Raw genomic sequence first — 57,671 nt, forward strand, 5'->3', positions numbered from 1 at the left:
CTGGCGAACACGGCCTTGCGGGCTTCTTCATCGATGAACGGTGCCGGCGCTTCTTCCAGAACTTTCTGGTGACGACGCTGCAGCGAGCAGTCACGGTCGCCCAGGTGAATCGCCTGGCCTTGGCCGTCGGAGATGACCTGGACTTCCACGTGACGCGGGTTGGTCAGGTACTTTTCCAGGTAGACCATCGGGTTGCTGAACCAGGCAGCCGCTTCAGCGCGGGTCTGCTTGGCCGCTTCGATCAGGTCTTCTTCCTTGTGAACCACGCGCATGCCGCGACCACCGCCGCCGCCAGCGGCCTTGATGATCACCGGATAGCCGACTTCACGGCCAATGCGCAGGGCGATTTCTTCGTCTTCCGGCAGCGGGCCGTCAGAGCCGGGAACCGTTGGCACATTGGCGCGCTTCATGGCGTCCTTGGCAGAAACCTTGTCGCCCATCAGGCGAATGGTTTCGGCTTTCGGGCCGATGAAGGCGAAACCGGATTTTTCCACTTGTTCAGCGAAATCGGCGTTTTCCGCGAGGAAGCCGTAGCCCGGGTGAATCGCCGTAGCGCCGGTGAGTTCGGCAGCCGAGATGATGGCCGGGATGTTCAGGTAAGAAAGGTTGGCGGGCGCCGGACCGATGCAGACGGTTTCATCCGCCAGGCCCAGGTGCATTAACTCGCGGTCTGCCGTGGAGTGTACAGCGACAGTCTTGATGCCCAGTTCTTTACAGGCACGCAGAATGCGCAAGGCAATTTCGCCGCGGTTGGCGATCAGGACTTTTTCCAGCATCGCAGGCTCTCCCCGGTTCAAACGATGGTGAACAGCGGCTGGTCGTACTCAACCGGCTGACCGTTTTCTACCAGGATGGATTCGATCACACCGCTAACTTCAGCTTCGATGTGGTTCATCATTTTCATGGCTTCGACGATGCAGATCGTGTCGCCTTTCTTGACCGTCTGACCCACTTCCACAAATGCTGGCGAAGTCGGCGCAGGGGTACGGTAGAACGTACCGACCATTGGCGACTTGACCACGGTACCGTTGAGCTTAGGTGCTGAAGGCGCTTCTGCGGCTGCAACCGGAGCAGCAACAGGCGCTGCGGCTGGAGCAGGCATCGGAGCAGGAGCGTAATACTGCTGGGCCGGAGTCTTGCTGTGACGGCTGATCCGTACGGATTCTTCGCCTTCACGGATTTCCAGTTCGTCGATGCCAGACTCTTCCAGCAGTTCGATCAGTTTCTTGACTTTACGGATATCCATTAATCATCAACTCCCAAGGGTCGGTCAGGGGTAAAAGTTGTTAGCGGTTCGAATCGTGCAGCGCAGCCTCTGGCTGGGCGGTCATGATTTCGAACTGATGGCCACTTGTTCCAGGGCGGCCTCCAGGGCCAGTCGGTAACCGCTGGCGCCAAGGCCGCAGATCACGCCTACAGCAACATCTGAAAAATAGGAGTGATGGCGGAAAGGTTCGCGCTTGTGCACGTTTGACAGATGCACTTCGATGAATGGGATGCTCACTCCCAGCAGCGCGTCACGTATTGCAACGCTGGTGTGAGTAAAAGCAGCCGGATTGATCAGAATGAAATCCACGCCTTCATCGCGTGCGGCGTGAATGCGATCGATCAGTTCGTACTCGGCATTGCTTTGCAGGTACATCAGATGGTGGCCGGCGTCACGGGCCTGCTGTTCCAGGTTCTGATTGATCTGGGCCAACGTAATCGCGCCGTAGATCCCGGGTTCACGGGTGCCAAGCAGGTTCAGGTTGGGGCCATGCAGGACCAGGAAAGTCGCCATCGTATGTTCCTTGTTATGGTTGCGAGCGCTAATGCCCGGCGACTATGCCGGAAAGCGCATTGGACTGTCCAGTTAACTGCAATAGCCAGCACGATGAGCGACATTCGCGAAAAGTTTGTGACTCATTCGCTAAATTTGGTCATTTGCTCTAATCAACCGCTCTGCGAGGCCGTTCGCGTCGATTTCGCCGACGACGCGCACATCGGCGCGTTCCTCGCCATTTTTGCCGAAGATCAATAACGCGGGGGGACCGAACAGCTTGTAGCGGTCGAGCAAGGCGCGCTGTTCGGCATTGCTGTCGGTCATGTCGAAGCGGATCAGCCGATAACCCTTGAGCTGGCTGACAACAGCTGGATCTGGCAAGACTTCGTGTTCGATCACTTTGCAGCTGATACACCAGTCGGCGTACCAGTCGAGCAGCAACGGCTGGCCAGCGTTTTTCGCCGCGCTCAAAGCGCGATCCAGTTCGGCTGACGTCGTAATCGTCTGCCATTCGGCGCCATTCGTGATGGCGCTGGCGTTGCTGAACGTGGCTGGCGTGCGACCCAGCGGACGGGTCGGATCGGTTTGCCCGCTCCACGCACCAAACCAGCAGGCCAGAGCATAGACCAGCAGAAACAAACCGAGCAGTTGGCCCAGACGCTGCCGGGTGGTTTTCTCGGTAAATTGCAGCGCGCCGAGAAACAGCGCGACTCCGGCAGCTAGCAAACCGGTCAACAACAGAGTGATTTCACCGGGCAGGACGCGGCTGAGCAGCGCAATGGCCAGACCCAGCAGCAAGACACCAATGGCATTCTTGACCAGCACCAACCAAGGCCCGCTTTTCGGCAGCCAGGTTGCGCCGCCGGTGGCGATCAGCAACAGCGGGGCGCCCATGCCCAGGCCCAGGGCAAACAGTTTCAGGGCTCCGCCGAGCGCATCGCCGCTGGCACTGATATACAGCAGCGCACCGGCCAGCGGAGCCGACACGCAAGGCGAGACCAGCAAACTGGAAACCACACCCAGCACCGCCGCGCCCCATAACGAGCCGCCTTCGGTGCGCCCCGCGATGCGATCCAGACGCGTGCTGATCGCCTGCGGCAAGCGCAGCTCGAAGAAGCCGAACATGGCGATGGCAAACACCACGAAGAACAACGAAAACGGCACCAGCACCCACGCCGATTGCAGTCGCGCCTGAAGATTGAGACCGGCGCCAAACACGCCCATCAATGCACCGAGCGCGGCAAAACAGAGCGCCATGGGCAACACGTAAGCCAGGGACAGACTGAAACCGCGCAAACCGCCGACCTGTCCACGCAACACCACGCCGGACAGAATCGGCAACATCGGCAGCACGCACGGCGTAAACGTCAGGCCAATACCGGCGAGGAAAAACAGCGCCAGCTCTTTCCAGCTCCATGCGGCTTTGACCGGGCTGGCGGGGGCAATTTCAGCGGGACTGGCGTCACCATCGCCAATGCTCAGCCGCTCGGTTTCCGGGGGATAACACAGGCCCTTGTCGGCGCAGCCTTGATAGGTAACCAGCAGGGTAAAAGGGCGGTTGTCGCCGGGTTTACGCGGCAAGTCGACGTCGAGAATGCCGTGATAGACCTCAACGTCGCCGAAATACTCGTCATGTTTCTGCTCGCCAGCCGGCAGTTGCGCGGCGCCCAGGCCAATATCGGCGGGCTCGGTGCGGAACTGAAAACGGTGGCGATACAGGTAATAGCCTTCGGTGGCGACAAACCGCAGCTTGATCGACTCGGGCGTGGTTTCAATCAGGTTCAGCTGAAACGCCTGACGGACCGGCAGGAAATCCTTGCTGTTATCCAGCGTCGTACCGCCCAGAACCGCGTTCGGGCGACTATCCAGCAACCCGGCACCAGTGGCGGGCAGGGCGAGGATCAACAACAGCAGGCATAGCAGGCGGCGCATGGCGGTCTCGGGTCGCGAAAGTCCGCGCATGATAGCGGAGTAGGACAGTGAACTGTAGAAGCCTGCCCGTTGGAGCGAGGCTTGCCCGCGAATCAGACGCCTCGGTGGGCCAGAATCACCGCGTTATCGTTCTTCGCGGGCAAGCCTCCAACGGATCTGCACGTACAGCCGATGCATATGCGTCTACTGGAATGCCGTCTTCCCGGCTAAAGCCGGTCCCACAGTGGGACCGGCTTTAGCCGGGAAGGCGACGGTTCAGACAATACGTCTGGCGCCTGGCGGTTGCCCCCGGACATAGAATCTCCAACAAGCTCTTTTTCCACTCCAGGCCTCAAGCCTGCTCGTTGGAGCTCACCAGAAACGGTTCGTCATGCTCGGAGTTGACATGATTGCGCCCGGCATCCTTGGCGCGGTACAGCGCTTCGTCGGCACGGGAGGCGAGCATCAGGCTGTCATCCGAGTCGCGCAATGCCACGACACCCGCGCTGAACGTGCAAAACAGATCCACCGGTTGCGCCGGGTAATGTATCTCCGCAAAGCGGCGGCGGATTTCGTCGAGCACCTTGTGCGCGTTCTGGATGCTGGTATCGGGCATCACAATGGCGAACTCTTCGCCGCCATAACGACCTATATAGTCGGTCTTGCGCAGCCGTTGTTTGAGAAACAGCGCCAGACTCTTGATTACCCGGTCGCCCATGGGATGGCCGTGGCTGTCGTTGACCTTCTTGAAATGATCGATATCGAGCATTGCGAAGCACAACTGCTGGTTTTCCCGCCGCGCGCGGAAACTGCAGTCTTCAAGCAATTGCAGGATATGCGTGTGGTTATACAACCCGGTCAGGCTGTCGCGAACCATGCGCGCCTTGAGATTGCGCGCCCTGGCGGCACGATTACGCACCGTAGTAATCAGGTGGCGCGGCTTGATCGGCTTGGTCAAAAAATCATCGCCGCCTTCGCTCATGGCGTCGAGCTGCTTGTCCAGATCATCCTCGGCCGAGAGGTAAATGATCGGCACGCTGACGTAGCGATCGTTATGCCGAATGACCTTGGCCAGTTCCACACCGGTGCAGCCGGGCATGTACATGTCGAGAATGATCAAGTCGGGCTGGAAATCCGCCAGTTCCGCCATCGCCTGGATCGGGTCCAGCAACGTGCGGGTGACGATCCCGGCGCTGTTGAGCAGGCGTTCAGTGTGCGTGGCCTGGGCGCGGGAGTCGTCGATGATCAGCACTTTATAAGGTTCGTACTGGGCGACGCAGGTCAGGATCTCGATTTTCTCCAGCAGACTCGAAGCTTCAAGCGTACCAGTGAGAAACTCCTCACCCCCGGCACGCACAGCGGCAAGACGCGTCGGCGTATCGGTTTCCTGATGGCTGAAGAACAACAGAGGCAGCTTTTGCTCAAGTCCTTCCTGAACCTGCGCAGCCAGTTTCAAGCCATCACCGGGGCCGCCGAAATCCACATCAATGACGATGGCCGCCGGGTGGCGCTGGGCCATGGCTTCATGGAAGGCGGCCAAGTCACTCAGTGATTGCGCGAAGAGTCCGAAAAACTCCAATTGCCTGGCCAACCGCTCGGCGCGCTCGGAATCCTGCAAAGCAATGTAGATCGGCTTGCGCAACGGCGGCAGCGAAGTTTGTTCGAAACGGTCACCATGCCGCAGCCCGGTACGCGATAGACGCTGCATGACGCGATTGAGGTCGGTAATCAGATCGCTGCTCAATCGACCCCGATTGGCCTCCACCCCATCCAGCGTCAGACTGATCGCCCGCGCCAGCTCCACATGCTCAACCTGCTCGAAACGCTCGGCAAACCGCATCAGCCGCTCGTTGGCAACCTTGAGCTCGGCCAGGTCATCGGTCGACCATTCACTTTGTTGCAGCCGTTGCCACGCCTCAAGGATCTGGCGCGCCTGATGGATGACTCGTTGAGCGAAGTGATGCTTGAGCCGGTCTCGGCTTGGATCTTCTGACTCGGTCATGGGCTGGCTACGTAGTGAATGTTCACTGAGGACGAATGCTGGCGCTATGCTAGCACCTCTGCCAAGCACAAGCGTGCCATAAGTCAATTAATTGGCAAGTATTTGCGGGCTGGACAGTGGCACCTCCTCCTTAATATGCGTGATACGTGCCACGAGCGAGGCTTCGTAGATTTGTGTGGGCATCCATGCAGGCATATGCGGGAATTGACGCTGCGGGCGTGTCAGGCATTTCTGATTTTTTGGGGGGGTGAGCTGAGGGTGGGAGTGGGCTGGTAGGGTGCTGAATACCTCAGCAGGAACCAGCTTTCATGACTCAATGCTTCAAAGACCTCGAGTGCGATACGCAGGTCCTGAACCAGAACACCAAGCCGATCTCCGAATGTGAAATCCGCAGCCAGAACCTTTACGACTGTGACTCCGACTTCATCGAAGTGCCGATCCTCACGTGCGAAGGCCTCTGGCGCATCTTTCAGCGCGAGGCCGAAGAGATCGTTGCCCCCGGCGGAGTGCTTATCGCCGACCCCAAGGAACGTAACCGCGCAATAAATGCGGCCTATGCCCGATTGTGGCTGCATGACTCGCGTTTCCAGTGGGCGGGGCTGGCAGCATTTGCGTCAAAGCAGGTGGGTTGTGGGTTGTTGCATGCGTCGGACTCGATCGATCTGATTCAGGCGGAGAGAGACGCCCTGCAGAACATGCGCGACAGCAGAAGCGAGTCTGGTCTGTTTACTCCCGACAAAATGCCAGAACAAGCGCAACTCATGCGTGATCACAAGCAGGCTGATGCAGTTGATGGTATTCCGGTTTGGTTGCCGAACTCCGGGGTGCGCTGGAGTTTTGAGGTATGTGTACGAAATGATGGCTTTGGGGAATACGACGTTGTTCCTCGATATCTATCCATTACATATGTTTTATGCGAAGCGCGGATTAGCGGAGCTAAAAACATGCTTAAAAAAGCGTGCGGGAATTTTTGGTCATCCGAAGTTTCCTGTGCTTTGGCCTATTGGAGAAAAGGCACTTTTATTTGGGCGTGATCACAAGGAGATATTGGAAGGTTTTAATGCGATTGACCGGGGGGATTTGGCTGGGGGTGTAGAGCATTTAGCCGTGCATGAGCAGCGCAACATTCTGCAACCTTCAATGTATAACGACTGGAAATTGGTTCTGGCTCTGCGTGTCAATCATCTTTCTTTTGTCACCAATTTTCCCTCGGGGCTTGCTCAAGCCATTGAGCTGACACTCGCCAGCCACTGCCAGGCTGTCGAAGATGGTCGCACTGTTGGCTTCAGTGACAATCCGCTTGCAGATTTGTCAGCGTTCAAGCAGCGAATGCCTTTTGTACTTAAGGCGGCCGCGCGGTTTGATCAAATGCTTAATGGCTCAGACCGCAGTAATCTGGAGCAATCGATTAGAGATATCGCTGCTGGGGGAGGAGTGCAGTGAATCATTGTTTGAATCTGGCAAGGTGGCGAATTAGCTTAACCTGGTTGTTGGCTGGGGTAATAGCGTTCATGGTTTTTTACCTGACCTTTCTGCAGTATTTCGCTGATCGTGAAATTGCGTTGATTATGGGTGAGCCTTGGGACGATATGCGCCGGCGTTCTACGGTACGGATCGCTCCAGCGATACCAGGACATTATTGGGGGCTTTCGCCTGAGGCCGATGCGCGGCTTAGGTTTATAGACGAAAAATATGGTTTCATTACGCCAGTGGGTAGTTTTTTTATTATAACGTTCGATAATGAAAAGGTCGCTAGCGCTGTGATTTACCCGCACACACAACCTTTGCTCATCGATGAAGCGGTTGAAATCGTAGTGGCCATACAAGAACAATTTAGGTCGGGCGGATGGTTTCCGATATATCCAAAAGACAATCCACCATTCGCCGATACTCCTGAATGGCGTATCTCGGTGCGCGACGCAAAAAATGGGCAGCGCACGTTTTGGCAGGCCGCAGATAGATATCAGGCAGCGCTTGTCATGCATCGATTTAAAGATTTGAGGCATCCCACTCAAGAGCGTTATCAAATAATTGTAGATGTATCAACGGCCTGGATGCCTAGCGAAGCTGAGCTAGACAACATAACTCTCAAGCCTTACCTCTGTAAAAAACCTTGCCCTAAAAAACTAATGGAGAATTTCTAATGCCAGTTCCCTGCTACCTCACACTAATAGGAAAGAATGGAAACCGTATCAGCGCAGGCGCTCTTAGCGAAGGTTCGGTTGGCGCGGCCTGGAAACGTGGTCATGAGGATCAAATCCTTGTTCAGTCATTTGAGCACGGTATTGCGGTACCGGGCGGTGCGGATTCAGGCCAGCGCATGCACAAAGCCATGATCATCCTTAAAGATATCGACAAGTCATCACCGCTGATTAACGCAGCATTATGTGATGGGGAATTGCTGGCAGAGTGTCGTCTTGAGTTTTTTCGAGTGACGGCAATAGGCGAGGAGCATTTTTATACCATGGAGTTGAAGAACTCAGTAATCATAGGCGCTGACGCCTACATGCATGATTGTCGTGATCCGAAATTTGCGCACTCGAACCCGATGGAAAAAGTGCGCTTCTCTTATCAGGAAATCACCTGGAAACACGAGACGGGTCGCACAATTGCCTCCGATGAATGGCGGAGTGCCGGGCAAGCATGAAACTCATCAGCCGCCTTGAACCACTACCAGAAGAACTTCGTAATGCTTACTCTCCAGAGGAGGCTCGCGGGTTGGTTCGGGATTCTTTCGGGGCCGCGTACAGCATTGAAGGTATGGACAAACTCAGGCATGGCTTGATATTGGATACTGACACTGAAGTATTGGAGCGTGTTGGAAGCGGCGATTGGTTGTTGATCAATGAAAAAGCGTACTACTTCGACAATGGCGGGATAGTGAAACAGGCTAAAGAGCAGCAGGTAATGGAACTGATGAATTCCCCACCGCCTCAACCAATGCAAATAATCACTCAGTTCCGTATCCTGGATAGCGAAACCCGCGAGCCTATAACCAGTTGCAATTTTGCTACGGTGATAGACGGTCAGAAGGGTGAGCGCCGGACTGACAGTTATGGAGTTGCCCATATTTCGAAGCCGTCGGAGAAAGTAAGGGCTGCATCGATCATGTTTCAAATGCTGGAGCGGCGTGAGTAATCAGCGTGATCAGAATGTGCATTTCAGCAGCCTAGCCCCGCATGATTCTGGACCACCAGTTGCGCGCAGTCCCAACATTAGACTCATCCCGCCCCGGCAACAAACTCGGCATATCGCGCAAGCGAATCCACGGTTCGTTCTGCCAGTGCAGCACGCTCAATTCTGCGCCTTGCCATTCCAGGCGTGCCGGTGTCGGGGTGTTGTGGGTGTGGCGGGAAGGGGCTTCGTTGAGGATGGGCATCACTTCATAGGTCAGCCATTGGCGCAGTTGGCTGTTGGCGGGGTGATGGTGGTAGATGAGCAGGGCGTACACGGCGGATTTGCTGATCATCTGCACTTCCTTCACGTCCCCGTAACAGATCAGGCGCTCGGTGCGCCGTTGATCGCTGTCGAGTTTCCGGGTGAAGCGGTTTGCGAAGAACATACCCACCAGGCGTCCGAGATCCCTGGCGCAGAACCACGCCTGGCCCTCGATGATCAAGGCGTGAAGGGGCAGGTTGTGGCGGGTGAAGACAAGGGGTTCGTAAATGGCGTCCATGCGGGCTGCTCGCTGTTGAGTAAAGGCGTCGGGAGCTAAGAACACCAAGTAGAGTGCCAGCCTATTCCCCCGAAGGGTCTTGTATTAGCCGACTCCCGACATAACAGACGAGCAGAATCGCAGTGCGCCTGCGATAAAGAGACCTTATCGCAGGCGCAGAAAAACCGCATCTGTCGTGGCGGGTGTACGGTACTTGATGAGTTCTTAGGCTCAGGCCGCTAATGATAAAGAGCCGCGGATTTGGGTCAATGCCCAATGCTGTAGGGCTTTTCTGGTTTTGTTGTGATCGTTTTAATAACGATGAGCCTCGCGCCAGCGGGCTCACCGGAAACAACAAAACCTCCCACCCCACGTACCCCCAAAAGGCACGTTGCTGTAAGGTTGCGGTCAGAGCACTGAACTCCGTGATTGAAAGGATATGGCCATGCTGGATTGGAAGAACCGCGCAGGCAGCGCGAGTGAACGCGTCGATGAACCTGCTTCCGTGAAACGTCGCGGCTATCTGGGCGGGCTGTTTTACAGCCGTGCACTGGGCGCTCTGGTGGCGATTTATCTGATCGCCACGTTGCTGATCGGCTGGTACTGGAGCCAGGAGCCCGCGCTGTTCCCGGTCCAGCAGAACGCTCAGGCTGCGGCCCAGCGTGAAGGCAAGCAGATGGTGATCGGCTACACCACTGTCGAAACGCTGAAATCTGTCGCGCAAACCCTGCTCGATAAGCGTGGTGGCTATCTGTCCAACGACCGTCTGCCGCCCGGCCTCTGGCTGGACAACATTCCAAGCTGGGAATACGGCGTGCTGGTCCAGGTGCGTGACCTGAGCCGCGCCATGCGTAAGGACTTCGCCCGTTCCCAGTCGCAATCGGCGGAAGACGGCGATCTGGCCAAGGCCGAGCCGCTGTTCAACTTCGATAACCGCAGTTGGGTGCTGCCTTCCAGCGAGTCGCAGTATCGTGATGGCATCGCGGCGTTGAATCGCTATCAGGCGCGCCTGTCCGATCCGACCCAGAAAAATGCGCTGTTTTATGCCCGCGCAGACAACCTGAACAACTGGCTGGGCGACGTCGGTACGCGTTTGGGTTCGTTGTCCCAGCGTTTGTCGGCCAGCGTCGGTCGCGTCAAGCTCAACAGCACGCTGAAAACTGAAGCGATGGCTGATGTGAAACCGGGCGAAGTGCCACAGGTCGATGAGGAAATCGTCGAGACCCCGTGGTTGCAGATTGACAACGTGTTCTACGAAGCACGCGGTCAGGCCTGGGCGCTGTCGCATCTGTTGCGCGCCATTGAAGTCGACTTCGCCGATGTACTGGCCAAGAAGAACGCGACTGTCGGTGTGCGCCAGATCATTCGTGAGCTGGAAGCCTCGCAAGAACCGTTGTGGAGCCCGATGGTGCTCAACGGCAGCGCGTTTGGCGTGCTGGCCAACCACTCGCTGGTCATGGCCAACTACATCTCCCGCGCCAACGCGGCTGTGATTGACCTCCGTCAACTGCTGTCGCAAGGCTGATCCATGCCGTTTTCATCCCATGAGGCGGCGCATCGCGCTGCCTCCGATGCCGAACAGATCGCCTGGGTCGACGAGCAGGACAACCTGCTCGGCTCCATCCAGCGGGCCGAATTACGTGAGCGCGGCCTGATTGGCCGTGGCACTTATATATTGGTGTTTAATTCGGCGGGCGATCTGTGCGTGCATCAGCGCACCTTGAGCAAGGCGATTTATCCCGGCTATTGGGACGTGGCCGCCGGCGGCATGGTGCAGGCCGACGAAAGTTATGCTGAATCCGCCGCTCGGGAACTGGCCGAGGAGCTGGGCGTGAGCGGCGTGACCTTGCGCGCCCATGAGCAGTTTTTCTTCGATCAGCCGGGCAATCGCCTCTGGTGCGCGGTGTTTTCCGCGATCTGGGACGGCCCGTTGACCCTGCAGCCGGAAGAGGTGCTCCAGGCGCGCTTTATCCCGGTCGCCGAGGTGCTGCGCGAAACCGCGCAAAAGCCTTATTGCCCGGACTCTCTGGCGGCGTTGAAACGCTATCTGGGTAACGTCGCAAATGTTGAGTAAATTGGCGCACATTGGCCCTTAGCAACCGGGCTTTTTGCCGTTACACTGCGCGACCTTTTCAAGCTTGGCCGATTGTTCGGCCTCGCTGCGCTGCCCCTGCATGAGTGGGGCTTCGCGGTCGACACTGCGCGATGCTTATGTCGACTGATCTTCAGTCCTCAACAAGAGGATTTGTGGTGGCAAAAAAAGCCGCTTCCTTCGCCGCCCTGGGTGGCCTGGTATTTTCCACCGACGCAGGACGGCATTGTCCCGACTGTCGTCAGCCCGTCGATGCCTGCATCTGCAAAAAGACGGTCATCCCCGAAGGTGACGGGATCGCTCGTGTGCGCCGCGAAAGCAAAGGCCGTGGCGGCAAGACGGTGACGACCATCACCGGCGTGCCGTTGGCCGAAGATGCCCTCAAGGATCTGGCCAAGACCCTCAAACAGCGTTGCGGGACTGGCGGTTCGCTCAAGGACGGCGTGATCGAGATTCAGGGCGATCATGTCGAGTTACTGTTGGCCGAGCTGGTCAAACAGGGCTTCAAGGCCAGGAAGTCCGGCGGTTGACCGACGTTTCTAAACTCTGACCCGTGCTGCCGGTCTATTGCCGGTAGCGAGTTGGCGCCAAATCGTCATTTCCACTCTTTACACTGCGCCCAGCCCGATTTCCGGCTGGCGCTATCTGACTTTTTATAGGGGACTTCGATGTCCGTACGACGCACACGCAAAGACGATGGCAGCCAATGGACCGTTGCGGACAGCCGCAGTGTTTATGGCATCCGTCATTGGGGGGCCGGTTATTTCGCGATCAACGAAGCCGGTCGCGTTGAAGTTCGCCCCAATGGGCCGAAAAGCTCGCCCATCGATTTGTACGAGCAGGTCGACAACTTGCGCAAAAGCGGTCTGTCCCTGCCATTGCTGGTGCGTTTTCCCGACATTCTGCAAGACCGTGTTCGCCAGTTGACCGGCGCGTTCGACGAGAACATCGCGCGTCTGGACTACCAGAGCAAATACACCGCGCTGTACCCGATCAAGGTTAACCAGCAGGAAGCCGTGGTCGAGAACATCATCGCCACGCAGAACGTTTCCATCGGTCTGGAAGCCGGCTCCAAGCCTGAGCTGATGGCCGTACTCGCGCTGGCGCCGAAAGGCGGGACCATCGTCTGCAACGGTTACAAGGACCGTGAGTTCATTCGCCTGGCGCTGATGGGCCAGAAGCTTGGCCACAATGTGTTCATCGTGATCGAAAAAGAATCCGAAGTTGAGCTGGTGATTGAAGAAGCCGCCGATCTCAAAGTCGCGCCACAAGTCGGCTTGCGTGTGCGCCTGTCGTCCCTGGCTTCGAGCAAATGGGCGGATACCGGCGGCGAAAAATCCAAGTTCGGTTTGTCGGCCGCGCAACTGCTGTCGGTGGTCGAGCGTTTCCGCAAGGCCGGGCTGGATCAGGGCATTCGTCTGCTGCACTTCCACATGGGTTCGCAGATCGCCAACCTCGCTGACTATCAGCACGGCTTCAAAGAAGCGATTCGCTACTACGGCGAGCTGCGCAACCTCGGCCTGCCGGTGGATCACATCGACGTCGGCGGTGGTCTGGGCGTGGATTACGACGGCACCCACTCGCGCAATGCCAGCTCCATCAACTATGACATGGACGATTACGCCGGTGTCGTGGTCGGTATGCTCAAGGAATTCTGCGACGCGCAGGGCCTGCCGCACCCGAACATCTTCTCCGAAAGCGGCCGCTCGCTGACCGCGCACCACGCCATATTGGTGGTGCAGGTCACTGACGTCGAGAAGCACAACGACGAAGTGCCGAAGATCGAAGACAAGGAAAGCCTGCCGGAAACCGTGCAATGGCTGGTGGACCTGTTGGGCCCGACCGACATCGAAATGGTCACCGAAACCTACTGGCGCGCCACGCACTACATGAGTGACATCGCCACCCAGTACGCCGATGGCAAGATCGGTCTGGCCCAGAAAGCCCTGGCCGAGCAGTGCTACTTTGCAGTTTGCCGCCGTTTGCACAACTCGCTCAAGGCACGCCAGCGTTCGCATCGCCAGGTGCTGGACGAACTCAACGACAAGCTCGCCGACAAGTACATCTGCAACTTCTCGGTATTCCAGAGCCTGCCGGACACCTGGGCAATCGGCCAGGTCTTGCCGATTCTGCCGCTGCACCGCCTGAATGAAGAGCCGCTGCGTCGCGCCGTGCTGCAAGACCTGACCTGCGACTCCGATGGCAAGATCAAGCAGTACGTGGACGAGCAAAGCATCGAAACCAGCCTGCCGGTTCACGCCTTGAACGAAGGCGAAGACTATTTGCTGGGTATCTTCCTGGTCGGCGCGTATCAGGAAATTCTCGGTGACATGCACAACCTGTTCGGTGATACCGACTCGGTGAACATCTACCAGAACCCGGACGGCAGCGTTTACCACGCGGGCATCGAAACCCACGACACCATCGAAGACATGCTGCGCTACGTGCACTTGTCGCCGGAAGAACTGATGACCCATTACCGGGACAAAGTCGCCAGCGCCAAGATCAGCCCGCGTGAGCGCACTCAATACCTGGACGCATTGCGCCTCGGGTTGACGCGGTCTTCTTACCTGTCGTCTTGATCTGCTATTGAAGCACCCGTGGGAGCGAGCTTGCTCGCGAAGGGGCCATTCGACCGATGCATTCCTCGTATCGGAAATGTTGCCTTCGCGAGCAAGCTCGCTCCCACAACATCTATTGCGTAATCCCCATCCCTTTGCGCTGTAGGCAACTTCCTAATCTGCGTTTGGCTCTCTACCCCGCGCCTGTTCTCGGCCAGAATTCCCGGTCGCGACCACGTAGAGACGCCCGCCAATGCATGAGCAACCTCACTTTCGCCTGGACGTCGCCGATCTATCGGAAGGCTTGCAGGTGCTGTCTTTTGCCGGGACCGAAGCGATCAGCCAGCTGTTTGCGTTTGAGCTGGAAGTGCTGATCGATGATCCCGAACTGGATGTGCACAGCTTGATGTATCGGGCGGTTTTTTTGCGTTTCATGGGCCGTACGCTGGGGGTGCATGGGCAGATTCACGGGATTGAACGCAGTCACTTCAAGCCCGGCCCCGCCTGCTATCAGCTGAGCATCGGGCCGCGCCTTGCCTGTCTGGGCCAGCGATATACCCCACGAATCTTTCAGGATATGACGACGCCGCAAATCATCAGCCGGGTATTGCTGGAGCATGGCATTCGCGATGACAGCTACCGGTTTGATCTCAAGGCTGAGTTTCCGGTCAGAGGCTACTGCGCACAATATCGCGAAACCGATTTGCAGCTGGTCCAGCGGCTGTGCGGTGAAGAGGGCATCCACTACCATTTCCAACACTCGCCTCAAGGCCATGAACTCATTTTCGGGGATGGCTTGCGCGGCTTTCGGCCGACTCCCACGGCGCGTTATTCGGGCATACCCATGCAGAACGGTGTCAGCCGTTTTTCCGTGGACACTGCCGGTGCTGATCGATCACAACAGCTGGCAGCGGGTGAAAGCACGTTGCCGTTTGTGGCGGCCGGGCATCTGCTGCCGCTCAAAGGGCATCCAGATGTTGCATTCAATCATCTGTGGCTGGTCACCGCCGTGCAACATCGCGGCTTCGATCCTCGGCAGCTGGGCGCGCGGCGTAGCAACGACGCCGCGCTCTACATCAACCACTTTCAGGCAACGCCCTGGGAAGTTGTCTTCAAGCCTGAGCCCGTGGCCCGCTGGCAGATGCCGGATATCCAGCGAGCACGCATCGTTGGTCCGGTAGACGAACCCGTTGCGCGCGACTCGGCAGGGCGCGTAAAAGCCCGGCTCGATTGGGGCGATCAGGGCAGCGGTGCGTTATATGGCGAGTGCTGGTTGCCGGTTGCGCCCCATCTGTTGGAGATAGTGCGCGGCGGTATGCAGGTGGTGGTGAGCTGTGTAGGTGAAGACCCTGAACGTCCGCTGATAACGGCACGACTGCCTCAGTCCGGAGATACGTCAGTCGATGCGGTTCCCCACGCCCCGCAGGTCAAGCGCATCGAAGCGAATCTGCCGGCGCAGCAGTTTATCGGTGACGAGCAGTGCATCCAGCTGGATGGCGGGCCGAGCATCAGCTATGAAGACGGCTGCAGTTGGTCAGTCAGCGTTGGCGATAGCTGTCTCAGGCTGGATGCCAACGGTTTGAAGCTGGTCAGCCCGCGGATCCTGTTTTCGGCGGTGAGTGAGCCGCCAGATGATTCGCTGTAGGGGATTCCGCTGCGCTGTCGCTCAGCAAATACCGGACATGTGGGACCGGATTTATCCGGGAAGGCGGTATTTCTGACGACGAAATGCAGCGAATGTACCGGCCTCTTCCCGGATAAATCCGGTCCCACGGGGGGCTTCAATGAACCGGGCCGCTGAACCATTCGCCGGTTTTGCTCAGGCGCCATGCAGTGACGCTTAACGTCGCCCCGCGAACGAGCATGAACAGTAGCAATGTCAGCCACAGGCCGTGGTTGCCAAGGTTTTGTACGGCGTAGGCGATGGGAGCGATGATGGCCACGCTCAGCATCATGGCGTTGCGCATTTCGCGCGCGCGTGTGGCGCCGATGAACAAGCCATCCAGCAAGTAACTCGCAACCGCCAGCAAGGGCAATGCGGCCAGGTACGGCAAGTAGATGAAAGCGGTATCGCGGACCTCGGCAATATCGGTCTGCATCTGGATGAACAGGTGTCCGGCGACCGAGAACAGCAGGGCGAAAGCGACGCTGGCGATCAACGACCAGCCGCCAGCAACCGTCAGCGAACGGCGCAGGGCCGCGCGGTCGCGCGCGCCGATGGCATGGCCGCATAGCGCTTCGACGGCATGCGCCAGGCCATCCAGCGCATGGGCCGTCAAGAGCAGGCCGTTGAGCAGCAGAGCATTGGCGGCCACTGTGGCATCACCCAATCGCGCGCCTTGCACGGTAATCAGAAAGAACACCGATTGCAGGGCCAGGCTGCGAATGAAGATGTCGCGGTTTACAGCCAGCAACGGCCGCCAGTTTCGCCACAGTTTCAGCGCGCTCCAGGCGAGCTGCCCGGGCCAGTCGCGCAAGGTTTTTTGCGTCAGTGCCAGCCCCAGCAAGGCGCCGGTCCACTCCGCTACTACAGAGGCGCGCGCGGAACCGACCACGCCCCAGTCCAGACCGATGACGAACCACAGATTCAGCGCAATGTTGACCAGGTTGGTGGTCAGCAGGATCGCCAGCGGTGCCTTGGCGTTCTGTGTGCCAAGGAACCAGCCGACCAGCGCGTAACCGGCCAGCGACGCGGGAAGCCCGAACAGCCGGGTATGGAAGAACTCTTCGGTGAGCAGTTGCAGGTCCGCGGACGGTTGCATCATGGTCAGCGCCATATGGCTGAATGGCAGGCCCACGATGCCCAGCAACACCGCTAGCCCCATCGCCAGTAACAGGCCCTGCATCAGAATCTGCCGCAACGCCGTGCCGTCGCCGCGCCCGGCGGCCTGCGATGCAAAACCGGTGGTGCCCATGCGCAGGAAGCCCATGGTCCAGGCCAGAAACGTGTACAACGTCGCGCCCACGGCCACGGCACCCAATTGATGGGCATGGGGCAGATGGCCGATCACGGCGCTGTCGACCAGCGCCACCAATGGCACGGAAATATTGGAAAGAATCATCGGCGCCGCCAGCGCCCAGACCCGTTGATGGGTAATGCGGTGGCGCCAGTCGCTGAGCAAAGTGGACATGAAGGCTCCCGGGCAAGGCGGGCATTGTAAAGGCCAGTGCCGCCGTAATCCCGTAGGAGCCAATTTATTCGCGAATGCTTTCATCGAGGCACTACATATGTATCGTATGTTCCGGATTCGTCGTGGCTAAACTCACTTCCATGATGAGTTTCGGTATTTCTTTGAGAGCGGGCGGAAACCACGACCAGCACGACCAGTTTAGCGCTGAGAACAAAGTCTCAATCCCAATGTCTATTTTCGCGCTGCGTCATATTGGACGTGCGGCTGCTATATAGTCTGTCCCTCTCAATCGTTGCCATATGAGTGCCCCATGCTTAACAAAGGATTGTTTCTGGCCTGCGTGCTTGCGCTGCTGAGTGGCTGCGATTCCTCCACGTCCGACAAACCCGCTGCGGTTTCTGCGCCCGTCGCGCAATCAGCGGCAGTGGAGTCGAACAAGCCCAAGCCGGCGGTGGACATTCCTGCGTTGAGCAAGCGCTACGCCGGACGGGAGCTGACCGTTGTCGACGTGTCGGAAATCCAGGTCGACGGCGCCAGCACGCTGTCGGTGAGCTTTTCCGTACCGCTGGACCCGGAGCAGAAGTTTGCTGAAAAACTGCATCTGGTGGACAGCAAGAACGGCAAGGTCGATGGCGCATGGGAGCTTTCGGACAACCTGATGGAACTGCGGCTGCGGCATCTGGAGCCTCAGCGCAAACTGGTGCTGACCGTTGATCCCGGTCTGTTGGCCGTCAACAAGGCCAAGCTGGCCGCCGAGTTCGTCAGCCGTCTGGAAACCAAGGACTTGCAGGCAACCGTTGGCTTCGCCAGTCGCGGCAGCCTGTTGCCGACACGATTGGCGGAAGGCCTGCCGGTCATCGCCCTGAACGTCGACAAGGTCAACGTCGAGTTCTTCCGGGTCAAATCCGACGCCTTGCCTTCCTTCCTGAGCAACTGGGGCGGCTCCTCCAGCTTGCAGAGCTACGAATCCGAAGACTTGCTGGCCCAGGCCGATCTGGTCTACGGCGGTCGCTTCGACCTGAACCCGGCGCGCAACACGCGGGAAACGGTATTGCTGCCCATTGCCGGCATCAAGGCGTTGCAGCAGCCGGGCGTTTATCTGGCCGTGATGAAAGCGGCGGGTAGCTACAGTTATTCGAATTCCGCGACAGTCTTTACCCTGAGCGACATCGGGTTGTCGGTGCATCGCTACGCCAATCGGCTGGACGCGTTCACCCAGGCACTCGAAGGCGGCAAGGCCCTGAGCGGCATCGAGCTGGAACTCTACGACAGCGATGGCAAAGTGGTCGGGCAGGCCAAGACCGATTCGGCTGGCCACGCCGAGTTGCCGCTTCCGGCCAAGGCCGCGCTGGTGCTGGCGCATAAAGACGAACAGACCAGCATGCTGCGGCTGGACAGCTCGGCGCTGGATCTGGCGGAGTTCGACATCACCGGACCGGGTGCGCATCCGCTGCAATTCTTTATCTTCGGCCCGCGCGATCTGTATCGTCCCGGCGAAACCGTGCTGCTCAATGGCCTGCTGCGCGATAACGATGGCAAGGATGTCAAACCGCAACCGATCACGGTGGAGGTGCGGCGCCCGGACGAGCAGGTCAGTCGCAAGTTTGTCTGGGAAGCCGACAAAACCGGGCTCTATCAATATCAGCTGCAGCTGTCGGATGAAGCGCCGACCGGGCGCTGGCAACTGGTGTTCGACCTGGGGGATGGCAAGCCGCAGCTGTATGAATTCCAGGTCGAAGACTTCCTGCCGGAACGCATGGCGCTGGAAATCAAGGCCAGCGACACGCCGATTGCTCCCGCAGACAACGCAACCTTCGACGTTACCGGTCGCTATCTGTACGGCGCGCCGGCGTCCGGCAATAACCTGACCGGCCTGCTGTATGTGCGTCCGCTGCGCGACGCGGTGCCTGCGCTGCCGGGTTATCAATTTGGTTCGATTACTGAAGAAGAGCTCAAGCAGGATCTGGAAATCGAAGCCAGCACCCTGGACGAACAGGGCAAGCTGAGCATCGATGTCGAAAGCCAATGGTCCAAGGCCAAGTCGCCGTTGCAGCTGATTCTGCAGGCCAGCCTGCAAGAGTCTGGCGGCCGGCCGATCACCCGGCGTCTGGTGCAACCGGTCTGGCCGGCAGAGCAACTGCCAGGTTTGCGCCCATTGTTTGGTACCGACAAGAACAGTGGCGACGGTGAAGACGATTACACCAATGGCCTGGCCCAGACCGATGGCGACGGCCCGGCCGAATTCGAAGTGTTGGTGGCTGACAGCTCTGGCAACAAGCTGGCCGCCGAAAACGTCAAGGTGCGGCTGATTCGTGAGCGTCGCGACTATTACTGGAACTACTCGGACAACGATGGCTGGAGCTATCACTACAACGAGAAGTACCTGAACCTCAACGAAGAAACCGTCAGCATCAAACAAGGCTCGACCGCCAAAGTCACGTTCCCTGTGGAATGGGGCCCATATCGCGTCGAAGTCGAAGACCCGCAAACCGGTCTGGTCAGCAGCATGCGTTTCTGGGCCGGTTATCAGTGGCAGGACAACGCTGAAGGCGGCGCGGTACGGCCTGATCAGGTCAAGCTGGCGCTGGACAAACCGGCTTATGCCGATGGCGACACCGTCAAAGTCACCGTGACGCCGCCGTCAGCGGGCAAGGGCTATCTGCTGGTTGAATCCAGCGAAGGTCCTTTGTGGTGGCAGGAAGTCGACGTGCCAGCCGAAGGCAAGGCGTTCGATATCCCGCTGGACAAAAAATGGGCGCGTCATGATTTGTACGTCAGCGCTCTGGTAATTCGTCCCGGCGAGCGTAAGGCCAATGTCACGCCCAAACGTGCCGTCGGCGTATTGCACTTGCCGCTGGATCGCAGCCAACGCAAGCTGGCGCTGAGCATTACAGCGCCGGAAAAAATGCGTCCCAAGCAGCCGTTGAAACTCAAGGTGCTCGCTAAAAACGCTGACGGCAGCGTGCCGAAGGAAGTCCACGTACTGGTGTCTGCGGTAGACGTTGGCATCCTTAATATCACCAGTTATGCGACGCCTGATCCGTTCGCCAGCCTGTTCGGCCGCAAGTCGTATGGCGCTGATCAACTGGACGTCTACGGGCAGTTGATCGAGGCGGGACGCAATCGGCTGGCGTCCCTGGCATTCGGTGGCGACGCCGCGCTGGCCAAAGGCGGTAAGCGGCCGGAAACCAGCGTGACGATTGTCGCCCTGCAAAGCGCACCTGTGACGCTGAATGAGCAGGGCGAAGGCGAAGTCAGCGTAGATATTCCGGACTTCAACGGCGAACTGCGCGTCATGGCGCAGGCCTGGACCGGTGATCGTTATGGCATGGCCGAGGCGAAAACCGTGGTGGCCGCGCCGATCATTGCCGAGCTGTCGGCCCCGCGCTTCCTGGCGGGCGGCGATCAGACCACTGTGGCCATGGACGTCTCCAACCTGTCCGGCAAGGCGCAGAAACTCAACGTGCAACTCAGCGCCGAAGGGCAGTTGAGTCTGGCCAATGGCGAGATCATCCAGAGCGTGCAATTGGCCCAGGGCCAACGCAAGACGCTGCGCATTCCGGTCAAGGCGCTGGGCGGTTTCGGCCAGGGCAAGATCAAGGTGCTGGTGCAAGGTCTGGATCTTCCCGGCGAAACCCTGCCGCCGTTCACTCGCGAGTGGACCATTGGTGTGCGGCCAGCCTATCCGGCGATGCTCAAGCATTACCGTGCAGCTATTACCGATCAGCCATGGAATCTGCCGGAAGGCGCGCTTGAAGCCTTCGAACCCGCTGGGCGTGAAGCCTTGCTGGCGGTGTCGAGTCGTCCGCCGCTGAACCTCGGCGAGCAGATTCGTGCGCTCAAGGCTTATCCGTATGGCTGCCTTGAACAGACCGCCAGCGGCTTGTACCCGTCGCTGTATGCCGACGCGGCAACGCTCGCGCGTCTGGGACTCAAGGGCGAGCCGGACGCCGCGCGCAAGCGCAGTGTCGAAATCGGCATCGAGCGCTTGCTGGGCATGCAGCGCTACAACGGTAGCTTCGGGTTATGGAATTCGGACGGCGAAGAAGAGTATTGGCTGACGGCTTACGTGACCGATTTCCTGTCCCGCGCTCGCGATCAGGGTTTCGCCGTACCGCCTGAAGCGTTGAAAAAAGCCAACGAACGCCTGCTGCGTTATTTGCAGGAGCGTAACCAGATCGAAGTGAGTTACAGCGAAAACGCCGAGCACACCCGCTTTGCCGTGCAGGCTTACGCCGGTCTGGTGTTGTCCCGCAGCCAGCAAGCGCCGCTGGGTGCGTTACGCAGCCTGTTCGACCGCCGTAACGATGCACGTTCCGGTCTGCCGCTGGTGCAACTGTCTATCGCGCTGGAAAAAATGGGCGACAAGCCTCGCGCAGATCAGGCCATGCTGGCCGGGCTGGCGGCGGGGCGCAAAGCCAACGAATGGCTCGCCGATTACGGCAGCCCGCTGCGCGATCAGGCGCTGATTCTGGCGCTGCTGGAGGAAAACAATCTGGCCGCCGACAAGCGCGATCAGCGTCTGTTTGCCCTGGCTGACGAAGTCGCGGCCAACCGCTATCTATCGACGCAGGAGCGCAACTCGCTGTTCCTCGCCGGGCGCGGATTGCTGGGCAAACCAGAGAAAAACTGGAAAGCGATTCTCAGCAGCGGCAGCGAAACCAGTGAAATCAACAGCGCCAATCCGGGCCTGAAGCTCGAAGGTGCATTGCTGGCTGCGCCGATGTCTTTGCAAAACACTGGCAGCGAGACGCTGTATCAGCAACTGACCCTCTCCGGTTATCCCTCTCAGCCGCCTGTGGCCGGAGGCGAAAACCTGAGCATTCGCCGTGAATATCTCAGCTTGAACGGCGAAGAGGCGAATCTGGCTGCCCTGAAAAGCGGGCAGTTGTTGCTGGTGCATATCGAAGTCAAAGCCAGGCAGCGAGTGCCGGATGCATTGGTGGTTGACCTGTTGCCTGCGGGCCTGGAACTGGAAAACCAGAATCTGGCGCAAGCGGCGGCGAGCCTCGATGACGCCAGCGAGTCGGTCAAGCAATGGAAGGAGTCGATGGAGAACGCGGGGATCAAACACCAGGAATACCGTGCCGATCGTTACGTCGCGGCCCTGGATCTCAGCGGTGGCAACACCGTCCACTTGCTGTACCTGGCCCGTGCCGTGACGCCGGGTATCTATCGCGTGCCGCCGCCACAGGTGGAATCGATGTATCGGCCGAACTGGCAGGCCTTGGGTGAAGCGCCGGCGCAGTTGGTGGTGAAGGGGAAATAAACAGCTGGTGGAACTGACTTGTGGGACCGGCTTAGTGGGACCGGCTTTAGCCGGGAAGGCGGCATTCGGACGACGCAGATGCAGTGGATGTACCTGCCTCTTCCCGGCTGAAGCCGGTCCCACAAAAAAGCTGGATTGCGCTTAATGAATAATCCAGCTCAACAGCCACAACCCCAGCACCAGCCAGATGATGCCCGCGACGATTGAGGCGCGCATGAAGGCGCGCACGGCCGAGTAGAGCAACATCAGCCCGACAATCAGCGCCAGAATACTGATCAACGAAGTGTCCATGCCCAGCGTGCGTGACAAGCCGTCGACAAAGTTGCCGCCCGCGTGAGTGAACAGATTGAATATCCATTCCAGTCCATCGACGATGAAGCGAATTACCGCGCCGAGCGCCTGGCCAAGCCATTCGAAAAAGCTTTCTACCTGCATATGTACGTCCTGATGAGATTCATGGAAAAACGCAACTGTTCGCTTTGGCTGTCCGTTGGCGCAACGAGTTCCGTGGATCATAAAGGCTCTTTGCCGTGAAGCTGCGAATACTTGCGCAACGACAGCGCTCCGGCCATGCCGGTCGGTTCCTGCGCTGGCTTGTCGGCTCACTGTTTCTGGTGGTTGCCTTGCTCTGGCTCGCCGATCGCATCTGGCCGTTGCCGTTGCCCAAGGACGATCTGGCGCGTGTCGTGCTGGCCGAAGATGGCACGCCGTTGTGGCGTTTCGCCGATGCCAATGGTGTGTGGCGTTATCCGGTGTCGACAACGCAGGTGTCGCCGTATTACATCGAAGCGCTGCTGACCTATGAGGATCGTTGGTTCTATAGCCATCCCGGCGTCAACCCGCTGGCCCTGGGCAGAGCGGCCTGGCAAAACCTGCATGATGCGCGGGTGGTGTCGGGCGGCAGTACGTTGTCGATGCAGGTGGCGCGATTGCTGGATCCACATTCACGAACCTTGCCCGGCAAAGTGCGCCAGTTGTGGCGCACGATGCAGCTGGAGTGGCACTTGTCCAAGGACGAGATTCTTGGCATTTATCTGAGTCGCGCGCCTTTCGGCGGCACCTTGCAGGGTGTCGCGGCGGCGAGTTGGGCGTATCTGGGTAAATCTCCGCAGCAACTGACCCGCGCGGAAGCGGCGTTGCTGGCCGTGCTGCCGCAGGCGCCGAGCCGCTTGCGACCGGATCGTCATCCGCAGCGCGCCCAGGCGGCTCGGGACAAAGTGCTCAAGCGTCTGGCGGAATTTCAGGTCTGGCCACAAATGGCAGTCAATGAAGCTCTGGAAGAACCACTGTTGTTGGCGCCGCGACAGGAGCCGACGCTCGCGCCGTTGTTGGCGCGGCGCCTGAATCGGCCGCACAGTCCGCCGCTGATTCGCACCACCCTGGATGCAGCGTTGCAGCGTCGGCTCGAAGATCTGTTGCTGGGTTGGCGCGCGCGTCTACCGGAGCGCACCTCGGCGGCGATTCTGGTGGTGGAGGCGCAGAACATGGCGGTGCGCGCTTACGTTGGTTCGGTGGACATCAATGACACCAAGCGCTTCGGGCATGTGGATATGGTCAGTGCGCTGCGCTCGCCCGGCTCGACGCTCAAACCGTTTCTGTACGGCAAGGCCATGGACGCCGGGCTGATTCACTCCGAGTCGCTGCTGCAGGATGTCCCGCGTCGTTATGGCGATTACCGACCGGGCAACTTTTCTGCGGGCTTCAGTGGGCCGGTGGCCGCCAGTTCCGCGTTGTCCATGTCCCTGAACCTGCCAGCGGTGCAGCTGCTCGAAGCCTACGGGCCGAAACGCTTTGCCGCCGAAATGCGCAACGGCGGCGTGCCTTTGACCCTGCCGCCCTTGGCTGAGCCGAATCTCGCCCTGATCCTGGGTGGGGTCGGCAGTCGCCTGGAAGAGCTGGTCGGCGGCTATAGCGCCTTTGCTCGCGGCGGCAAAAGCGCCGACATCCGCCTGCAACCCGACGACCCTTTGCGTGAACGAATCATGATGTCGCCGGGTGCGGCGTGGATAGTGCGCAAGATTCTCAGCGGCCAGTCGCGCCCTGATCTGGACCCGCATGTCGAGCTGGTGCAGCGCCTGCAACTGGCGTGGAAGACCGGCACCAGCTATGGCTTTCGTGATGCCTGGGCGATTGGCGTCGGGCCGCGCTTTCTGGTTGGCGTGTGGATCGGTCGTCCAGATGGCACGCCGGTGCCGGGACAGTTCGGCCTCGCGTCGGCCGCGCCATTGATGTTGCAGGTTCACGATGTGTTGGCCAATCGCGACAGCCAGCGCGGCATCGTCGCGCCGGTCCAGCAAGTGCCGTTGAATGTCGGCGTCGCGGCGATCTGCTGGCCGTTGGGGCAGCCCATGGACAAGAACGACCCCAATTGCCGTCGCCAGCGTTTCGCCTGGACACTGGACGGCACGACGCCGCCAACCTTGCAGGCCACCGATCAACCGCTGGGTCTGGGTTTGCAGGAAAAAATCCGCGTCAATGCCAAGGGGTTGCGCGTCGGTTCCGGTTGCCCTGACGCGCAGGTTGAGGACATTGCACTCTGGCCCGCGCCGCTGGAACCCTGGTTGCCCCGCGCCGAGCGCCGCGAAGCGCGCTTGCCCGCCGCCGATCCCGATTGCCCGCCCCAAGGCCTGATGCTGGCTGCGCCCTTGACCATTGTCGGCGTGCGCGACGGCGATCATTTGCGCCTGCCGGCGGGCAGTCATCAGGCGCTGCGTCTCAAGCTTTCTGCGCTGGGTGGTAGCGGTCGTCGCTGGTGGTTTATCGATGGTGCGCCCACCGCCGATACCGCCAATCAGGACACCTTCGGCCCGACCCTGACGCGCCAGGGTCGCTATGAACTCAGCGTGCTCGACGAAAGCGGCCAGACCGCCAGAGTGATATTCGATGTGGTGGATTGAGCCGAAGTCATCGGGCTGGCAACGAAGAACGACGTGCTCATGGCGCAATTGAGTTCAGAGAAGGGGCAAGAACCCTGCATGGCTGTTTAAAAATCACCGGCCAGGCGCTATCAATTGGTCCAAGGCGTTCCAGAAACTCTTGGAGTACAATGCGCGCCACTGTGATTCTGCTCAAAGGTGCGTCATGCAGCCCTTTCTCATTGCTCCGTCGATTCTTTCCGCCGACTTCGCCCGTCTGGGCCAGGAAGTCGACTCTGTTCTCGCCGCTGGCGCAGACATCGTGCACTTCGATGTCATGGACAATCATTACGTCCCGAACCTGACCATCGGCCCGATGGTGTGCGCGGCCTTGCGCAAATACGGCGTTACCGCGCCTATCGATGTGCACCTGATGGTCAGCCCGGTTGACCGCATCATTGGTGACTTCATCGAAGCCGGTGCCAGCTACATCACGTTCCACCCGGAAGCGACCCAGCACATCGACCGTTCGCTGCAGTTGATCAAGGAAGGCGGTTGCAAGGCGGGCCTGGTGTTCAACCCGGCGACCCCGCTGAACCTGCTGGAATACGTGATGGACAAGGTCGACATGATCCTGCTCATGAGCGTCAACCCCGGTTTCGGCGGCCAGAAATTCATTCCCGGCACGATCAACAAGCTGCGCGAAGCGCGGGCCTTGATCGATGCGTCGGGCCTGGAGATTCGTCTGGAGATCGACGGCGGCGTCAACGTCAACAACATCCGTGAGATCGCGGCGGCCGGTGCCGATACCTTCGTGGCTGGCTCGGCGATCTTCAACACGCCGGACTACAAACAAGTGATCGACAAAATGCGCGCAGAACTGGCGTCAGCCCGCGCATGAGCGGCTTCGAGCAGCTGTTCCCGGGGCGTCTTCCCAAGCTGATCATGTTTGATCTGGACGGAACGCTGGTCGATTCGGTGCCGGACCTGGCCGTGGCGGTCGACAAGATGCTGGTCGCCCTGGGGCGTGCGCCGGTCGGTCTTGGCTCGGTCAGAAACTGGATCGGCAACGGCGCGCCGGTTCTGGTGCGTCGGGCGCTGGCCAACGATCTGGATCACAGCGCGGTCGATGATGAGCTGGCGCAGCAGGCCCTGGCGATCTTCATGGAGGCTTATGCTGACAAGCATGAGTTCACCGTGGTCTATCCCGGCGTGCGCGAAACCCTGAAATGGCTGCAGAAGAAGGGCGTAGAAATGGCCCTGATCACCAACAAGCCGGAGCGCTTCGTCGCGCCGCTGCTGGATGAAATGAAGCTGGGACGGTTTTTTCGCCTGATCGTCGGCGGCGATACCTTGCCGCAAAAGAAACCCGATCCGGCGGCGTTGTTTTTTGTCATGAAAATGGCCAACGTTCCGGCCTCGCAAGCGCTATTCGTCGGCGACTCGCGCAGCGACGTGCAGGCTGCCAAGGCGGCCGGCGTGGCTTGCGTGGCGCTGAGTTACGGCTACAACCACGGTCGGCCCATCGCCGAAGAATCACCGGCGCTGGTTATCGATGACTTGCGTCGATTGATTCCCGGTTGCCTGGATCTGGACGCTGAGATACTGTTGCCGGAAATCAAATCTCCCTCCTTTAGAGATTCCATCGTGGTGGTCACTCGCAAACTCTGGATGAAAGTCATCAAGGCCCTGGCCCGCTGGCGTTGGCGCGCCTGACTTGAATTCGCCGATTATTCGGCACCGTTTGCCTACCTGACCGTTTTACCCTCAAACCACGAGGCTGATCATGAATCGCGAAGAATTTCTGCGTTTGGCTGCTGCCGGCTACAACCGCATCCCGCTTGCCTACGAAACCCTGGCTGACTTCGACACGCCGTTGTCGATCTACCTGAAGCTTGCCGACGAGGCCAATTCCTATTTGCTGGAATCGGTTCAGGGCGGCGAAAAGTGGGGCCGTTACTCGATCATCGGCTTGCCGTGCCGCACCGTGATGCGGGTCCACGAGCAGCAGATCAGCGTGACCCACGACGGTGTCGAGATCGAGCGGCTTGAGTCCGAAGACCCGCTGGCATTCGTCGAAGAATTCAAGGCTCGCTACAACGTACCGACCATCCCTGGCCTGCCGCGCTTTAACGGTGGACTGGTGGGTTACTTCGGCTACGACTGCGTGCGTTATGTGGAAAAGCGCCTGGGCAAATGCCCGAATCCTGATCCGCTGGGCGTGCCGGACATCCTGCTGATGGTGTCCGATGCGGTCGTGGTGTTCGACAATCTGGCGGGCAAGATGCACGCCATCGTATTGGTCGATCCCGCGCAACCGGACGCTTATGACGCAGGCCGGGCGCGTCTCGAAACCTTGATGGAAAAACTGCGTCAGCCGATCACGCCGCGTCGCGGTCTGGACCTGACTCGCCCGCAAGCTGCTGATCCGGTGTTCCGTTCCAGCTTCACTCAGGACGACTACGAAAAGGCCGTCGATACCATCAAGGAATACATCCTCGCTGGCGACGTCATGCAAGTGGTTCCGTCGCAACGCATGTCCATCGATTTCAAGGCTGCGCCTATCGATCTGTACCGGGCGCTGCGCTGCTTCAACCCTACGCCTTACATGTACTTCTTCAACTTCGGCGACTTCCATGTGGTCGGCAGTTCCCCGGAAGTACTGGTGCGTTGCGAAGACAACCTGATTACCGTTCGGCCTATCGCTGGCACACGTCCGCGCGGCGCCAATGAAGAAGCCGATCTGGCGCTGGAAAAAGACCTGCTGTCCGATGACAAGGAAATCGCCGAGCACTTGATGCTCATCGACCTGGGGCGCAATGACACTGGTCGCGTCTCGGAAATCGGTTCGGTCAAGCTCACGGAAAAAATGGTCATCGAGCGTTACTCCAACGTCATGCACATTGTTTCCAACGTCACCGGCCAGCTGAAAAACGGGCTGACGGCGATGGACGCACTGCGCGCCATTTTGCCCGCGGGCACGTTGTCCGGCGCGCCGAAAATCCGCGCCATGGAAATCATCGACGAGCTGGAACCGGTCAAACGCGGCGTCTACGGCGGCGCGGTGGGTTACCTGGCGTGGAACGGCAACATGGACACCGCCATCGCGATTCGGACTGCGGTGATCAAGAACGGCGAACTGCATGTGCAAGCCGGCGGCGGCATCGTCGCCGACTCGGTGCCCGTCCTGGAATGGGAAGAAACCCTCAACAAACGCCGCGCAATGTTCCGCGCCGTGGCGTTGGCTGAGCAGGAGCCGTAAGCAAATCCCGTGGGAGCGAGCTTGCTTTCGAAGGGGATATCGGTACTCAAAAATCCAGGCTCAGCGCCAGATTCACCCCTTGCTGCGTCACGTCATCATTTTTGCGCCAGTTGTATCCTCCACGCAAAGTCAGTTCAGGTGTCAGCTTCTGGCTGATGCCCAGGCTGGCGCGGTTGAGGTCACGCTGCGGCGTGTAACCTTGCAGCGTGAAGTCGTTGAACGGCAGGCTGTTCAGGGTCATGGTCACGTCCTGCTGGTCCGTTTCGAACTCCCGTTCATGGGCCACTTCACCGAACAGCTGGGTTGATGACGTCAGCTGGAATTTGCCCTGTAATCCCGCGCCCAATCGTTTCGATTTACGCGTCTGATCATCAAAGGTCAGCGCCGTCGAGCGGGTGCCTTTTTCCGAGTAGCCGTTGACCTCGATGTGCGCGTAGTCAGCGCTGACGAACGGCGACAGATGCCAGCTACTGCCGCTGCCGGCAAGATCAAAGCCCAGACGTGCGCTCAACGCATACAGCTCGCCGTCGGTGTCGCCTTTCTCCGCGCCTTCGCTGACGCCCAGGGCAAACTTGCGCTTGGCATTCTCATAATCCAGCGTGCCGCCGGAAGCGCCAAGGTCCGCCCACCAGTGATTGGCCTGGTACTGGACGAAAGCAGTGGCGATGTAGCTGTTGAGTTTGTAGTCCGAATCTCGCGGACCAGCTTCAAGATTCTGTCGATAAGCTCCGGCGACCAGTCCCGCGCGCCAGTTTTCGGCGAAGCGATAACTGCCGCCTAGCGTCAGGTTGTAGCCATGACCGTCGGCATCTGCTGAGTTGTCCTGCGCGTCGAAGTCCATTTTCTGACCGCCTGCCGCAACAATGGCCCGCCATTGGCCGACGCCTTGCCAATCGCCCCAATCCGCCAGCCATTGCGCGCGCAATTCATCCTGCTGCGCCCGCAAAGTGCCGTTGGCCATTTCCGGCAACAGAGAAATTTCCCAGGGTGCGGAAAGCAGGGAATAGGCGTAATCGGCAATCAGCCGTTGCCCGGTGACCGTTGGGTGCACTCCGTCGTTGAACAGCAGCTTGCTCGGGTCCGGTGTCGGACTGTTCAGGCCATACACGCTATTTTCGTCGCAGTTGTCGCCATTGAAACAAGTGCCCACCTGATTCTGATCGGCGGCAAGGCCAAAACGGGCCGGGTCGGCGAGCGTTTCTGACACCAGACGCGGAATATTCAGCGGAATTATTTCGGCGTCGATCTGCGCCAGGCGGCTGACCAATTGGGCGTTGAACACATCGCTGAGCAATGAGGTGACCGGTTGCAGGATGGTCCCGGAAACGGCGGGCGTCTGGCCGATGTCCGGCAGCAACCAGACCATGATGTAACGCGCGCCGGACTGTTGCAGCACCTGCGCGCTGTCAGCCAGGCGATTGGCGGCGGCCCGGGATTGGGTAAGACTCAAAACCCGACCCTGCAGGAAATCATTACCACCACCAGTCAGGTAATACAGCGCGTTGGGATCGGCGCGAAAGTTGTTGGTGGGCAGATAGCCGGAACGTGTGCGCAAAACGGTGCCATTGTTGGTGGTGACATTGGACTGTGAAGTGATGGCGTCGTAGATCTGGTCAGTACGATCCCCGCCCACCGCCCAGTTATTGCCATCGGCGACGCCCAGGGCGGCGTTCACCGGAGAAGTCGAGGCGGACAGTTCGCCGGACGCAACATCGAGCTTCATGCCCAGCAACGTGGAGGAATTCAGGCCGAAGACTTCGCCGCTGTTGTCCTGATACGTCGGACCGCTGCGGTTGGTGAAGCGCAGCGTCGCGCCTTGCGGGCCGCCCGCATCCGGGTACTGCCCTGCGTCGGCCAGGCTGTCGCCGAACACCACCATCGTCGAGTAGGGGGAAGGGGCGGCCCAGGCTGGGTTGGACAAAATGAGAAAAAAAATAGCGAGAGGCTTGATTCGTGGGAGGGTGGGCATCGTCAGGGTCCTTATTCTTATTTGAAAGACGTTTTAAGGACCGTAGCAAACGCTGCTGTTAATGCCATACGGCTGGCTGACCAACCGCTGAAGGGTGCTGATTTTTACCTTTTGGCGATTCGGCCGCCGTTAAGTGCGACAGTGAAAGAAGACCGGGACGGTTTGCGGGTGTAACCCGATTTGTTTTTACACCGTCAGATTGGCCTTTACCCCAAGGCTGGTTTGCTTGAGGTAAGGCACCCATCTTGTGTGCTGAAGGGGCATTAAACTCGCCAGGCACTCGCTTACTTGTCGGTAACGGCACGGATAATCTTCAGCAAATCAATTGCCTTATGTTGTAGTACTTTGTTGGCGTGAACATGGTCATATGCTCCATTTGCAAGCGTTGCTCTCAAGTGTTGAGACGTGATCATCCTTTCCAAGGACTGACTCCAACTCTCTACTTTATTGTCTGACAATAGTCCTGTAACTTCATGCTCTACCGTTTTCGCATAGGCTGGAACGTTTGAGTAGATGCCGGGAATGCCGATAATTGAATAGTCCAAAAACTTGATATCCGATTTGGAATCTGAAAAAGTCGATTGTAGCAATGGCGCTATGCCGAAATCCCAATTCAGGTTTTCGGACATCCATGCGCAGAATTTTTCATAGGGTACGTCTTCTTCAGGAACGCGTTTAATGGTGACGCATGCCAAACCAAATATATCGCTTATGGTTTCTTCTTCGCCGACACCAACAATCTCAAATTCAACTGAATTTTTAAATTTATGCAGTACACCCTTTATTGCCGCAGATGCAAAGATGAGATCATTGAGGTGAGTATAAGTACCCATGTAGCCAAATTTAATTTTCTTTCGAACAGCGGGATTGGCTCGGCGATGAAATAACGATTCATCCAAGGCGTTTTCAAAGACATGAGTATTTTCGTTTAGCGGTGAAAGCGCTTTTGCAAGGTTGAAGGTTGATGTGATAATACCGTCTGCTTCTCTCGCGAGTAAGCGGAGAATGTTTTTCTGATGGTACGTCGGCCATTCACGGTCACCTACAAGCCCATGGGCAGTCAACAGATCGTCATCGGTTTCGTAGATTATTTTTATGTTGCGTTTTCGCAGAAGCGACAACTGATCCAGTAGCTCTACGGTGCTATAAAAGTGCCCCCAGAGTCGTTCAATAATCACAACGTCAACAACATGCTGTGGGATTTTAGTGCTGTAAGAGAGCGTGACTGACTCACGGATCGAAGGGTGTGCCAAGGGTCTCAATAGTCGGATCATGCTACAGCCATGAGGCTGCGCGCCGTTTGAGCTGTCGTACAGTACATGCACTCTGAGTTTCGATAGGGCGATCATATCAGTCATCCGCCTTGCAGTTGCCAAACAGGCTGATCATTAGCTTAAGTGCCGCCAGTTCTGGATAGCAGTGAGTTATGCTGACTGAGTTTTTTCTGATGTTATTACGGAGCTCTTTGTTCAGAATAAGGTCTCGCGTTTTAGAGAAGCACATATCTTCATCAGCTGTATCTACTAAAATACCTGTTTCGTTATCAATAATTATTTCAGGAAGGCCCCCATTCATGGGGCCAACTGTTATTGCTCCGCAGGCAATGGCTTCCATTGCAGTTAGCCCCATAGCTTGGAATGCTGAGTAATCCAGAAAGATGTCGGTTGCTCTCAGCAGTTCTGAAACTTGTTGAGGTTGCAGTTCTCCAACACACTCATGTTCAAAGTCACTCGCCAAAGCTTGGTACCCCTCACTATTCCTCTCTGTTCCAAACGTCTTGATTGCTATCATGCTCCCGAACTCTGCTTTCAAGCGTTTTAATATTCTCATCGTTAACTCTGGTGCGCGCCGGGGGGTGGCCGGCCGTATCATTGCAGTTAGATGGGTGACATTCCTGTGGGGTTGCCAAGTCGAATGTGGGTGAAATGAATTATCATCATAATCGGCGCCTATCAGGCTGCACTCAACCCCAAGTCGAGCCTTTAAAATATCTCGATTCCAGCGGGTTTTGGTAATAAGCTTCACTTCTTCAATGAGTGTGTAGCTTTTCAGGGCTCGTGTGTACTCCGGAGACTGCTCGGCAAAAAAGTCAGGTTCGAAATCTTGTATGTAGTAAGCGTACACTTTATCCCGACAGCGCCCTATCAGCGGCTGTATCCACTCTACCGTCAGATACAGTGTGGCGATAACGGCGTCAAAGTGCTGGGCGATCCCTGGTAAGTCATCTGGGGACTGGATGTAGTGCATCGGCACAGAGTTGCTAGGGTGATAAGCTTCGAAAACCTCTTTGTGTGACCGTAAGTTAACGATCTGGGCGTCAATCCCGAGGGCGATAAGGCGACTCGCTTCTAGCATAATAATATTGCTGCCTCCGCCACAGGCTCCGCCTGCCGGGAGCAGAAATAGAACACGCTTTCCTTGATAGGGCAAAAACAGCTGGCGAACCTTCCTCTTGTGTTCTATCAATGAAACTCGTTTTCGAATGTACTCGAGCGCGGGATGATTGGCGGTGATGTGTAGGTGTTGGTCAATTAAGGCCTGGCCATGCTTTTTTGCCAGATTCACTCCAGCGGCTTGGGACAGTTCCATTCGTTTTTCATGAGAATAACTTTTTGACTGAGCATGGTAAACGTACACATCATCAGCGATTGCAAGTGTCCAGCCAGACTTTGCAGCTCTAAGGCAAAAATCATTCTCTTCGCCATAGCCTCGGCCGAAAACTGTTTCGTCAAAATTGCCAATGTCGGAAATTACCTTTCGCTTGATAAGAAAGCAGAAGCCGTTGATGAAGCCGACTCGAGGGTAAATGCAGAGTGACTCATTAGCTATTTCGTTAGCGAATTCCTGAACGGTCATTCCGTCTGGCAATGGGTTCTTGGCCCAATCTCCATGGGCGTCGAAAATCTGAGGTGCTGATTGCCAGGAGGCTGTGTTGCTCAGCGGCCCGACTATCCCGATGTCCGCGTCACTTTTGGCGCAATTCAGTAATCTCTCCAACCAATATGGACTAACAATGGTATCGCTATTCAGCAAAACGACATGTTCACCTTCTGATAACTTCAGGCCGCAATTAGCTGCCTTTGTATATCCTCCGGCAATATCGTTGCGATGTAATATACAACCATTGATTTGGGCGAACCTTTCGATATGGTTTCGTGTAGCGTCGTCGCTGCCGTCGTCCACAATAATGACGCGGAACGGCGGAAGTGTATAAGCGTAGAGGGAGTCCAGGCAATTTTTTACATCAGCCAAAGCATTATGTATGCAGATGACAATATCCACTGACGATGTATGTCGCTTGATTTCCCTTGAGGACTTTGGCCTTTGACCAGTGCTCAGGTAGGGAGTGGTAAACCGCTGAGAGTTTTCCAGAAGGTATCTGATGCGGCTCCGGACTCCATGAACGCCATCTCTTCGGTATATGACATAAGCCTTTTTCAGCAGTGCAGATGGGGCACCAAAATTTTGCTTTGCCAAACAAAATGCTTTTGCTAGCTGCGTGGCTTTGAAGGCCTGGTTGCCGACAACCCTCAGAGGGGCCGTAATCCTCCAGGACGTGCTGCTCAACAGCGCGCTTGTCTGAGTTTGAGCACAAGCCAGAAGTCGTTCGGTTTTATTCAGTTGTTCAGTGGTTTCCCGAATCTGCTGCATAATTTTTTCAATTTCAGACGCCCGCAGGTTGGCCGTGAGTGCTGTGTTTGCGGTCGATACTTCGTTTTCAATCATTTTCGCTAAAGATCCTGAACTTATATAGCCTTCCGGGTTGGACGAGTAAGAGTGGAGATGGTATTCCGATATTTTTCCTTCATCCTTGGTGTTCAAGCGAAATCGTAAGTACTTTAAATCAAAGCCTAGCTCAGCTGGCACCAGGTAATTAAACAGGTAAAAATTCAGGCGCTTGAGTGCTTCAGTGTGTGTGCAATCTTCGGTTATAAACTTGTAAGAACAGTCTCCTAGAATCTGAACAGACTTGGACTGAAGTAATGCTTCGAAGCCGACGCTCGAATTGATGGTTATTATTTCTTCACAATGCTGTATGAAATCTTGACTGTTCTCCGAGTCATCAATTATTAACTCGCGTTGTTTCACTTGAAACAGACTGCCGGGATGTCCGCGGACGAGGATGTTCTTGGCCGGCACTTTGAGTTGTGCATACGAAAGTAGAGCGCAGTTGTCGAAATTATTGCCAAAAGCAATCAGATTTGAATCATCTTCGACCTGGAGGACAATCCCGGTTTTGAGTCGTTGCGATTCATTTGTACTTGTGGGAAGAGTTTGCGGTTCAGTGCGGAAGTAGTTCAGTAGTTCGTCCGTTGTAAGTTTGCCAGAGTACGATCGAGCAATAGCATCATAGCGAGCTTTGGCTTCACTGTTTCCATTGACGCCTTTAAAATCTACGTACATGGTCGGTCGATAGAAAGGATCTCGTAAAGGACCTAGCTCTAAATGAATAATCGGGACTTTACGCGTTCTTGCCGCCTCGTTGAGTGATGGGCAGTTGCACCATGTCACGACACCTTCCACGTCACCGCCATGTTTAGCTAAAATATCTTCTATTGCTAGCGTCAGGTTCGGAATCGGTCGTGTAAGAAACGCTTTGAAGGTTTCACTGGGATTCCAGTTGCTCTCACTCAGAAGATCGATAAATATTTCCAGTGAAAGAAAGTGTAGGTGATGACCCTCTACGTCTTTGGTGCTCGGTACGGTATATCCAAGCCGCTGCTGGGAACTTTCAGAAAATTCCCAACGGGATTTGTCCACGCTTTTGGACTCTGGTAGGTATTCTTTACCTATGATGAATATTATTTTTTCGTTACTGGACTTCAGGAATTTATAAAATACCCAAAGATAAGGAGCGGTCACTCCTCTAAATGCGAACGGAGGAAGAAAAACTGCAATCATTGATCCGAATCCATAATGACTTTTATAGGCGCAAAAACGACTCCTACCTGATTGCGTACAGACCAAAATTTAATCTGATCCATGGGGCGACGCTGATCCAGTTCTTCTCGTGTCCCTTCGCTCTGACAAGAAAGTCCGCAGTGGACCAGGTAATCTCCTGGGCTAATAGGTAGCTTGGTTATGTACTCAATCGTCTGCCTTCCGCTTTTTAAATGAATAGGCTGTGCAGCATTTATATTGTTGTCACCCCAGATATCACTACCCTGAGATTTGGAAAGTGAGATTCCCAAAACAACATCGTTTATATCGGAAGAAGAAAAAATCTCAAAACAGAAAGTGATCTCCTCCCCGCATTGGATTATAGGGTTCTCACTAAAGCATCTTCCATCGGACTTTATGATGTGTGCGCGGCTAATGATTGCTCGTGCGGTGCCAAAACGCTTTTCGTTTAGTGTGAGATTACGTCCTGCTTGTTGCAGTTTTTTCAGGTCGAAATTGTTGTATTTAATTTTTTTTATAATACCCGGATTTGCTTTGGTTTCGTGGCTTGCCTCCCTATTCAACATGCCTTTTTCGTAAGTCAGGACTGCCTCCAATACGTCGCGTGTGTCAATGGTTATACGTCCTCCATCAACAACAATGCAACGATCGGCGTAATCCAGAATACTGCCGGTGGAGTGGGTGACCATGATAATAGTTACCCCTCGGCTTTTCAGCTGCTCCATTCGTTTAAAACATTTATATTGAAAGGCGACATCCCCGACAGCCAATGCTTCGTCAACTATCAATATTTCAGGCTCTATGCAAGCCTGGACGGCGAATGCCAGCCTTACATACATGCCGCTTGAGTAGGATTTCACCGGCTGATCAATGAACTCACCTATGTCTGCAAATTTTTCAATTTCAGTAAAGCGGCTGTCTATCTCCGCCTTTGAAAGACCCAGAACGGTGCCATTCAAATAAACATTTTCCCGCCCTGTAAAGTCTGCGTTGAATCCAGCTCCCAGTTCGAGAAGTGCTGCTATTCTACCTTGAACAATTACTTCACCAGTGGAAGCAGACAGAACGCCACAAATGATCTGAAGTAAGGTCGATTTTCCAGCGCCATTTCGTCCAATGATACCAATAGTTTCGCCACGGTGAATATCGAGTGATATATCTTTCAACGCCCAAAACTCTCGGTAGTATTTCCTTTCCGACGAGGTGAAACGGGGCAGTAGAAACTGCTTGAGGCGGTCGCCAGGGCGATCATAAGTTTGAAAGCTCTTGCTTACATTCTTTAGGCTAACAATAACGTCAGAGTACATCGGCGAACCCTTTTCGTGTTCTCTGAAACCAGGCAAAACCTAGTAAGAAGATGACCAGTGAAACGGATATAGACATAGCTAAATGCATCCAGTCGGGTGGCGCTCCGTAAATCAGGATTGTCCTGGTTTGTTCGATGGTTGCCGTCAACGGATTGAGCAAAAAGAGACTCTGATATTCCTTGGGTAGTGAGGCCAGGGGATAGAATATCGGCGATAGAAACATCAGCGCCGTCGTCACGATGCCTATGACTTGTGAGACATCCCGTAAATAAACGCCCAGTGACGCTAAAAGCCAGGATATACCTAGCGTCATGAGTATTAGCGGAAGCAAAACAATAGGTAAGATAAGCGCGGTCGGGCCTGGCATGCCGGCTATCAGGATATGAAACACTAACCAGACGGCCAAGCTGATGAATAGGTGGAGTAAGGCGGTGCCCATGTTTACGATGGGTAATATTTCAAGTGGAAATACTATCTTCTTCACATAGCTTGAATTGTTTACGATGGTGCCTGGCGCTCGTGTGAGGCATTCGGCAAACATGTTAAATACTATAAGTCCCGAAAACAGAATAAGTGCGAACTCGCTGTTGCTGCTCTCGGTGTTATGCCAACGCATTTTGAACACAACGCTGAATACGAACGTATAGACCGTCAGCATCAAGACGGGGTTGACAATCGACCAAAGCGATCCGAGAAGTGCCCCTTTGTATTTTCCGGATACGTCTCGTTTGACCAGCTCAAATATGAGCCTTGAGTGAAGCCGCGTACTTTTTAATAAATTCAACGGATTGCTGCTGTTTATTCGCATTGAATGACTGCCTCCAGATATTCATGAAATCGTTACCAATGTTCCTCACAGGATGGGATGCGGAGGATCCTCGCTACTGAAAGATTGGCAGCCGTGGCCAACTTCGGCTGCGCCGGTTCTACGTTTGTGATTGCTGTAAAGAAGGCGAATTCGCCCGAGGAAATGGGAAGTCCGTTGGCACCATCGCTGCTGACGGATTACTGGCTCGTGAGAAGAGGTTCAGGCGAGCGCATCAGTTGTACACCTCGACTACATCCAGCGTTTTGGTTTCCGCGTCTTTGGCTGACAGGATCGGTTCGCCTTGCAGCGGCCAGTCGATGGCTAGCGACTTGTCATTCCATCGCAAGGTGCGCCCCTGCTTTGGCGAATGGTAAGCGGTGGTTTTGTAGACGAATTCGGCGGTTTCAGAGAGAACCAGGAAACCATGAGCAAACCCTTCTGGTATCCACAGCTGTTGCTTGTTTTCTTCGCTCAAGTAAGCACCAACCCAGCGGCCGAAAGTGTCTGAAGTTCTGCGTAAATCGACAGCTACGTCGAACACTTCGCCAGATACGACCCGCACCAGTTTGCCCTGGGGGCATTTGACCTGGTAATGCAGGCCACGGATTACATTTTTGACAGAACGGGAATGGTTATCCTGCACAAAGTCGACCCGGCGGTGGATCGCAGCCTCGAAGTGCTTCTTATTGAAACTTTCCATAAAGAAGCCGCGTTCGTCCTCGAATATTTGGGGTTTGATCAGGAACACATCAGGAATAACCAGGGATGTCGCAATCATCAGTACACCGTTTCTTTAAGAATTTGCTGGAGATATTGGCCATAACCGTTTTTCAATAAAGGGGCAGCGAGGGCCTGCAGTTGTTCTGCGCTTATCCATTTTTGCCGGAATGCAATTTCCTCCGGGCAAGCGACTTTCAATCCTTGGCGGCGCTCAAGGCTGGCTATAAAGTTGCCAGCTTCAAGAAGCGAATCCTGAGTTCCAGTGTCCAGCCAGGCATAGCCGCGACCCATGATTTCAACTGAGAGCTCGCCTCGTTCGAGATAAATCCGGTTAACGTCGGTTATCTCCAGCTCACCTCGGGGTGAGGGCTGTATATTTTTGGCAATGTCAATAACCTGGCTGTCGTAGAAATACAGTCCGGTAACTGCATAGTTGGAACTTGGCTTAAGAGGCTTTTCTTCCAGGGCAATGGCTTTGCCTTGAGCGTCGAACTCCACCACGCCATAGCGTTCCGGATCGTTGACGTGATAGGCAAAAACGCTGGCTCCGTGTTGCCGGGATGTAGCGCTGTCGAGGAGCGTGTGAAAGTTATGACCATGATAAATGTTGTCGCCGAGGACTAATGCTGACAGGCCATTGTTAATGAAGTTTTCACCAATAAGGAATGCTTGTGCCAAGCCGTCCGGAGATGTTTGGACTGCGTAGGAGATATTCAGTCCCCATTGACTTCCATCCCCTAACAATTGTGCAAAGCGGGGTGTGTCTTGTGGTGTCGAAATAATCAGGATATCGCGCATGCCTGCCAACATGAGCGTAGTCAATGGGTAATAGATCATGGGCTTGTCATAGACAGGCAGCAGTTGTTTGGAGACTGCCAACGTTGCCGGATGCAGGCGAGTGCCAGAGCCGCCGGCAAGGATGATTCCTTTGCGCTTGTTCATAGTGCTCTCTCAAGTGTTTCTTTGACCATTCGAACCACGCCGGTTTGCCAGGTAGGCAAATGCAAGGCGAACGCGCGCTCCAGTTTTTGGGAATTCAACCTTGAGTTAGCCGGGCGTAGGGCTAGCGTTGGATAAGCCGCTGTTGAAACTGCAGTTAATTCGTTCGGTGCGATGTTGAGTTTTGCTCCAAATGCCTCCGCCTGCTCCAGCACAAAACGAGCGTAGCCAAACCACGAAGTTTCCCCGGCGGCTGCGAGATGGTATAAGCCGCCCAGCTCTGGTTGCCGGAATACTGAGCGGATGGCATGTGCGGTGATGTCCGCTAACAGCTCGGCGCCGGTGGGTGCGCCGGTTTGATCATCGACGATACTTAGGCTTTTCCGCGCCCCGGCCAGTTGCAATATTGTTTTGGCAAAGTTATTACCGCGCGCTGCATAGACCCAGCTGGTGCGAAAAATCAGGTGTCGGCAGCCGCATGCCTGAATGGCTATTTCGCCTTCCAGCTTACTGGCGCCATATACATTCAGCGGCGCAACCGGGTCTTTCTCTTGCCAGGCGTGGCCACGGTTTCCGGAGAAAACGTAGTCAGTGGAGTAGTGCACCAGCAAAGCGCCGAGACTCAGCGCCTCCTGCGCCAGCACCGACACCGCCTCTGCATTGATCTGGTACGCCAGGCGCGGTTCATTTTCAGCCTGATCAACCGATGTGTAAGCCGCAGCATTCACGATGACGTTTGGCTTGACTCGTCTCACGGTCGAACGGAGTTCGTCAATATTGCTCAGGTCGCCACAATAGTCCGCGCTTCTGGAGTCAAGCGCCACCAGATCACCTAAAGGTGCAAGACTGCGTTGTAGTTCCCAACCTACCTGGCCGCTTTTCCCGAGCAGAAGAATTCTCATGCTGTCTGGCCAGCATAATGTTGACTCACCCAGTCACGGTAGGCGCCGGACTGGACATCCGTTACCCAGTCCTTGTTATTCAGGTACCACTCGACGGTTTTACGAATGCCCGATTCAAAGGTCTCAGCCGGCTTCCAACCTAGCAGGCGCTCAATTTTGCGGGCATCTATAGCGTAGCGGCGGTCATGACCAGGACGGTCTTTTACATGGGCGATTTGAGCGCTATAAGGTTGACCGTCAGCTCGTGGACTCATTTCGTCCAGTAACTCGCAGACTGAGTGCACGATGTCGATATTGGTTTTTTCGTTCCAGCCCCCGATGTTATAAGTTTCTCCAGGGCTGCCGGCGGCCAGCACGCTTCGGATTGCGGCGCAGTGATCTTTCACATAGAGCCAGTCGCGGATCTGCTGGCCGTCTCCATAAATGGGAAGTTCTTTGCCCTCAAGTGCGTTGACTATAATCAGCGGGATCAGCTTTTCCGGGAAATGGAAAGGGCCATAGTTGTTTGAGCAGTTCGTGGTGAGGACCGGCAGATCGTAAGTGTGATGATAGGCGCGGACCAGGTGATCACTTGCTGCCTTGCTCGCCGAGTACGGACTGTTAGGCGTATATGGGTGATATTCGGTGAATGCTGGATCGTCGCCGTTGAGCGAGCCATACACTTCATCGGTAGACACATGCAGGAAACGAAATGTGTTCCGAGCGTCGGTTGCCAGTGATGTCCAGTAGGTCCGTATGCCTTCCAGCAAATGGAAAGTACCGACAACATTGGTGTCGATGAAATCTTTCGGACCGGTAATGGATCGATCAACATGGGATTCTGCTGCGAAATTCAGCACCGCCCTTGGCTGATTCGCTGCCAGTAATTTGCCTACTAAATCGCCGTCCCCGATATCACCGTGAACAAAAGTATGACGAACATCACCCGCGATGCTGTCGAGGGTTCTCAAGTTGCCTGCATAGGTCAGCTTGTCGAGATTTATGACAGGCTCATCGGACAGTGCCAGCCAGTCCAGAATAAAATTCCCACCGATAAACCCTGCGCCGCCGGTAACCAAAATAGTCATAGAATTAGATCTTTTTGAAAAGAGTTGCGAGAAAAAGCGCGATGTTCTGGCACAAGGTTTGGCGATGTACACGTGCGCGGAAAACGCCAAAAATTCGGTTGAGTAGTCTCTGGTTTCGAGCGGACCTGAACTCCTGAAGCGTCGTTTTGTTTTCTGGTTTCAAACGGTGAATCATGATTTCAAGCGCTTGGATATTCTGTGAGTTCCACGTAATAAAACGCCCTTGGAAAACCATCTGCAATCGTTTGAGGCGGGCGGACCAGTCGATATTGCTGCCCACGACATTTCCATCGTGTTGGCGATATTGCACCCTCGGTTCGGGGTCGTAGTAGATCTCGCCGCCCGCTCCGGAAATCAGTTGGTAAGCCCACCAGTCGTGAGAGGGAACGTTTACCAGGCTGCCTGCTTCTTGCAGCAAAACGCGGGCAGCTTCGTTGAATACCATGGTGTTGCCGCCGCTGATACTTTGAACCAGGGCATTGCTGAATCGAGGTGGACGCCGGAACAATGGCGAATACCCGATAGTGGATCCCGTTGCACCTATAAGTTCGCACCGGGCACAGTAAAGTGCCGGGATATGTTCGGGAACTGTCTTCAGCCAGGTTATCGCTTTCGTAAGCTTGTCCGCATGCCAGATATCGTCCTGATCCGACCAGGCATGGAACTCGCTCTTTACTTCTGCTCTCGCTGTCAGGGATAGAAAGTTTGCCGCGAAACCTCGTCTGGGGCCCGAAACGATTTTCAGGCGACGAGAATTCCATCGCGCTCCGAATTGTTCCAGGATCTCAAGGGTTGCGTCTTCTGAACCGTCGTCCGATACGATGAGAGACCAGTTAGCATGCGTTTGCCGTTCAATTGACTCTAACTGCTCGGAGATGAAACGTTCGCCGTTATAGGAGCACATAAGAATCGAAACATGGGGCGTCTCACCTCGTTGTTCGGCGATCTTTGGCAAGGATGTGCAGGTTCCGGTGGAAAAATTAGCAATTGAGGTGGTCACAGAGATACTTCGCTGATTACTGTTAAATCGCCTTTGCTTTCCATTGCTATTGCAGGGCACATTTCACTTTGGCGCCGTAGTACGAATCCTTCACCGGCTAGACAAGTGGCACATCCTTTATATGGCCGGCTCTTGTGGGCAAAAAAAAGCCACGGCAAATTGCATCTACTACCGTGCACATATCCCATCTTTAGGATGGAGCTATCGCTATAGTTGAGGCTCTAAGTGTTATCTCTAATGCCACCGGTAGATCCCGGAGTTAATCAGGACTGCCCGGCAGGTTGAGGTGCGTAAAATCTGCGGCGATGGTAGCGATATTTGCGGGAGTAAAAAGTCGGACCGAGATGACAGGATTTGTAGGAATATTCCTGACTTTGCTGGTGCCGTTAAAGATGCTGAAGGCGGGATCCGGCAGGCGCGTGGCCTGCGCTGTACTTTGTGCATTCAGATAGGGGACTCTGAACTGAGTCCCGGGGAAGATTTCGGTCTATCGAGGTCTGCCTTTCGGCAGGCCTCTGTCAGCTTCGTCTGATGGTATTTCCGCGGTTAAAGTCTCTGACACTGCCTTCCGGATTTACTCAGGCGCGATATCCACGTCGAAATATTTGTCGGCAAGGCGTTGATAGGTTCCGTTCTGGCGAATCGTTTGCAGCGCCTTGTCGATGTCCTGTTTAAGCGCCGTGTCGTTCTTGCGCAGGCCTACGCCGGTGCCGGGACCGAACACTTCAACGGACTTCACCACGTCGCCGGCATACGCAAAGCCTTTGCCCATGGGTTTTTTCAGCATGCCTTCGGAAACCGCGATGGCGTCATCGAACACCGCGTCCAGGCGGCCATTGATCAAGTCCTGATACGCCAGGTCGCTGCTTTGATAAGGCACGACTTCGACGTTTTTCGAACCCCAGATTTTCCGCGCGTAAACTTCGAATACGCTGCCTTGCTGCACGCCGATACGTTTGCCCTTGAGGGTTTCGGCAGCGGGCGTCAACGAACTGCCTTGAGCGGCCACCAGGTGCGCCGGGGTGTCGTAAAGCGTGTCGGAAAATGCCACTTCTTTCTTGCGGTCTTCAGTGATGGAAAACGCCGAAAGAATGCCGTCGAACTTGCGGCCCTTCAGCGACGCAACCAGGCCGTCGAAACTGGTTTCGACCCAGACGCAGCGGCGCTTCAGTTCAGCGCAGATGCTTTCGCCCAGTTCAATATCGAAGCCGGTCAGCGAGCCGTCCGGGTTTTTCGACTCGAACGGCGGGTAAGTCGGATCGACGCCAAAGCGCAAGTCGGCGCTGGCTGCCCAGGTCACGAAGGGGAAGGCCAGCAGGGTCAGACCGATAAGGTATTTTTTCATCGACAGGTTTCCACGACAGGGTTGAAGGAACGGCCCGGGACGGATGCCCCAGGCACTCATCCGTTGTCAGCCTCGGGCTTTCAACGCTTGTTTCAATTGTTCACCGCGCACGGGGTTCAGTGTCTGGCCATGGCCGAAACCGCCTTCCCCCGCACAGACTTGCGCGGCGAAATCGCCGCCCAGCAGCAGGCAATCGGCCAGACGCCTGCCCGCCTGCCACGCCAGCAGGAAGGCTGCAATGAAACCGTCGCCCGCGCCCATGCTGTCGACCACTTCACAAGGCAGACTGGCTTGTTCACGAAAACCGTCGGCGTCCAGGGCCAATGCGCCATGGGCGCCGCGGGTGATCACCACCACCTTTGGTCCTAGCGCGAACATGTCGCTGGCCAGGTGACGCGCTGCTTGGGCATCAAGATCGGCGGCGGAAAAGAATGCGAGGTCGACGTGGGCGATCAACGCGCGCCAATCGTATTCATCCCAGTTGTCCGAAAAGTCGAAAGACAGCACGCCGCTCGCCTGGCGAATCTGCGCGAGGCTGTTTTGCAGTCCGCTGTACAGGCTGGTATGCGCCAGCGGGTATGCCGCAATACAGGCCAGGGCTTGTGAATCGATGTGCAGTTGATGACACACCCCAGCATCGCTGCCGAGAAAAATCCGTTCGCCGTCCACGCTGTCGACACATGCCCAGGCGCTGGCGCCCGGCAGAGTCTTGCAGCGGGATACATCCACCGACTCGGCCCTGAGAACTTCCAGCAACCAGCGTCCGTGGTCGTCGTCGCCGACGCAGCCCAGATAAGCGCTGCGCGCGCCGAGGCGGGCGGCGAACACTGCAACGTTCAACGCATTGCCGCCGGGGTATTCCTGCTGACGGTGGAGGTACACGTCAACCGTGTTGTCGCCGACCGCGATCAGTTGCGACATGTTCAATACTCCGTTTTCCACATGTAGCGGCGCGTGGTCAGGGGTTGTTGATGCCAGACCGCCAGATGCGCTGCGATACGTTCAGCGGCAATGCCGACGATATAGGGCGCAACCAGCGCGCGGATTTCCGGATCAATGCCGTGCATGGGGAAATCCTTGGCGTCGTAGACCATCACGCGTTCGGTGTAACGCTGGCAGAAACGCACCACACGTTCCATCTGTGCGCGGCTTGGGTCTTCGCCGACAAACAGGAGCAGCGGCGTCGAGGCGTCGATGGCCTCAAACGGGCCATGGAAAAACTCCGCCGCTTCAACCGGCAAGCAGTGCAACCACTGGCTTTCCATGACCACACAGACGCCGAATACATAAGCGGTGGTGAACATCGGGCCGGAGGCGAGGAAATACATGAGCCGGTCGTCTTTGTAGAGCCGGGCTTCCTCGGTGGCGCGTTGATCGTTGTTGATGGCGGCGTCGGCCAAGGCTGCGGGCAGGGCTTTCAGGGAGCGGGTGAGTTTGTCCAGCAGCGGCCAGTCTTCGCGCTCGGCGAGAATCCCGCCGATCAACGCTTGAAGAATCATGAAGCAGCCGAAGTACGCCTCGTCCGTGCGCCCCAGCAGGAAACAATGCTGCACGGCCTGGGCCAACGGCAACTCGGCAGTCTGGGTCACGCCGACGGTCATGCAGGGTTTGTCTTTGAGGAAGTGAGCGGCGGCTATGGTTTCCTGAGTCGTGCCGGATTTGGAAGCCAGGATCACCAGCGTTCGTTCATCCAGTCGAGGCGGATCAATGTCCATGAAATCGGCAGGAAAATAGCGGCGCACTTCCAGCGAATGGCTGAAGCGTTCGATCCAGTATTGCAGGCCGAGCATGATGCGATTGGGCGCGCCACAGCTGACGAAATAAATCCGATCAATCTTCGGTGCCAGCTCGCGACCATAGCGCTGGGCATCGTCAACGGTGTGGATGGACTGCGCGAGAGAAGCGACGAACGCTTCCCGGTTGAATTCGATCGCCATGCTGGCTCCTTGGGGTACTGGAGGAGAATCGAGGCTGTTCGTCGATCCTTTGTTAGACCAGAATCTATACCATGGAAAATACCATCTCAAGGGTTTATGCTCGTGGTCTAGTCACCGCGCGTATCCATTCGGCAGTCCTGTAAAGGCTGGTCAGTGCGGACAGGATTGCAAGCCCGCGAATTCGCTGGAGTTTCGCCGCTTTGAAATTATCGGCAAAATCCGCAAAAAATATTTTGGGATGTAGACCACCAAATGGCGTCTGAAAAAAACCTCGAAACGAGCTTTCCCATACCCCAGCGCAAGCAGGTGGCGTGGCAGGCTGTGCAAGTGCTGCTGGAAATGCTCGAACGTCCAGAATTCGGCCCCAATGAGCGCATCCCGGCGGAACGGGATCTGGCCGAACATCTGGGCATCAGTCGCATGACCCTGCGCAAGGCGATTCAGGTGCTTATCGAGCGCGGCATTCTGGAGCGGCGGGGCAATCGCGGAACCTTTGTCACGGCGCCGGGTGTCGAGCGGCCGATCAGTCTGTCGCGCAAGGGTATTACTCAAGTCGTCGAGCAGTCGGGCTCGCGGCCGGGGAGCAAACTGTTGTATTTCGAGCAGGCACAGGCCAGCAGCCGCGTTGCAAAACTGCTGGGCATCGACGAGGGCGAAGGGTTATTGACCATCCGGCGTCTGCGCACGGTTGATCAAAAGCCGTTTTGTATCGAAACCAGCTACATCCCGCTGGCACGCGCGCCGGATATGCTGGCGCAGGATCTTGCCGCAGGCGCTTCGCTGTATGCGCTGCTGCTGGAGCGTTACGGGATTGAGGTGGAAAGCGACGAGGGCACGTTAAGCATCGCCAACATGAACGATCAGGAGGCGCGCTTGCTGGAGGTCGCGGCCGGGACCGCAGCGCTGGTCTATCGCGGGGTGATTTTCGACAGCCAGGGTAAGCCGCTGGAATACCTGGTTTCGATCAACCATCCGCAGCGTGTGGTATTCAAGCTGGAAAACAGCCGGGTGGATGCGTTCAACTCGCATCGCTGAAATCGTCGGTGGATGACTGCCTGCCACCCATTGCGGGCGGCAGGCAGTTTTTTCAACCGATGATGTCGGCCGCTTGCAGCGTCTGCACGCCGGTCAGCTGGATGGCGAAGTCGGCCTCGTTATCGGCGTCGATGTTGCCGTACAGCACACCGTCAGCGAAGCGCAGTTCGCCGACGTTGTTGGCGCTGAATGCAGCGCTGCCGATGAACACGAACGCGTCGTTGGCGGCGGTTTGCGGGCGGGCATCGATGCCGGAGAAGTCCAGCTTGTCGCCTTCGGCGGACTTGAAGCCCTGGATGATGTCAGCCAGCAAGCCCGTGCCCATTTCCGACACGTCATTGAAGACATAGGTGTCAGCACCCGTGCCGCCGATCAGCGTATCGACGCCCGCGCCACCGATCAGCACGTCATTGCCGGAACCGCCCATCAAGGTGTCATTGCCGTCGCCGCCGGAGAGCCTGTTGTCGCCGGAACTGCCGGTCAGCGAATCGGCAAAACGGCTGCCGGTCAGGTTTTCGTTGCCCTTTAACGTGTCCAGACCCGAGCCGCCGGTGTCCTGTTGCGCGGTGGTGGACAACTTGACCGTCACGCCCGCTGTGGCGAACAGGTAGGACACGGTATCTACGCCCGCGCGGCCGTCGATCAGATTGTCGCCGGTGCTGGCATACAGCACGTTGTCCAGCGCGTTGCCGATCCCGTTGGCCGCACCTTCGCCAGTCAGCACGAGGTTTTCAACGTTGCCGCCCAGCGTATAAGTCGCCAGCGCGCTGAACACCGTATCGACGCCGCCGGTGACGCTGTCGGCATTGGTTTCGATCACGTTGTCATTGGTGTCATCGACGAAGTAGCTGTCCGAGCCATCGCCACCCTTGAGGGTGTCGGCGCCTGCCTGGCCATCCAGAATGTTGCCGGCGCTGTTGCCGATGATGATGTTTTTCAGTTCATTGCCGACGCCGTCGATGGCTGACATACCGTTCAGCGTCAGGTTTTCGGTATTGGCGCCCAGCGTCCAGCTGACCGAGGCCAGCACGGTGTCAATTTGCGTGGCCGAAGTGTTGGTTTCGGTAACGCTGTCGCCGGCGTTGTCGACCACATAAATATCGTTGCCATCGCCGCCGCTCATGTCATCGGCACCCAGATCGCCGTCCAGTGTGTCGTTGCCGGTGCTGCCGATTAATGTGTCGTCATCGGCAGTGCCGAAGATAGAGCCGCCTTCGTTCTGCGTGCCTTCGGTAATGTCGGCAGCGCTGTTGTTGTCGCTGCTGTCGGAGGTGTACCCCAGATCGGTGGCGATGTAGTCCGCCAGGCGCTGACCGACGATTTCCGCCGACTCTTCGTGCAAGTGCCAGACGTCGTCGGGATAGACCAGCGGGTCAACTTCATAGCGCAGCGGCAGGTCGGTGTAGTCCACGGCGAGTTTCACATCGCTGCGCTCGGCGGCCATGGCTTCCTGTGCGGCGCGCACGTAGCCGACGCCTTCGACGATGCCGGCGATTTTCTCGGCCGAGAACCCCCGGGCTGCGGCAGCGTCAGTTTGGTAGTGGCCGGTTTCCATCAGGTAAACGTTGAAATCGCCAATCTGCGCATGCAGGTAGTCGAACACTTTCAGCGTCGACGCTTTGTACAGATCCGCGGCGGCTTGCTTGTCGGTAGCGCGGGCGATTTCCTGGGCGGCTTCTTCGCCCTGGCCCCAGATGATGCCGGTGGTGACGTTGTCGATAGCGGTCAGCGTTGCCAGTTGAGTCTTGAGCAGTTCAACCGCGCGCAACAGCGCGGGGCCTGGTTGATCGGTGTCGGTCAGCCACCAGGACAAGCGTTGCTCTTCCGCCGTCGAGGTGGAATATCCGGCCACGGTGCTGCCGCCCACTGCCAGGTCAATGCCATTGCCGTCGGCATCAGTGAATTGGCTGCGCACGTCGTAATCGGTGTAGCGCGTCAAGTCGCCGACCAGCGTGGTCGTGCCCGACTGGTTGTCATCCTCGGTCATGCGCAGCAGGCGCGCATTGGACTGACCCAGCGTCGGCAGGTAGAGAATTTCCTGGGATTCACGTTCAGCGAAAACAAAATCCGCATCGCTGATCTTGTCGATCAAGTTGCCGCTCAATGCAATCTCAAAGCGATTGCCGTCGGCATCGGCGACGCTGGATTTGACGTAGGTTTTGTCGCCAGCGGCGTTGAGCGTCATGTACAGCGTATGGTTTTCGCCATCGCCCAAGCCCAGGAAACCGAGCGCCGATACGTCGATCTTGTCTTCGCCGGGGGTGAAGTCGTAGATCGTGTCGGTCGCCGTGAGGCCGCCGCTGTCGTAGTCGCGATAGCTGTCGCTGACTGCGCTGTAGACGAACGTGTCGTTGCCCGCGCCGCCATACAGCGCGTCGCGGCCTGCGCCGCCGTTGATCAGGTCGTTGCCCGCATCGCCGCGTATGGTGTCCGCGCCGCCGAGGCCTTGCATAACGTCATTGCCGGTGGTGCCGTAGAGCGATTCGCCTTTTTCGCTGCCGGTAATCACGCCGGGCGTGGGGTTGCCGACGGTGATGGCGAAGCTGTCGCTGACCGAAACCCCGGCCGCGTCGCTGGCAGTCAGCAGCACCGAATAAGTCCCGGAAGCAACGCTCGGTGTGCCACTGAAAGTCAGGGTCTTGCTGTCGAACTTCAACCAGTCGGGCAGGGCTGTGCTGTCAGCCAGCGTGGCGCTGTAAGTCAGCGTGTCCTTGTCCGGATCGGAAAAGCTGTTGGCCTGCACGGTGTAGGAAAACGCAGTTTGGGTATTGGTCGCCTGATCCAGCAGCGGCGTGTTCAGGACTGGCGCCTGATTGACGGTCGAGGCGCTGGAAAAGATGAAGTTGTCGGCGCTCAAGCTGCTCAGCAGGTTGCCTTGCAGAGCAATTTCGAAACGATTGCCGGTGTCGTCGATGGCGTTGGTCTTGACGTAGGTTTTGCTGCCGTCGGCGTTCAGGGACAGGTAAACAGTGCTGTTACTGCCATCGCCAAGGCCGCGCAAACCGAGGGCCGACAGATCGATCCGGTCTTCGCTGGTATTGAAGTCAGTGATCGTGTCGCTCTGCTTGCCGCCGCTGGTGTTGTAGTTGCGGTAGCTGTCCATCCGGCTGCTGTAGACGAATGTGTCGGCGCCCGCGCCACCGGTCAGCGTGTCGGCATCGGCCCCGCCGTTGATGCGGTCGACTCCGGCGCCGCCATCGATACGGTCGGCGCCCGCGTTGCCGTTCAGGGTGTCGTTGCCATCGGTGCCAGTCAGGGTGTCATTGGCGGCAGTGCCTTCGATGACGCGCTGGAAAATGAAATGGCTGGCGTCGAGCTTGTCCAGCAGGTTGCCGCTCAGGCCCAGTTCGAAGCGGTTGCCGTCGGCATCGGCGGTCAGGGACTTCACGTAAGTGCGGTCCTGTGATGCGTTGTAGCTGATATTCAGCGTGCCAGCATTGCCGCTGCCCAGACCGCTGAAGCCCAGATTCGCCAGATCAATCTTGTCCTGGCTGATATCAAAGTCGGTGATCAGGTCGGCGAAGCTGGCTGTGGCGGTGCGATAGCTGTCGGTCACGAGGTCGAAGCGGAACGTGTCGGCGCCGGCGCCGCCGGTCAGCTTGTCGGCACCGTTGCCGCCGACGAGGATGTCGTCGCCGGCATTGCCGTTCAGCGTGTCCTTGCCAGCCAGACCGAAAATCAGTTCGTTGGCGGCGCTGCCGCTGATCGTGTCGTTGCCCGCCGTACCTTGCACGGCCACCACCGGCAGCGCGTCGCCGACATAGCTGCCATCGCCATAAATCAGCACCAGGCCTTTGGAGGTATGGCTGATGGTATTGCCGACGATGCTGTTGCCATCGGTACCATTTTCATCGCGCTCGGCGACGCCGTAGGTCGACTTGTCGCTGCCGGTAATGGTGTTGCCGCGAATCAGGTTGTCGCTGCCGTTGAAGTACTTTCCGGAAACGCCCTGAGTGTCGTCGTAGGACTGAATGATGATTTCCGGCACCGGCGCGTTCAAGGAATTGTTGGTCAGCGTGTTGTCGACCACATCGACATTGGAGCTGCCGTAGATGCGAATCCCTGCGCTGCCGTTGTCGTGGATGTCCAGGCCGCTGACCGTGACGCCGCTGGACAGCTTGATCAGCACGCCTTCGGCGCCGTTGTCATAGACCGCGCCGCCGGTGATGGTGATGTTGGCTGGGGACGGAATGTTCTCGCTGCCGCGCTGGACCACGATGCCCGTGCTGCCGTTGCCGTAGGCGACGTTGTTGGCCAGGGTGAAGTCATTGGTGCTGGTTACCACGTTGAAGCCGTGACGGTCGTTGTTATAGGCGACGTTGTTTTCGAACACGCTGTCGCTGAGGAAGTCGGCGACGAAACCGTCCAGGCCGTTGCCATGGGAGACGCTGTTCTTGATCACCATGTTGACGGTTTGCTCGTGGGGATCGAAGCCGTAGCCCGAGCAATCGACGATCTCGACGCTGTCGAGGGTGACGTTGGAATCCTTGCCGTCGGAGCCTGGGATGTAACCGTTAAACCAGCCATCTACCTTGCCGGTAGTGGCGTCACGGTTGCCGTCCAGCGTCAGGTTGTTCATGCCGAAGTCGTGGGTTTCTTCGCCGTAGGCCGAGCGCACGATGCCCGTCACCTTGGTGTCCGAGCCGTCCTTGAGCTGGATGACGGTTTCACCCATGCCCGCGCCGCTCAGCGTGACATTGCTTTTGAGCATCAGGCAGCCATCGGAAGGCTCTTCGCCAGCGGAGACAATATAGGTTCCGGCTGACATTTCGACGGTTCCGCCACCTGCCGCCGCCGCAGCATCGATAGTTGCCTGAATCGCTGCTGTGTCATCGGTGATGCCATCGCCCAGCGCGCCGTAGTCTTTTACGTTAAAAATCATGGTGTTACTCCGGGCTGCGGGGTGTATGGGTGGGAAAGTCAAGATCACAGCGCCCGAACATATGACCGTGACATTTGAGAAAGTTGCGCGATAATCAGCTTAATTTCGGCAAATGTGCGGGCATCTGCGTCAATCTAATGACCGTCGTAATAGTGGCGGGGGTGTGGCGGGGTGACAGCCTGCTGACGTCAAAATCAGGCAGGCGTCAAAAACGGGTGGCAGGGCGTATTGCGCTTGAGTTTGCCGCCCTGATATTGCACCGCAAACCGAGCTGGGCTAATGTGCCGGGACGTAGAAACGAGACCTCCCCTGTGTTGATCGTCAGCAAACTCTTGATGCGCGTTATCAAGGCTCACGCCCGTTGGCGTTGGCGCGCCTGACTAATTCTTTTTCCGGCCCTGTCCGGACCTCTTCCTGATACGCCTTTATATCCTTGCCCTGCCGCTTCTTTGGGACAATCCCCGGCCGCTACACTAGCCGAGCGCACTCGGGCAACGAATTCGAAGGTTGAATACATAGTCAGTAAATCAATGGGTTGAAGCCAAAATGCTGCTGATGATAGATAACTACGACTCCTTTACTTATAACGTCGTGCAGTACCTCGGTGAGCTGGGTGCTGACGTTAAAGTGATCCGCAACGACGAATTGACCGTTGCCGAAATTGAAGCCCTGAACCCGGAACGCATCGTCGTTTCCCCCGGCCCGTGTACACCTAATGAAGCAGGCGTCTCGCTGGAAGTGATCAAACACTTCGCGGGCAAGCTACCGATTCTGGGTGTCTGCCTTGGCCATCAGTCGATTGGCCAGGCGTTCGGTGGCGACGTGGTGCGTGCCCGTCAGGTCATGCACGGCAAGACCAGCCCGGTGGTTCATGAAGATCAAGGCGTGTTCGAAGGCTTGAACCATCCGCTGACCGTTACCCGCTACCACTCGCTGGTGGTCAAGCTTGAAACCTTGCCCGACTGCCTGGAAGTCACCGCATGGACCGCGCTGGAAGACGGCTCGGTGGATGAAATCATGGGCTTGCGCCACAAGACGCTGAACATCGAGGGGATCCAGTTCCACCCCGAGTCGATTCTCACCGAGCAGGGCCACGAGCTGTTCGCCAATTTCCTCAAGCAAACCGGCGGCACTCGTCAGGGGTAAGGATTCTTTTATGGTTAAGCCAATGGATATCAAGACGGCCCTGGGCCGCGTGGTCAACCAGCTGGATTTGAGCACTGACGAAATGAGTGACGTCATGCGCCAGATCATGACCGGGCAATGCACCGAGGCGCAGATCGGCGCCTTCATGATGGGCATGCGCATGAAGAGCGAAAGCATCGACGAGATCGTCGGTGCCGTGACTGTCATGCGCGAGCTGGCCAGCAAGGTCGAGCTGAAAACCCTCGATGGCGTCGTCGACGTGGTCGGCACCGGTGGTGATGGCGCGAACATTTTCAACGTCTCCACCGCTTCGGCATTTGTGGTGGCGGCAGCCGGTTGCACCGTCGCCAAGCACGGCAACCGTGCCGTGTCGGGTAAAAGCGGCAGCGCCGATTTGCTGGAGGCGGCGGGGGTTTATCTGAACCTGACGCCCGTGCAGGTTGCCCGTTGCATCGACAGCGTTGGCATCGGCTTCATGTTCGCCCAGTCCCATCACGGCGCCATGAAGCATGCCGCCGGTCCGCGCCGCGATCTTGGCCTGCGCACCCTGTTCAATATGCTCGGCCCGCTTACGAATCCGGCTGGCGTCCGCCATCAGGTGGTCGGGGTGTTCAATCAGGCGTTGTGCCGTCCGTTGGCCGAAGTCTTGCTTCGTATGGGCAGCAAGCACGTTCTGGTGGTGCATTCTCAGGACGGCCTGGATGAGTTCAGTCTGGCCGCGCCGACGTTCGTGGCCGAGCTGAAGAACGGCGAAGTCACTGAATACTGGGTGCAACCCGAAGATCTGGGCATCAAGAGCCAGAGTCTTTTCGGCCTGGCGGTTGAAAGCCCGGCGGCTTCGCTGGAGCTGATTCGCGATGCCTTGGGGCGTCGCAAGACCGAAAACGGTCAGAAAGCTGCGGAAATGATTGTGCTCAATGCCGGCGCGGCGCTTTATGCTGCTGATCATGCCTATACGCTTAAAGATGGCGTGGCGCTGGCTCATGATGCATTGCACACCGGCCTGGCCCGGGAAAAACTGGATGAGTTGGGTGCCTTTACCGCGGTATTCAAGCAGGAGAATGAAGGATGAGCGTGCCAACCGTTCTGGAAAATATTCTCGCCCGCAAGGCCGAGGAAGTCGCTGAACGCCGCGCGCGTGTCAGTCTGGCTGACGTCGAGGCACTGGCCAAGGCCGCCGACCCGACTCGTGGATTCGCCAAGGCCTTGATCGCGCAGGCCAAGCGCAAGCAGCCAGCGGTGATTGCTGAAATCAAGAAGGCTTCGCCAAGCAAAGGCGTGATTCGCGCGAACTTCGTCCCGGCTGACATCGCCAAAAGCTACGAGAAGGGCGGGGCGACCTGTCTTTCAGTGCTGACCGATATCGACTACTTCCAGGGTGCCGATGCGTATCTGCAGCAGGCTCGTGCTGCCTGCAAGCTGCCGGTGATCCGCAAGGACTTCATGATCGATCCTTACCAGATCGTCGAAGCTCGTGCGCTGGGCGCCGATTGCATCCTGTTGATCGTGTCCGCGCTGGACGACGTGAAGATGGCCGAGCTGGCAGCGGTCGCCAAGAGCGTTGGTCTGGATGTTCTGGTGGAAGTGCATGATGGCGATGAGCTGGAACGTGCGCTGAAAACCCTCGACACCCCGCTGGTCGGCATCAATAACCGCAACCTGCACACCTTCGAGGTCAATCTCGAAACCACGCTGGACCTGCTGCCGCGCATTCCGCGAGATCGGTTGGTAGTCACCGAAAGCGGCATTTTCAATCGTGCAGATGTCGAGCTGATGGAAATCAGCGATGTGTATGCCTTCCTGGTCGGCGAAGCGTTCATGCGTGCCGAACAACCGGGCGCGGAATTGCAGCGGTTGTTCTTCCCGGAACGCGGCACCCTGATCAATGCCTCCACGGCTGACTGATCAGCGTCTGGCGGGACTTGCTTCGACAGTTGTTACAGAGGATCACCATGTCTGACCTGGTTATTGATATCTGCGTCGAAGCGGGCCTGCAGGCCGAGCAGGATTTGTTGGCCAAAGTGTGTGCAGGCGATGCCGATTACGGCCTGTTGCTGTGGCGCCCGCTGGATCGCGCATTGGTTATGCCACGCCGCATGAGTCGGCTGCCGGGATTCTCCGAAGCCAGCGAAACCCTGGCTGACAGCGGTTGGCCGATCCTGTTGCGCGAGAGCGGCGGCGAGCCAGTCCCGCAATCTTCAGCCTCGGTGAACATCGCCCTGGTGTATGCCCAGCCCGCCAGCGACCTTGACCGCGACCGCATCGAAATTGCCTACCGACGTTTGTGTCAGCCGATTCTCGATGTCTTGAGTGAATTGGGCGGGGCTGCGTCGCTGGGCGAGGTAGAAGGCGCGTTCTGCGACGGACGTTTCAACGTCAACCTCGACGGTCGCAAAATGGTCGGCACGGCCCAGCGTTGGCGGCAGAGCCAGGGCGGCACAAGGCCGGTGGTTCTCGCCCACGGCGCGTTGTTGGTGGATAACGAGCGCCAGGAAATGGCGGCGGCGGTCAATCGTTTCAATGAAATCTGCGAACTGGAACAGCGCGTTCGGGCCGACAGCCATATTGCGTTGCGTGAGGCGTTCCCAGTTGAGGGTGTGCTGGAGAAGCTGGCGCAGGCATACCAGGAAATTCTGGGCAAATTGCGATCCCTGTAGGAGCGAACCTGTGTGGGAGCGAGCTTGCTCGCGAAGCAGGCGCCTCGGTGAGCCAGACCCACCGCGTTATCGTTCTTCGCGGGCAAGCCTCGCTCAACCGGCCGCACACGCTCACCGCGTCCCGAACACCACCATGGTCTTGCCTTTGACGTGGACCAGTTTCTGTTCTTCCAGAGCCTTGAGCACTCGGCCGACCATTTCTCTTGAACAACCCACAATCCGCCCGATTTCCTGACGGGTGATCTTGATCTGCATGCCGTCGGGATGGGTCATGGCGTCGGGTTGCTTGCACAGGTCCAGCAATGTACCCGCTACGCGGCCAGTGACGTCGAGAAAGGCCAGATCGCCTACCTTGCGCGTGGTATTACGCAGGCGCTGCGCCATCTGACCGCCGATGGCGTACAGTATGTCCGGCTCTTGCTGCGTCAATTCGCGGAATTTGCTGTAGCTGATTTCAGCCACTTCGCACTCGGTCTTGGCACGAACCCAGGCGCTGCGCTCGGATTCCTGCCCCGCTGCTTCAAACAGCCCCAGTTCGCCAAAAAAGTCACCGGTATTGAGGTACGCGACGATCATCTCGCGCCCTTCGTCGTCTTCGATGACCACCGTCACCGATCCCTTGACGATGAAAAACAGCGACTGCGCAGGGTCGCCCGCACAAATGATGTTGGATTTTGCTGAACAGCGGCGACGCTGGGCGTGGGTGAGCAGCTTGTCCAGATTCTTGATTTTGGGCGTTAGCGTGTTAGCAACCATGCTTATATTCCGAAAAAGTACGTCGCCGTAGGGCATCTTTATCGTTATCGGCAGCAACTCTCATTTACCGTAACCCGGAGACCGAGAATCAGCGACTTTTAGGAAATTTCCTACTTTTTTATTTCGAAAAGGCATTTAGGCCTGCATCCAGCCATCGTCTGCCCCGTGCTAAGCTGGCGACCCTTTTTTAGCAGTGGAGTCCCGGCGATGAAGGCACGCATTCAATGGGCTGGTGAAGCCATGTTCCTCGGTGAATCCGGCAGCGGTCATGTGGTTGTCATGGATGGCCCGCCCGAAAGCGGCGGTCGCAATCTGGGTGTGCGGCCCATGGAAATGCTGCTGCTCGGCCTTGGTGGCTGCAGCAATTTCGATGTGGTCAGCATTCTCAAGAAGTCCCGCCAGCCGATCGAGAGCTGCGAAGCTTTCCTGGAAGCCGAGCGCGCCACTGAAGATCCCAAGGTTTTCACCAAGATCCATCTGCATTTCGTGGTCAAGGGTCGCGGCTTGAAAGAAGCCCAGGTCAAGCGTGCCATCGAGCTGTCAGCCGAGAAATATTGCTCGGCGTCGATCATGCTCGGCAACGCGGGCGTCGAGATTACCCACGATTACGAAATCATCGAATTGGGCTGAAGCCGGTAGTCGGCGCGACTGCGCCGAACGGCGGCAAGTCTTGTTCAGACATCCAATTATCATAAAAGCGGCGCACACTCTGGCAGACAGCTTCTGACGTCTGCATAATGCGCCACTTTTTCAGGGCGCAGGTCGCAGCGTTTTTTGCGATCGTGCCCGAACTGACAACCAAAATCGCCAACGCGAAGAGGTGTTAACCGTCCTACGCAGCTGAGCCAGGCTCATCTGACGGGCATGCTTGATCACGTGGCCTGGGCCGCACATATATAGAGAGTTTTTAACGGTGAAAAGCAAACTCAAGCTCCACGGGTTCAATAACCTGACAAAGACCTTGAGCTTCAACATCTATGACATCTGCTATGCGGAAACTCCGCAGGACCAGCAGGCTTACGTCGAGTACATCAATAGTGTGTACGACGCTGAACGCCTGACGCGGATTCTCACAGATGTTGTCGATATCATTGGCGCCAACATCCTGAACATTGCCCGTCAGGATTACGATCCGCAAGGCGCCAGCGTGACCATCCTCATCTCCGAGCAGCCGGTGACGCCTACCGAAAGCCAGATTGAAGAGTCGCCGGGCCCGCTGCCGGAAACCATTCTGGCGCACCTCGACAAGTCCCACATCACGGTCCACACCTATCCGGAGATTCATCCGGTGGATGGCATCGCGACGTTCCGCGTGGACATCGACGTTTCCACCTGTGGCGTTATTTCACCGCTCAAGGCGCTGAACTACCTGATCCACAAGTTCGAGTCGGACATCGTGACTGTTGATTATCGTGTGCGTGGCTTCACGCGTGACGTCGAGGGCAAGAAGCATTTCATCGATCACGAGATCAACTCCATTCAGAACTACCTCTCGGAAGACACGCGCAACGGTTACCAGATGACCGACGTGAACGTGTACCAGGAGAACCTGTTCCACACCAAGATGCTGCTGAAGAACTTCGAACTGGATAATTACCTGTTCGGCGATGCGACCAGCAATTTGTCGACTGAGCAACGCGAGCAAGTGACCTCCAGGGTCAAGCACGAAATGCTGGAAATCTTTTACGGACGCAACGTCGCCCTCTGAGTTTCAAGCAGCAAAAAAAGGCGCCTATTCAAGGCGCCTTTTTTATATGTGTAATGTTTGAAGACGGCAGATTACGGGGTTCTGGATTTGA

Annotated in this window: 45 protein-coding genes and 1 pseudogene (1 of these 46 running past the window's edge); 22 read left to right on the top strand and 24 right to left on the bottom strand. The window is 57.0% G+C overall.

Annotated features, from left to right (window positions below; all coding sequences use genetic code 11):
- The 5 genes from ACP7E4_RS25015 to ACP7E4_RS25035 all read right to left on the bottom strand — a co-directional run.
- On the bottom strand, window positions 1-776 hold a 776-nt coding region (locus ACP7E4_RS25015; protein ID WP_426118378.1), incomplete at its 3' end, for a biotin carboxylase N-terminal domain-containing protein.
- 17 nt (window positions 777-793) lie between these two features.
- Window positions 794-1,246, bottom strand: coding sequence for an acetyl-CoA carboxylase biotin carboxyl carrier protein (gene accB / locus ACP7E4_RS25020; RefSeq protein ID WP_020292703.1), 453 nt, complete (start codon window positions 1,244-1,246; stop codon window positions 794-796).
- A gap of 81 nt (window positions 1,247-1,327) precedes the next feature.
- Window positions 1,328-1,780 carry a type II 3-dehydroquinate dehydratase gene (gene aroQ / locus ACP7E4_RS25025; protein WP_341522490.1) on the bottom strand — a complete coding sequence of 151 codons (453 nt, stop codon included), beginning with the start codon at window positions 1,778-1,780 and terminating at the stop codon, window positions 1,328-1,330.
- Between the two features lie 129 nt (window positions 1,781-1,909).
- Window positions 1,910-3,694, bottom strand: coding sequence for a protein-disulfide reductase DsbD (locus tag ACP7E4_RS25030; RefSeq protein ID WP_426118381.1), 1,785 nt, complete (start codon window positions 3,692-3,694; stop codon window positions 1,910-1,912).
- A gap of 331 nt (window positions 3,695-4,025) precedes the next feature.
- Window positions 4,026-5,675, bottom strand: coding sequence for a diguanylate cyclase (locus ACP7E4_RS25035; protein ID WP_426118383.1), 1,650 nt, complete (start codon window positions 5,673-5,675; stop codon window positions 4,026-4,028).
- 308 nt (window positions 5,676-5,983) lie between these two features.
- Between ACP7E4_RS25035 and ACP7E4_RS25040 the strand changes: the two are divergent.
- From ACP7E4_RS25040 to ACP7E4_RS25060, 5 genes and pseudogenes are all read left to right on the top strand, one after another.
- Window positions 5,984-6,346: pseudogene (locus ACP7E4_RS25040) on the top strand (DUF2515 family protein); the annotation flags it as partial.
- Window positions 6,347-6,533: 187 nt separating this feature from the next.
- Window positions 6,534-7,118 carry a DUF2515 family protein gene (locus tag ACP7E4_RS25045; RefSeq protein WP_426118464.1) on the top strand — a complete coding sequence of 195 codons (585 nt, stop codon included), beginning with the start codon at window positions 6,534-6,536 and terminating at the stop codon, window positions 7,116-7,118.
- A 68-nt stretch (window positions 7,119-7,186) separates the two neighbouring features.
- Complete coding sequence (locus ACP7E4_RS25050) at window positions 7,187-7,819, top strand: hypothetical protein (protein WP_426118385.1); 633 nt, start codon at window positions 7,187-7,189, stop codon at window positions 7,817-7,819.
- On the top strand, window positions 7,819-8,322 hold the full coding sequence (locus ACP7E4_RS25055; protein WP_426118387.1) for an Hcp family type VI secretion system effector: 504 nt from the start codon (window positions 7,819-7,821) through the stop codon (window positions 8,320-8,322). The genes ACP7E4_RS25050 and ACP7E4_RS25055 overlap by 1 nt, the downstream gene beginning before the upstream one ends.
- Window positions 8,319-8,813: a hypothetical protein gene (locus ACP7E4_RS25060; RefSeq protein WP_426118389.1), complete on the top strand. Its 495-nt coding sequence runs from the start codon at window positions 8,319-8,321 to the stop codon at window positions 8,811-8,813. The genes ACP7E4_RS25055 and ACP7E4_RS25060 overlap by 4 nt, the downstream gene beginning before the upstream one ends.
- Window positions 8,814-8,844: 31 nt before the next feature.
- Here ACP7E4_RS25060 and ACP7E4_RS25065 read toward each other — a convergent pair whose 3' ends face one another.
- On the bottom strand, window positions 8,845-9,351 hold the full coding sequence (locus tag ACP7E4_RS25065) for a BRO-N domain-containing protein (RefSeq protein WP_426118391.1): 507 nt from the start codon (window positions 9,349-9,351) through the stop codon (window positions 8,845-8,847).
- Window positions 9,352-9,775: 424 nt separating this feature from the next.
- Between ACP7E4_RS25065 and ACP7E4_RS25070 the strand changes: the two genes are divergently transcribed.
- From ACP7E4_RS25070 to ACP7E4_RS25090, 5 genes are all read left to right on the top strand, one after another.
- Window positions 9,776-10,855 carry a DUF2333 family protein gene (locus tag ACP7E4_RS25070; protein ID WP_426118393.1) on the top strand — a complete coding sequence of 360 codons (1,080 nt, stop codon included), beginning with the start codon at window positions 9,776-9,778 and terminating at the stop codon, window positions 10,853-10,855.
- Window positions 10,856-10,858: 3 nt separating this feature from the next.
- Window positions 10,859-11,404, top strand: a complete 546-nt coding sequence (locus ACP7E4_RS25075; protein ID WP_426118395.1) for an NUDIX hydrolase — start codon at window positions 10,859-10,861, stop codon at window positions 11,402-11,404.
- 176 nt (window positions 11,405-11,580) lie between these two features.
- Window positions 11,581-11,952 (top strand): translation initiation factor Sui1, encoded by a 372-nt coding sequence (locus ACP7E4_RS25080; RefSeq protein ID WP_426118397.1) that lies wholly within the window; start codon window positions 11,581-11,583, stop codon window positions 11,950-11,952.
- Window positions 11,953-12,090: 138 nt separating this feature from the next.
- A complete protein-coding gene (speA, locus tag ACP7E4_RS25085; protein ID WP_426118399.1) occupies window positions 12,091-14,004 on the top strand; it encodes an arginine decarboxylase in 1,914 nt (637 codons plus the stop codon).
- 232 nt (window positions 14,005-14,236) lie between these two features.
- Window positions 14,237-15,628, top strand: coding sequence for a contractile injection system protein, VgrG/Pvc8 family (locus tag ACP7E4_RS25090; RefSeq protein WP_426118401.1), 1,392 nt, complete (start codon window positions 14,237-14,239; stop codon window positions 15,626-15,628).
- Between the two features lie 136 nt (window positions 15,629-15,764).
- Here ACP7E4_RS25090 and ACP7E4_RS25095 read toward each other — a convergent pair whose 3' ends face one another.
- Window positions 15,765-17,114 (bottom strand): MATE family efflux transporter, encoded by a 1,350-nt coding sequence (locus ACP7E4_RS25095; RefSeq protein WP_426118403.1) that lies wholly within the window; start codon window positions 17,112-17,114, stop codon window positions 15,765-15,767.
- A 310-nt stretch (window positions 17,115-17,424) separates the two neighbouring features.
- Here ACP7E4_RS25095 and ACP7E4_RS25100 point away from each other — a divergent pair, with 310 nt between their 5' ends.
- Window positions 17,425-22,383, top strand: coding sequence for an alpha-2-macroglobulin family protein (locus ACP7E4_RS25100; RefSeq protein WP_426118405.1), 4,959 nt, complete (start codon window positions 17,425-17,427; stop codon window positions 22,381-22,383).
- Window positions 22,384-22,524: 141 nt separating this feature from the next.
- Here the strand turns inward: ACP7E4_RS25100 and ACP7E4_RS25105 are convergent, their stop codons facing one another.
- On the bottom strand, window positions 22,525-22,818 hold the full coding sequence (locus tag ACP7E4_RS25105; protein WP_426118407.1) for a hypothetical protein: 294 nt from the start codon (window positions 22,816-22,818) through the stop codon (window positions 22,525-22,527).
- A 149-nt stretch (window positions 22,819-22,967) separates the two neighbouring features.
- Between ACP7E4_RS25105 and pbpC the strand changes: the two genes are divergently transcribed.
- The 4 genes from pbpC to trpE all read left to right on the top strand — a co-directional run bounded on the left by pbpC (window position 22,968) and on the right by trpE (window position 28,500).
- Entirely contained in the window at window positions 22,968-25,280 is a 2,313-nt protein-coding gene (gene pbpC, locus ACP7E4_RS25110; protein WP_426118466.1) for a peptidoglycan glycosyltransferase PbpC, read from the top strand.
- Between the two features lie 184 nt (window positions 25,281-25,464).
- On the top strand, window positions 25,465-26,139 hold the full coding sequence (rpe, locus tag ACP7E4_RS25115) for a ribulose-phosphate 3-epimerase (protein ID WP_426118409.1): 675 nt from the start codon (window positions 25,465-25,467) through the stop codon (window positions 26,137-26,139).
- Window positions 26,136-26,954, top strand: a complete 819-nt coding sequence (locus ACP7E4_RS25120) for a phosphoglycolate phosphatase (protein ID WP_426118411.1) — start codon at window positions 26,136-26,138, stop codon at window positions 26,952-26,954. Before rpe ends, ACP7E4_RS25120 begins: the two co-directional genes overlap by 4 nt.
- Before the next feature lie 70 nt (window positions 26,955-27,024).
- Complete coding sequence (gene trpE, locus ACP7E4_RS25125; protein ID WP_426118412.1) at window positions 27,025-28,500, top strand: anthranilate synthase component I; 1,476 nt, start codon at window positions 27,025-27,027, stop codon at window positions 28,498-28,500.
- 46 nt (window positions 28,501-28,546) lie between these two features.
- Here trpE and estP read toward each other — a convergent pair whose 3' ends face one another.
- The 13 genes from estP to ACP7E4_RS25190 form a co-directional block, all read right to left on the bottom strand.
- Window positions 28,547-30,379, bottom strand: coding sequence for an esterase EstP (gene estP, locus ACP7E4_RS25130; RefSeq protein ID WP_426118468.1), 1,833 nt, complete (start codon window positions 30,377-30,379; stop codon window positions 28,547-28,549).
- Between the two features lie 374 nt (window positions 30,380-30,753).
- Entirely contained in the window at window positions 30,754-31,827 is a 1,074-nt protein-coding gene (locus ACP7E4_RS25135; RefSeq protein ID WP_426118413.1) for a hypothetical protein, read from the bottom strand.
- Window positions 31,820-35,371, bottom strand: coding sequence for a GT99 family glycosyltransferase N-terminal domain-containing protein (locus tag ACP7E4_RS25140; RefSeq protein ID WP_426118415.1), 3,552 nt, complete (start codon window positions 35,369-35,371; stop codon window positions 31,820-31,822). The genes ACP7E4_RS25135 and ACP7E4_RS25140 overlap by 8 nt, the downstream gene beginning before the upstream one ends.
- Window positions 35,368-36,678, bottom strand: a complete 1,311-nt coding sequence (locus tag ACP7E4_RS25145; protein WP_426118417.1) for an ABC transporter ATP-binding protein — start codon at window positions 36,676-36,678, stop codon at window positions 35,368-35,370. The genes ACP7E4_RS25140 and ACP7E4_RS25145 overlap by 4 nt, the downstream gene beginning before the upstream one ends.
- Window positions 36,668-37,486: an ABC transporter permease gene (locus ACP7E4_RS25150; protein WP_426118419.1), complete on the bottom strand. Its 819-nt coding sequence runs from the start codon at window positions 37,484-37,486 to the stop codon at window positions 36,668-36,670. The genes ACP7E4_RS25145 and ACP7E4_RS25150 overlap by 11 nt, the downstream gene beginning before the upstream one ends.
- Window positions 37,487-37,718: 232 nt before the next feature.
- A complete protein-coding gene (rfbC, locus tag ACP7E4_RS25155; RefSeq protein ID WP_426118422.1) occupies window positions 37,719-38,264 on the bottom strand; it encodes a dTDP-4-dehydrorhamnose 3,5-epimerase in 546 nt (181 codons plus the stop codon).
- Window positions 38,264-39,148, bottom strand: coding sequence for a glucose-1-phosphate thymidylyltransferase RfbA (gene rfbA, locus ACP7E4_RS25160; RefSeq protein ID WP_426118423.1), 885 nt, complete (start codon window positions 39,146-39,148; stop codon window positions 38,264-38,266). Before rfbA ends, rfbC begins: the two co-directional genes overlap by 1 nt.
- Window positions 39,145-40,047 carry a dTDP-4-dehydrorhamnose reductase gene (gene rfbD / locus ACP7E4_RS25165; protein WP_426118424.1) on the bottom strand — a complete coding sequence of 301 codons (903 nt, stop codon included), beginning with the start codon at window positions 40,045-40,047 and terminating at the stop codon, window positions 39,145-39,147. Before rfbD ends, rfbA begins: the two co-directional genes overlap by 4 nt.
- Entirely contained in the window at window positions 40,044-41,114 is a 1,071-nt protein-coding gene (gene rfbB, locus ACP7E4_RS25170) for a dTDP-glucose 4,6-dehydratase (protein ID WP_426118426.1), read from the bottom strand. Before rfbB ends, rfbD begins: the two co-directional genes overlap by 4 nt.
- A gap of 4 nt (window positions 41,115-41,118) precedes the next feature.
- On the bottom strand, window positions 41,119-42,114 hold the full coding sequence (locus ACP7E4_RS25175; protein WP_426118427.1) for a glycosyltransferase family 2 protein: 996 nt from the start codon (window positions 42,112-42,114) through the stop codon (window positions 41,119-41,121).
- A gap of 574 nt (window positions 42,115-42,688) precedes the next feature.
- Window positions 42,689-43,459: an ABC transporter substrate-binding protein gene (locus ACP7E4_RS25180; RefSeq protein WP_426118429.1), complete on the bottom strand. Its 771-nt coding sequence runs from the start codon at window positions 43,457-43,459 to the stop codon at window positions 42,689-42,691.
- Between the two features lie 66 nt (window positions 43,460-43,525).
- Window positions 43,526-44,380, bottom strand: coding sequence for a PfkB family carbohydrate kinase (locus ACP7E4_RS25185; protein WP_426118431.1), 855 nt, complete (start codon window positions 44,378-44,380; stop codon window positions 43,526-43,528).
- Window positions 44,381-44,382: 2 nt separating this feature from the next.
- The gene (locus ACP7E4_RS25190) at window positions 44,383-45,396 is read right to left on the bottom strand and encodes an SIS domain-containing protein (RefSeq protein ID WP_426118433.1); all 1,014 of its coding nucleotides are present in this window, start codon (window positions 45,394-45,396) and stop codon (window positions 44,383-44,385) included.
- Window positions 45,397-45,648: 252 nt separating this feature from the next.
- On the opposite strand from ACP7E4_RS25190, the gene ACP7E4_RS25195 reads away from it, so the two are divergent.
- On the top strand, window positions 45,649-46,431 hold the full coding sequence (locus ACP7E4_RS25195) for a GntR family transcriptional regulator (protein WP_426118435.1): 783 nt from the start codon (window positions 45,649-45,651) through the stop codon (window positions 46,429-46,431).
- Window positions 46,432-46,483: 52 nt separating this feature from the next.
- On the opposite strand, the gene ACP7E4_RS25200 is transcribed toward ACP7E4_RS25195, so the two are convergent.
- A complete protein-coding gene (locus ACP7E4_RS25200) occupies window positions 46,484-51,313 on the bottom strand; it encodes a M10 family metallopeptidase C-terminal domain-containing protein (RefSeq protein ID WP_426118437.1) in 4,830 nt (1,609 codons plus the stop codon).
- Between the two features lie 546 nt (window positions 51,314-51,859).
- Between ACP7E4_RS25200 and ACP7E4_RS25205 the strand changes: the two genes are divergently transcribed.
- The 4 genes from ACP7E4_RS25205 to ACP7E4_RS25220 are packed head-to-tail and all read left to right on the top strand — an operon-like array spanning window position 51,860 to window position 55,116.
- Window positions 51,860-52,459, top strand: coding sequence for an aminodeoxychorismate/anthranilate synthase component II (locus ACP7E4_RS25205; protein WP_426118439.1), 600 nt, complete (start codon window positions 51,860-51,862; stop codon window positions 52,457-52,459).
- Window positions 52,460-52,481: 22 nt separating this feature from the next.
- The gene (trpD, locus tag ACP7E4_RS25210; RefSeq protein ID WP_020292752.1) at window positions 52,482-53,531 is read left to right on the top strand and encodes an anthranilate phosphoribosyltransferase; all 1,050 of its coding nucleotides are present in this window, start codon (window positions 52,482-52,484) and stop codon (window positions 53,529-53,531) included.
- The gene (trpC, locus tag ACP7E4_RS25215; RefSeq protein WP_426118441.1) at window positions 53,528-54,364 is read left to right on the top strand and encodes an indole-3-glycerol phosphate synthase TrpC; all 837 of its coding nucleotides are present in this window, start codon (window positions 53,528-53,530) and stop codon (window positions 54,362-54,364) included. Before trpD ends, trpC begins: the two co-directional genes overlap by 4 nt.
- A gap of 47 nt (window positions 54,365-54,411) precedes the next feature.
- Window positions 54,412-55,116: a lipoate--protein ligase family protein gene (locus tag ACP7E4_RS25220; RefSeq protein ID WP_426118442.1), complete on the top strand. Its 705-nt coding sequence runs from the start codon at window positions 54,412-54,414 to the stop codon at window positions 55,114-55,116.
- A 111-nt stretch (window positions 55,117-55,227) separates the two neighbouring features.
- On the opposite strand, the gene crp is transcribed toward ACP7E4_RS25220, so the two are convergent.
- Entirely contained in the window at window positions 55,228-55,872 is a 645-nt protein-coding gene (crp, locus tag ACP7E4_RS25225) for a cAMP-activated global transcriptional regulator CRP (protein WP_426118443.1), read from the bottom strand.
- Between the two features lie 207 nt (window positions 55,873-56,079).
- Here crp and ACP7E4_RS25230 point away from each other — a divergent pair, with 207 nt between their 5' ends.
- Window positions 56,080-56,502, top strand: coding sequence for an OsmC family protein (locus ACP7E4_RS25230; RefSeq protein ID WP_426118444.1), 423 nt, complete (start codon window positions 56,080-56,082; stop codon window positions 56,500-56,502).
- Between the two features lie 283 nt (window positions 56,503-56,785).
- On the top strand, window positions 56,786-57,580 hold the full coding sequence (gene speD, locus ACP7E4_RS25235) for an adenosylmethionine decarboxylase (RefSeq protein WP_331150498.1): 795 nt from the start codon (window positions 56,786-56,788) through the stop codon (window positions 57,578-57,580).
- A 71-nt stretch (window positions 57,581-57,651) separates the two neighbouring features.
- Here the strand turns inward: speD and ACP7E4_RS25240 are convergent, their stop codons facing one another.
- A protein-coding gene (locus tag ACP7E4_RS25240; protein WP_426118445.1) for a hypothetical protein crosses the window boundary here: on the bottom strand, window positions 57,652-57,671 show its 3' end. Its footprint extends 673 nt past the window's final position; only the last 20 of its 693 coding nucleotides appear in the window; the start codon falls outside the window, past its right edge; the stop codon is at window positions 57,652-57,654.

Source organism: Pseudomonas sp. DSP3-2-3 (assembly GCF_049898225.1).
In the GTDB taxonomy this organism is placed as follows: domain Bacteria; phylum Pseudomonadota; class Gammaproteobacteria; order Pseudomonadales; family Pseudomonadaceae; genus Aquipseudomonas.

Coding starts and splice junctions, on each gene's coding strand:
- accB (WP_020292703.1), bottom strand. CDS start 1,246: ATGGATATCCGTAAAGTCAAGAAACTGATCGAACTGCTGGAAGAGTCT.
- aroQ (WP_341522490.1), bottom strand. CDS start 1,780: ATGGCGACTTTCCTGGTCCTGCATGGCCCCAACCTGAACCTGCTTGGC.
- ACP7E4_RS25030 (WP_426118381.1), bottom strand. CDS start 3,694: ATGCGCCGCCTGCTATGCCTGCTGTTGTTGATCCTCGCCCTGCCCGCC.
- ACP7E4_RS25035 (WP_426118383.1), bottom strand. CDS start 5,675: ATGACCGAGTCAGAAGATCCAAGCCGAGACCGGCTCAAGCATCACTTC.
- ACP7E4_RS25045 (WP_426118464.1), top strand. CDS start 6,534: ATGGCTTTGGGGAATACGACGTTGTTCCTCGATATCTATCCATTACAT.
- ACP7E4_RS25050 (WP_426118385.1), top strand. CDS start 7,187: ATGGTTTTTTACCTGACCTTTCTGCAGTATTTCGCTGATCGTGAAATT.
- ACP7E4_RS25055 (WP_426118387.1), top strand. CDS start 7,819: ATGCCAGTTCCCTGCTACCTCACACTAATAGGAAAGAATGGAAACCGT.
- ACP7E4_RS25060 (WP_426118389.1), top strand. CDS start 8,319: ATGAAACTCATCAGCCGCCTTGAACCACTACCAGAAGAACTTCGTAAT.
- ACP7E4_RS25065 (WP_426118391.1), bottom strand. CDS start 9,351: ATGGACGCCATTTACGAACCCCTTGTCTTCACCCGCCACAACCTGCCC.
- ACP7E4_RS25070 (WP_426118393.1), top strand. CDS start 9,776: ATGCTGGATTGGAAGAACCGCGCAGGCAGCGCGAGTGAACGCGTCGAT.
- ACP7E4_RS25075 (WP_426118395.1), top strand. CDS start 10,859: ATGCCGTTTTCATCCCATGAGGCGGCGCATCGCGCTGCCTCCGATGCC.
- speA (WP_426118399.1), top strand. CDS start 12,091: ATGTCCGTACGACGCACACGCAAAGACGATGGCAGCCAATGGACCGTT.
- ACP7E4_RS25090 (WP_426118401.1), top strand. CDS start 14,237: ATGCATGAGCAACCTCACTTTCGCCTGGACGTCGCCGATCTATCGGAA.
- ACP7E4_RS25095 (WP_426118403.1), bottom strand. CDS start 17,114: ATGTCCACTTTGCTCAGCGACTGGCGCCACCGCATTACCCATCAACGG.
- ACP7E4_RS25100 (WP_426118405.1), top strand. CDS start 17,425: ATGCTTAACAAAGGATTGTTTCTGGCCTGCGTGCTTGCGCTGCTGAGT.
- ACP7E4_RS25105 (WP_426118407.1), bottom strand. CDS start 22,818: ATGCAGGTAGAAAGCTTTTTCGAATGGCTTGGCCAGGCGCTCGGCGCG.
- rpe (WP_426118409.1), top strand. CDS start 25,465: ATGCAGCCCTTTCTCATTGCTCCGTCGATTCTTTCCGCCGACTTCGCC.
- ACP7E4_RS25120 (WP_426118411.1), top strand. CDS start 26,136: ATGAGCGGCTTCGAGCAGCTGTTCCCGGGGCGTCTTCCCAAGCTGATC.
- trpE (WP_426118412.1), top strand. CDS start 27,025: ATGAATCGCGAAGAATTTCTGCGTTTGGCTGCTGCCGGCTACAACCGC.
- estP (WP_426118468.1), bottom strand. CDS start 30,379: ATGGTGGTGTTCGGCGACAGCCTGGCCGACGCAGGGCAGTACCCGGAT.
- ACP7E4_RS25135 (WP_426118413.1), bottom strand. CDS start 31,827: ATGACTGATATGATCGCCCTATCGAAACTCAGAGTGCATGTACTGTAC.
- ACP7E4_RS25140 (WP_426118415.1), bottom strand. CDS start 35,371: ATGATTGCAGTTTTTCTTCCTCCGTTCGCATTTAGAGGAGTGACCGCT.
- ACP7E4_RS25145 (WP_426118417.1), bottom strand. CDS start 36,678: ATGTACTCTGACGTTATTGTTAGCCTAAAGAATGTAAGCAAGAGCTTT.
- ACP7E4_RS25150 (WP_426118419.1), bottom strand. CDS start 37,486: ATGCGAATAAACAGCAGCAATCCGTTGAATTTATTAAAAAGTACGCGG.
- rfbC (WP_426118422.1), bottom strand. CDS start 38,264: ATGATTGCGACATCCCTGGTTATTCCTGATGTGTTCCTGATCAAACCC.
- rfbA (WP_426118423.1), bottom strand. CDS start 39,148: ATGAACAAGCGCAAAGGAATCATCCTTGCCGGCGGCTCTGGCACTCGC.
- rfbD (WP_426118424.1), bottom strand. CDS start 40,047: ATGAGAATTCTTCTGCTCGGGAAAAGCGGCCAGGTAGGTTGGGAACTA.
- rfbB (WP_426118426.1), bottom strand. CDS start 41,114: ATGACTATTTTGGTTACCGGCGGCGCAGGGTTTATCGGTGGGAATTTT.
- ACP7E4_RS25180 (WP_426118429.1), bottom strand. CDS start 43,459: ATGAAAAAATACCTTATCGGTCTGACCCTGCTGGCCTTCCCCTTCGTG.
- ACP7E4_RS25185 (WP_426118431.1), bottom strand. CDS start 44,380: ATGTCGCAACTGATCGCGGTCGGCGACAACACGGTTGACGTGTACCTC.
- ACP7E4_RS25190 (WP_426118433.1), bottom strand. CDS start 45,396: ATGGCGATCGAATTCAACCGGGAAGCGTTCGTCGCTTCTCTCGCGCAG.
- ACP7E4_RS25195 (WP_426118435.1), top strand. CDS start 45,649: ATGGCGTCTGAAAAAAACCTCGAAACGAGCTTTCCCATACCCCAGCGC.
- ACP7E4_RS25200 (WP_426118437.1), bottom strand. CDS start 51,313: ATGATTTTTAACGTAAAAGACTACGGCGCGCTGGGCGATGGCATCACC.
- ACP7E4_RS25205 (WP_426118439.1), top strand. CDS start 51,860: ATGCTGCTGATGATAGATAACTACGACTCCTTTACTTATAACGTCGTG.
- trpD (WP_020292752.1), top strand. CDS start 52,482: ATGGATATCAAGACGGCCCTGGGCCGCGTGGTCAACCAGCTGGATTTG.
- trpC (WP_426118441.1), top strand. CDS start 53,528: ATGAGCGTGCCAACCGTTCTGGAAAATATTCTCGCCCGCAAGGCCGAG.
- ACP7E4_RS25220 (WP_426118442.1), top strand. CDS start 54,412: ATGTCTGACCTGGTTATTGATATCTGCGTCGAAGCGGGCCTGCAGGCC.
- crp (WP_426118443.1), bottom strand. CDS start 55,872: ATGGTTGCTAACACGCTAACGCCCAAAATCAAGAATCTGGACAAGCTG.
- ACP7E4_RS25230 (WP_426118444.1), top strand. CDS start 56,080: ATGAAGGCACGCATTCAATGGGCTGGTGAAGCCATGTTCCTCGGTGAA.